This window comes from Microbulbifer mixtoriginis (SeqCode) (genome assembly GCF_052467515.1).
In genome coordinates, this window is the sequence record NZ_CP174314.1 from 4,416,200 (window position 1) to 4,473,870 (window position 57,671).

Here is a 57,671-nt window from a genome sequence, read left to right on the forward strand (position 1 = left end):
TATTTTTATCTAACCTCTTCATCGGATTATTTTAGTTACCCTTGAACCGATTTCTCTCATGAAGAACCTATAACGATAAATGATCAGTATTTATATCTTCGTCCAACTTCTTTTTCTGCACCCATACGTATTAACGTCGACAAAAAATTTTTTTTGGAAAAATCTAAAATTGTTTTTTATTGTAGACACAGCTTTCAAAGCATAATTTGCTTACTCCACTGGTCAACAATAGCGGTGACAATACGATTTAAAAAGCTAAGCTTTTACGGCCTGCACGAATAGTTTTAATAAGAATCGGCATTCCCAGGCATAAGGACAAAGTAAGGGAAGTCCGCGAAATCTGTCTGCAGCCCTTCCCCTGAGCACCGCCTATCTTAGTCACTGCCTAAGTCCTTAAAACTCAAAGCTTACTTGGTAGCTTGCTACCTTAAGCTGTTGGACGCAGCTTCACCAAATCATTAAGCACGCCTTCTAGGCCGCCATAAACTGATATTTTATCGATGCGTGTACTGACTTTCTCTAAGGATTCCAATTCTTTTAGACGCAGTAATGTAGGATTGTTATCCATCATCTTGGCAGTGTTATGCAGGGAACGCATAGCCTGGGTCTCTTCACGACGCTTTATTAAATTCGCTTCAGACTCCTTCTGTGCTTCCACTACCTGATTAAGAATCATCTTCATATCGCCTGGCAAGATAATATCTTTCACTCCGACACTGACAATCTCGATACCGTAAAGCGCTAGTTTTTTATGGATAGCCGTTGCAATAACAATATTCAGTCGATCTTTATCTGCTAATAAGCTATCCAGAGTCTGGGTACCCACCGCTTCACGCAAACTTAGTTGTAATTCACGATAAATATGGTTTTTATAATCACTGAGCTTCAATGCCACCCGCTGTGGATCTGTAATCTTGAAACTGCCACTTAAGTTGATTCGCAGGCTAACTCTATCTTTGGTTAGAATTTCCTGGCCACTCACTTCAATAGTTTGCAGGCGCATATCTATCAATTTCACTGCGATAGAGCGATTGTATTTCCAAAATCCATAGCGACCCGGCTGCAGCGCTTTCTCCAACTTTCCATTGACAACTAAAAGACCCACATGCTCATCGGGAACTTCGTTATAACTTACCGCCTGAGCAGCGATGCGTATTTGGCTTGCACAGGCACCGCGACCGAGAAGCCCCAGTACATTGTCATCAATGGTGTATTCCCTGGAAATATCCACAATACCTACACGAACGGTTTCCCCTCCTTTCCATACGGCCCGGTATGAACCAGGGGGAAGGATATCTACCAGGTTACCATCCCGATAGAAAAGTCCGACTTGTTGATCAGACAATTCGTAGGACTGCAAATATTCACCTAACACTTCGCTATAAGTATTCAGCAGGAATTTTGCTTTAATCGCATCAAAAACCACCTCAGTAATATCATAGGTCTCCACCCGTACATCACCTGAGAGCAGCCAAATACGGTGACGCCCTGGTGGCAGCACCCTTTCAAATCGGCTGCGGCGAAACAGTAGTGCTCGCTCGTTATCAGCCACATTGACAATCTTCCATATTTTAAAGAGAGACTTCATTTCTCCGATCTCTTATCATTTTATTCCTTTAGGGTGGGGCCCACTCGATCTCAGAGTGGCCCAACGCTTATACACAGAGGGTGCAAAATACAGCGGTTCTGCAAAGTTCTTCTTGCACCCATCCTGGGTAACGAAGCCAACATCCTTGGCCAAAATAGAATCAATGCAAATGCTGTAATCCACACGCACAGCGTAAACCCACGCAAGGCGACACTGCCGCCGGCGTGCCTTTATGGCTAGCTATTGCTGCAATTCCCAATAACCGAAACCATAAGGCACTGTAGGCCCCGGATAGATTTCAACAAAGAGGGCTTCTTTGTGGGGACTCGAACCCCAGGCTCTCGCCTTCCCTTAAAGTCGCTTTCCAGGCGACGTGACTTTGACAGGAATCGAACCTGTAACAAACCGATTTAACGGTTGCTCTACCAATTGAGCTACAAAGTAGGCGTTTGAAGATTGCCCCAGTGGGTACACCTACCGCCAGCGTCGGGGGTGCCAGGCCGGCATACAGAACCGACTCCGCTGACTGGAACACAAACATTCAAACTTGCTTGCGGAGAGCCTGCCCTTTAGGCATAACTTCCGACATTCCTCACTATTAAACGCCTTATCCCTGGCCGGTGCTAACTATCCTTTGACACAGACTACCTGCTTGAGGGTGTAAACGATTTCCACCAGGTCTTTTTGTGCTGCCATAACCTTCTCAATAGGTTTGTAGGCCGATGGGGTTTCGTCGATCACACCTTCATCTTTACGGCATTCCACGTCGACAGTAGCCGCGCGATGCTCTTCCAGGGATACCAGTTTTTTCGCCTTGGTGCGGGACATCACCCGCCCGGCACCATGGCTACAACTGCAGAAGCTTTCCTCGTTTCCTAACCCCCGCACAATAAAAGACTTGGCCCCCATACTTCCGGGAATAATGCCCATTTCATCAACACGCGCCCTTACAGCGCCCTTGCGCGTTACCAGTACCTCCTTGCCATAGTGTTGTTCGCGGGAAACGTAATTGTGATGGCAGTTTACCGCCTCCATGCGCGCCTCAAAATCCATACCCAGTGCCTGCTTCACCGCGCCAATAGTGCGTACCATCATGACTTCACGATTGATGCGAGCAAATTCCTGCGCCCACTCCACCGCCCGCACATAGTCATCGAAATGCTCGCTACCCTCGGGGAAATAGGCCAAGTCACTATCGGGCAAGTGGATATGCCAGCGTTCCATATCCCGCTTGGCCTTTTCGATAAAGTAGGTACCAATACGGTTACCCACACCACGAGAGCCACTGTGCAACATCAGCCACACGCTGCCTTGCTCATCCAGGCACATCTCAATAAAGTGATTACCGGTACCAAGCGTTCCCAAGTGATTGATATTATTGGTATTTTTCAAAACTGGGTGTTTCTCTTTCAGCACTTCAAACTGCGCTGCCAACGGCGCCCAGCCGGCAAGTGCATCGTCCGGCGGATTCTCCCAAGCACCCTTATCCCGGCCCCTACCCCGGTGTCGACCAGTGCGGCCGTGAGGTACAGCGCGCTCAATGGCACAGCGGACACCCGCCAGGTTATCTGGCAGCTGTGCCGCGGTGAGGCTGGTGCGGACTGCCATCATGCCACAGCCAATATCCACACCCACGGCTGCGGGGATTACCGCTCCCAGGGTGGGTACCACACTGCCAATGGTGGCGCCTTTGCCCAGATGTACATCGGGCATTGCCGCCACCCACTTGTGGATAAAAGGCAACTGCGAAATATTTTTAAGCTGAGCCCTGGCTTCTTCTTCAAAGGGCACACCTAAGGTCCAGGACTTAATCGGTACCCCACCTGCCTGCATCACTTCATACGGCAATGGTTTCATCTCTCGCTCCTTTAAGAATCTCATGAAACCGCGTTACCACTTCACGCGCTTCTTTTGCCATTGATATAGCGAATTGAGTGCCAACTTTTGCAGAAACTTTTCAAATTTCTGTAACTCATTGTTTTTTATGAATAAATTATTTTATCGGTAGCGTTCTAAGGGAGGGTTAGCCCAGTAAGATGTATAGAAAATCTATCTTTTAAGATAGCTATTTATTATTTTAGATAGTATGAAAACAGTAGCTATCAGTATTCTCGGCACGACTAAAGACCGGCGCGGTACAAGTGACAAGCGTTGGGACAAGTGGCGCCCCAATATCTCTATGTGCCAGCACGATGACCTGCTGATCGATCGGCTGGAGCTCCTTTTCGACAACCACTCGAAAAACCTGGCAGACCAGGTCACTGAGGACATTGCACGTATTTCCCCTGAAACCGACGTGGTTCATCACCGGGTCAACTTCAATGACCCCTGGGATTTCGAGAGTGTGTACAGCAACCTGCTGGATTTCGCCCGCGATTACGCTTTTAAGCCGGATCAGGAGCAATACCTGATACATATCACGACTGGCACCCACGTGGCCCAGATCTGCCTCTACCTGCTCACAGAGGCCGGATACTTCCCTGGGCGCCTGCTGCAAACTTCTCCTGCACAGAAAAACAGTAATTTGCCGGGTCAGTACCAGATTATCGATTTGGATCTATCCAAGTACGACCAGATTGCCTCACGTTTCCAGCGAGAACACCAGGAGGGCACCACCTACCTGAAAGGCGGCATCGAAACCAATAACCAGGCCTTTAACCAGATGATCGAGCAGTTAGAGCAGGTCTCTATTCGCTCCGATGCGCCCATTCTCATTACAGGACCGACGGGGGCAGGAAAATCTCAGCTGGCCCAGCGTGTCTATGAGTTACGCAAACAGCGTGGAAAATTGGAAGGAGGCCTGGTAGCAGTAAACTGCGCCACCCTGCGCGGTGAGAATGCCATGTCGGCCCTATTCGGCCACCGCAAAGGGGCCTTTACCGGTGCCACCACACACCGCCCTGGACTATTAATGGAGGCGGATAAGGGGCTGCTATTTCTGGATGAGATTGGCGAGTTGGGACTGGACGAACAGGCAATGCTACTGCGGGCCATAGAGCAAAAGCGCTTTATGCCCTTTGGCTCAGATAAAGAAGTGAGCAGTCACTTTCAGCTGATCGCTGGCACCAACCGGGATCTAGTACAGCTCAGTCGCGAGGGTAAGTTTCGTGCAGACCTGCTGGCCCGTATCGACTTATGGACCTACCGCCTACCCTCTCTGCGTGAGCGTATTGAAGACCTGGAACCCAATATCGACTTTGAGCTTGAAGCCTTCTCCACAAAGTCTGGCCATTTGGTGAGCTTCAATAAAGCGGCGCGAGAGAGGTACCTGAACTTTGGCCGCTCGGTAGAGGCCAGCTGGTCAGCGAACTTTCGCGATCTTAACGCCAGTATCCTGCGCATGGGCACCCTCGCCGACGGCGGGCGTATCACGACCCAGGTAGTGGAGGAGGAAATTCACAGATTACAGATTAAGTGGCAAAGCCCACAGAGTAAGTCATCACTGCCCTTGGCCCGTATTGAAACGTTGTTGGGCCGTGACCGCATCGAACAGATGGATTACTACGAGCAGATCAAGCTGGCGGGACTGATTCAAGTTTGTGAGGAGTCCAACTCTATGGCGGCGGCCGGGCGCAAATTGTTTCAAGTGAGCCGCACAGCAAAAAAATCCAATAACGACTCTCACCGGATACGCCAACTTTTAGATAAATACGGTCTTAAATTCGACCAACTGAATAAAACATAGAGGTCGCCTAGCACCATTTTTTGTTAGTCTCATTCCTAAACCCTGATGCTGGATCATGGAATGAGATCTATCTACTTTTCCCCGCTTATTTTTTTACTCAGTGCCTGCGAGCCAACTCAGTTTGCAGGCGGAACCGCCTTGCCAGATGGCTCGGTATACAAAGGCGATATGTTAAACGGCCTATTTCATGGGCAGGGCCAACTCGAATGGCCCAATGGAAGCCTTTATCGTGGCAACTTTCGAGAAGGCCGCATGACGGGCGAAGGCGTATTAACCGGAAATGATGGTTGTACTTATGAAGGCGAATTTCTCAATGGGGAGCCCCACGGCAAAGGTCGCTATACCTGCAATGGAACTGTGTGGATAGGCGAATTCCTTGAAGGGGAGCTAAAAAACGGTACGTTAAATTGGGATGACGGTGACATTTATAATGGCGAGTTTTTGGCTTTTGACCCTCATGGCGAAGGCAAACTCAGTACCGATGATGGCAGCCTTTATCAGGGCACTTTTGAAAACGGCTATTTAATACAAGGCAACTACTCGGATAGCGATGGCTATCGTTATACCGGCGGCTTCGAGTACGGCGCATACTCTGGAGAGGGTGAACTCACTCAGCCTGACGGTACTGTGATCCATGCCACATTCAGCTATGGGGAAGCTGAGGGTGAAGGAATACAAATTAGTACGGATGCTGAAGGCAACATTATCGAGAAACCTGGCTATTTCTCCGAAGGTATTTATTACCCTAGCGAAGCTGCTTGGCGCGCACTGGCGAATATACCCGGCGCCCAAGCGGAAACCCGCCTCTACAGTGAGAGTGAACGCTTACGAAACGCTATAAACGCACTGCCCCCACAAAGACCCGGCATCCGTGATATTTACACACTACTAGTAGGTGGTGATGGTACCTCTCCGGTATTTGCAAGGGAGCTGGAGTGGGTGGCAGAACGCCTAGATGAAGCTTTTGATATCGACCAGCGACTGCTGCGCCTTAGTAACGGCGGGGGTTACGGTTTTCCCTTGGCCACTCGAACCAGTATCCAGGAAAGTCTAACAGCTTTAGACCAACTGATGGACCCCAAAGAAGATTTGCTTCTGGTGCACCTTGTAAGCCATGGTGCTCGCAATGGAGACTTCAAAATTGCCGAAGGTGAAATACCACTTAACGACCTATCTCTAAAAGATGGGCAACAGTGGTTAGACAATATTAACGCTCAGCACCAATGGATCATAATTTCGGCTTGCTTTTCCGGACAGTGGATAGGAGCTTTAAATAACCCCAACAGAGTAATCTTTACTTCAGCCGCTGCCGACCGTAGCTCCTTTGGTTGCAGTGACGACTCTCAGCGCACCTGGTTTAGCTCAGCCCTTTACGGTGAGGCCCTTAACCAAGGTGTGGACAATCCTGAAGCCTGGTTTGAAGCTACAAAATTAAAAGTAACCGAAATGGAGCAGGAGCAGGAAATTAGCAGAAGCCGCCACTCCCTGCCCCAGTATTCAGTGGGAGAGGACTTCCTGATGTGGTGGCAGGGGAAAGAGAAAGCAAATTAGACGGGTATTTCTTCGTCAGAAATAAGTTATTTCTTATTAGTTTGGCGGGAAATTTATAAATGTTTCTTCCTGTAAAAAATATTCAGGCTTTATTAGCTAATAAATCTAACAGTAAGCGAAAGGAGGTATCTTTTTGGATTTCGCTAGCTTCTCTACAGAGTTATTACTTATCTTATTTTTCGTTGCTATTGTTGCCGGCCTACTCGATACATTAGCGGGTGGCGGCGGCCTGATAACCGTTCCGGCCTTAATCTTAAGCGGTGTTCCACCACTATCTGCCTTAGGTACCAATAAATTACAAGGCAGTATCGGTACAGCAACAGCCACTTATATTATGATTAAGGGTAAAAAGGTAAGCTGGGATGGGGTTAGGAGGTTGATGCTATCCGCCTTTATTGGAGCAGCTATTGGAACCATAGCCGTACAACTTATCAATACTGACATCTTATCTTTTGTTATCCCTATAGTACTGTTATTTATTGCTATTTACTTTCTGATTTCTCCGGCTATAGCTCAGAATAATGATGAACCAAAACTATCTAGCAAGAAATATCAATATGGGGTAATTCCATTTATTGGATACTACGACGGCATGTTTGGGCCTGGGACTGGGTCATTTTTCACTTTGTCAGGCATTGCTTGCCGAGGACAAGATTTATTGACAGCCACCGCAATGGCAAAGCCTCTTAACTTCTCCACCAACGTAGCCTCTTTATTGGTATTTTTAGTTGCAGGGCAAGTGGTGTGGGTTATAGGTATCCTGATGATGGCTGGACAAGTCATAGGTGCATGGATAGGGTCACACTGCCTTTTTAAAATCAACCCCACCTATTTGAGAGGGGTAGTCGTACTGATGTGTAGCGGAATGCTAATAAAATACGCACACGCTATGGGATGGATAGGTTTTATCTGAAAACAAGCTGCTTTACCGCTTGTATCAATAATTTGCCGGTTATACGCCGGCTTATTCTTGCAATCCCGCTCTAACAATGAAGAGTGGGATTGCAAAATAATATTCTTTAAGAGGCTTTCTGCTCCGCAATAAACCGTTGCATTTGCTCTTCCAACATGGAAAGCGGTAGGGCTCCATTTTTTAGCAGTGCATCGTGGAAAGCACGCAGATCAAATTTTTCTCCCAACTCCTTTTCCGCTTGAGCGCGTAACTGGCGGATCTTAATTTCTCCCATTTTATAAGAGAGGGCTTGGCCCGGCCAGGATATATAACGATCCACTTCTGCGCGTACATTCGCGGGAGATAGCGAGGTATTACTGGAGAGGAAATCGAGCGCCTGCTGGCGAGTCCAGCCCTGAGAGTGAATACCGGTATCGATCACCAAACGTGCCGCACGCCACATTTCATAGCTGAGACGGCCAAAATGTTCATAAGGCGTTGTATATAAGCCCATCTCCTTGCCAAGGCGCTCGGAGTAAAGCGCCCATCCCTCACCAAAAGCGCTTAAGTAAAGTTCTCGGCGGAAGTCCGGCACATTCTCCAGCTCCTGAGACAAAGCACCTTGCAAGTGATGACCGGGTACCGCCTCGTGTAAAGTCAGTGCAGGCAGTTCATATAAGGGGCGCTGATCCAGGCCGTGTGTATTCAGCCAATAGGCCCCACCACGGGTGCCACCGATAGCGGCAGGATTATAGGAGGCCGTGGTGTAGTTGGGCGCGATTTCGCTGGGTACCGGAACGACGCCATAGGGGGTGCGTGGCAGCAGATTAAAGAACTCCGGCAACACATAGTCGATTCGCTTGGAGATATAGGCAGTCTCCTTTAGCAGCTCTTCCGGCGTTTTAGCATAGAACTGGGGGTCCGTACGCAGAAAGTGAGTAAATTCCGCAAAGCTACCTTTAAAACCAGATTCCTTTATTAACGCTTCCATTTCTGCACGAATACGCTTCACCTCGGCCAAACCTGTGCGGTGAATTTCCGCTGGATCCATATCCAAGGTGACGTAATAGCCGATGTTGTAGCGATAGTAATCCTTACCACCACGCAGCTGTTCAGCCCCAAGGGTCTCACTGGCGGCTTTCAGATAATCCCCTTCCAGGAAGTTTGCTACACGGTCAAAAGCCGGAATAGCCACCTGTGCAATAGCTTCTTTGCCGGCATTGCGCAGCCGCTGCTGCTCTTCAGTAGTAATTGCAGCAGGCATTTCCGCAAATGGCTTATACAAGCTGCTTTTAGTTGGGTCTTTATAAACCTGAGCTCGCACCGTAGGGGCTATGCCTTGCACCACTATTTTGGGCAAAACAAAACCTGTGCGAATACCCTCGCGCATATTGGCAATATTCTCATCAAAGAAGCGGCCAAACTCGCGGATACGAGCGATGTAATCCTCATAATCCGCGACGCTGGTCATCGCCAGGCCACTATGCGCATCCAGGGCCGTGCCGAAAAAACTAGAGAAGGTATTGAGCGGTATACGCTTCAAGAATAACTGATTGGCCTCGATGGAATTTTCCAGTACCCAGGCGAGCAACTCCCGATTAACCTTGTCCGAATCCGCTAACTCGCTAGCGTCTATCGTTTGCAAGCGCTGCAGCAATTTTTGCTCGGACTTCAACCGACGTGCTCTATCCTCAGCAGTCACCCCCGGCAACTGACGGTTATAGTCCGACACCCCCATACGTCCCGCAGTAATTGGATCCTCACGCAGACGATACTGCCAGTGGTCTTCGATCACATCCTGGAGCTGTTCTGTTGCCGTTGTGGCCCAAGATACTGGGGTTAGTACACAAGTGGCCAAGATAACGCCAGATAGCCGCTTAAAGTATTTTGCCAGGGCCTTGCCGGATTTCACGCTGCTCTCCATTTAATCGCTAAGTTTATGCTCATCGAAATTGATATTCGTTATGACCGGCCAACCTTAACATGAGTGACACACTGCAAGATTGTTTTCCGTGACTCTGAAACCGAGATAGTTCGTGACTTGAGGACGAGGTGGTTGAAGATTGATTACATAAAAGGGTGTGGATTGAAAGTGCTGTGGGAGCCGCAGTGGCTGCAACTCCCACACTATTGGTGACTAATTAGCCCCTGCGCGCATAAGAGCGAATAGCAAAGCCACCACTCAAACCGGCGGAATACATGGACTGATACCAGAAGGATTGGGTAAACCAATTAAAGAAAGAGGCGCGGGATTCAAACCAGAATTCGCCAAAGTTCGGATCAAAGAAGGCGATGTCTTGCGCTACCCAGGCAGCCATGGTGTGACCGGCGAAAGTGCCATCCAGGCTGATTTTTTTATAGCAGCCCGCTCCGCCCGTTTGGTCGAGAATAATTTCCCGAGCCAAGGCATTGGGAGAGAACAAACCGCTCTGCCCATTGGCTCTGCGCGGATTATTAATACCACGAATCGTATTACCACCACGCCCATTGGGGAAAGCCCCCCCAAAAATATTCTGACTGACAGGATACAGGTTTTGCACCCCCAACCAGGCTTCGGTAATCCGATCCTGATCATCGTGCATGCCTGCCTGTTGTAAGGTCATCACATGATAGAGATGGCGCTCATCGAGCGTGTTATTGGGGTATAACCAGCTCCACAAAGTACCGCCTTCGGAGTGATACTTCATCCAAAAAGCCGAGAGGGATTCACACACACCACCAGCAGTATCTTCATGCACGGTGATCAACCCCTTCACCGGATCGAAGCATTGGCTAAAGTCCTTGACAATTACTCCATTGTATCTGGGCACCGCCTGTTGCACAGGCTGTACACGTGTACCAGTTACGGTAAGAATGGTTTTGTCGACCCAAATAGGCATTTTTATTCTCTCACTTCTACTAGGCAAGAAAAGCGCTTTTAAAATCCCTTTTAAAAATTTCGTGGAATTTTTCTACGCCACTTATCAGATTGGGCCGGCATTGAAGCAGAAAAGTTTCAGCGCCAACAGGAAATAGAAAAGCTTTTTAAATCGACTCTGGCACTCTTTTTCCAGGCCGCATAAATGCTTATTTTGAAGGGAGGTTTTAAGAGGTGCTGACCAAATTTTATTGGCTATAGTGGTATTTTTTTGTTCAACCACTATAAAAACAGGTAGTAGGATTCTAAAAATTGCTGCTGAAATTTTAATTGGTAGGGCTTCCATGCGGAATTACCATTTCTGCTAAGACCATATACAAAACCACCCAGTTTTTTAATTGCTTAAAAAGTATAAAGAAAAAATGGAAAGGGAAATTTTTGCAGAAAACTATTGAGAAATTTCAGTAGCCATCCCCCTACGAAACTGTACCTACACTAAAAAGAGCTTGTTAAACCAATATGGGGTTCACCCTCTCCAAAGTTCGCCTCAAGATAAGTGGGGCTAGCAAAGTGAGAATTATCACTCTGTTACATTTCATTCTCATTATCAGGTTTTAGCTTTATCAATACTCCGTAATAAAACTGGAGAAAAAGGAGATCCTTAGTGAAAAGCCTTTGTGTTGCAGCAGTGCAAATGGTCAGTGGCGAGAGCGTTACAAATAATCTCTCACAGGCCTACAAACTGCTTGAGGAAGCTGCCGGGCACGGCGCGCAACTGATACTACTGCCGGAAAACTTTGCGCACTTCTCGGATAAAGGTAGTTTTTCCGTGGCCGAACCTTTTTGCATTTCTGGTAAAGCCAACGCAGATAGACAACCCATTCAACACGCCCTTGCAAATTGGGCAGAGGAGCTGGGTATCTGGCTGGTCGCAGGCTCGATACCCTTACTGGAGCGAGCCGACGGTAGCCCTACTGAGGGGAAGCGCAGCCGCTCAGCGTGCCTGCTATTCGACGATCAAGGCGCTTTGCTGGCTCGCTACGACAAAATACATTTATTTGATGTGGAAGTTGAGGACGCTACCGGCAGCTATCGTGAATCCGCCAGTATTGAACCCGGCAACGAGCCCTGTGTGGCGACATCGCCCTGGGGGGCTCTGGGGCTCAGTATCTGTTTTGATCTGCGTTTTCCCGAACTTTACCGCCAGCTAGCCATAGCCAGTGCTGAGATTTTTTTGGTGCCTGCGGCATTTACCCACACCACAGGGCGGGCACACTGGATGACCCTGTTGCAGGCACGTGCGATTGAGAACGGCTGCTTTGTAATTGCAGCCAATCAGGGGGGGACCCATTCGGAGAAAAGACGTACCTGGGGACATTCCGCGATTATTGATCCCTGGGGTGAAATTCTGGCCGAAGCCGGCGAGGGTGAAGCAGTCATCACTGCCACATTAGAAGCTGAAAAGTTGGCCAATATACGGCGGCAAATGCCATTACTTTCCATGCGTCGGCTTGGGGTCTAAATAAAAGGAATCTAAACAAAAGGTACCTAAATAAAAAAGGGGCTCCTAACGGTTGCCCCTTTTTTACGACATAGACTGTGGCAAGAAGGTGATATTAAACCTTCTCCACTGTCTGCTCGATACGCCCAAAAATAGACTGACCTTCACCATCGAACATCTCGATAGCGATAGTGTTGCCGAAATCCATAAACGGTGTACTAGGTGAACCATTCTGGATGGTTTCGATCATGCGGATCTCAGCGATGCAGCTGTAGCCAACTCCACCCTCTGCTACCGGTTTGCCGGGACCGCCATCCAGCTTATTGGATACGGTACCGGAACCGATAATAGTACCCGCACAGAGTGGGCGGGTCCTGGCCGCGTGGGCGATCAACTGGCCAAAGTGGAAGGTCATATCCACACCAGCATTGGGCTCACCAAACTTCTCACCGTTCAGTTGTGAGACCAGTGGCAGGTGCAATTTGCCCTCACGCCAGTTTTCACCCAGCTGCTCTGGAGTCACACATACCGGTGAGAAAGCACTGGAGGGTTTGGACTGGTAGAAACCAAAACCTTTAGCCAACTCCGCAGGAATCAATCCACGCAGGGAAACGTCATTCACCAACATTACCAATTTGATATGGGAGAGCGCATCCTCGGCGGATACTCCCATGGGTACATCGTCGGTGATTACGGCGATTTCCGCCTCGAAATCGATACCAAAGCCCTCACTTTGCGGCATGGTCACCGGCTCGCGCGGGGTCAGGAAGGTATCGGAGCCCCCCTGGTACATCAGCGGATCGCTATAAAAGCTCTCAGGCACCTCGGCACCACGGGCTTTGCGCACCAACTCAACATGGTTCACATAGGCACTGCCATCCGCCCAGTGATAAGCACGCGGTAGAGGCGATGCACACAGGCTCTGATCGAATGGCTCACCGGCAATCTCGCCGTTGTGCAAACGCTCGTGCAGCTTCTCCAGCTCACCACTGACGGCTGCCCAATTGTCCAACGCACTCTGCATGGTGGGGGCAATATCGCCGGCTGGCACCATACGGGTAAGATCATCGCTAACAACAACCAGTTGGCCATCGCGGCCGGATTTAAGGCTGGCTAACTTCACTGTGCCTCCCCTTCAGTTTTTTCCACAAATTCTTCTTCCCCGTGCATCCAGGCGGCGTGCCTTGGGGCTTTTTTAGTACGCGACCACTCTTCCAACATATCCTCAGCAACCCGCTTCAGCTCTTTGTGCATACCAGGCTTGGCGGTATTGGCAGCCAGCTCAATGCGATGACCGTTGGGGTCGAAGAAGTAGATCGACTGGAAAATCGTATGATTGGTAGGGCCGAGCACGTCGACCCCGGCCGCTTCCAGTCGCGCTTTGGTCTCAAGCATTTCTTCCATGGACTCCACTTCGAAAGCGATATGCTGCACCCATTTGGGTGTATTTTCATCGCGCCCCATCTCCGGGGAGTTGGGAATTTCGAAGAAGGCAAGCACATTCCCCATACCCGCATCCATAAAGACATGCATGTAAGGGTCCGGCTCACCGGTTGAGGGTACCTCGTTTTCGGCAATGGCCAGCTGGAAGTCCATACCGAGAAGATCGCGGTAGAATTCCACCGTCTCCTTGGCGTCCCTGCAGCGATACGCCACGTGGTGAATGCGCTTAATGCCCATAGAAGCCTCCGAATGTTATTCCTTTTCTTTAATGACGCCACGCTTGAGCTGATCGCGCTCAATGGATTCAAACAGGGCCTTAAAGTTGCCCTCGCCGAACCCTTCGTCTTCCTTGCGCTGGATAAACTCGAAGAATACCGGGCCGAGCATATTGGCAGAGAAAATTTGCAGCAGCAGACGCGGCTGGCCGCCCTCGGTGGTGCCATCCAGCAGGATGCCGCGGCTCTGGAATTCCTCGGTAGGTTCGCCATGCCCTGGCAGGCGCTCTTCCAGCATTTCGTAGTAAGTGTCCGGCGGCGGGGTCATAAACTCCATACCACGTTCTTTCAGGCGATCCCAACAGGCAATTAAGTCATCACAAGCAAAGGCGATATGCTGGATACCTTCGCCGTTGTACTTCATCAGGAACTCTTCGATCTGGCCACCGCCACCAGCTGCTTCTTCGTTCAGCGGAATACGGATCTTGCCATCCGGTGCAGTCATCGCCTTGGACAGCAGGCCGGTATATTCACCTTTAATGTCGAAGTAACGGATCTCGCGGAAATTAAACAGATCTTCGTAGTACTTGGCCCAGTAATCCATGCGGCCGCGATACACGTTGTGGGTGAGGTGATCCAGAGTGTGGAAGCCGCAACCTTCCGGACGACGGTCAACGCCCTCTTCCCAGATAAAGTCGATATCGTAGATGGACTCACCATCTTCGTAACGGTCGATCAGGTACAGAGTCGCACCACCGATACCCTTGATAGCTGGTAGTTTCAGCTCCATCGGGCCTGTCTGTACATCTACCGGTTGAGCGCCCTTGCGCAAAGCTTCTTCGTAGGCAAACTTGGCATCTTTCACCCGGAAGGCTAGGCCACAGGCAGAGGGACCATGCTCCTGGGCATAGTAGTAGGCGTGGCTGTCGGGCTCGTAGTTGGTGACAAAGTTGATATCACCCTGGCGCCACAACTCCACGGCTTTAGAGCGGTGGCTGGCCACCTTAGTAAAGCCCATGGCGCTAAACACAGTCTCGAGAATGCCTTTCTCCGGCGCAGTGAATTCTACAAATTCGAAGCCATCCAAACCCATCGGGTTCTCAAATAAGTCGGCCATGCAGTCCTCCGTCTCTTATCATCGCGGCGCCATTTATCGGGGCTGCGCGCTGGTTAATTTCTAGCGCAAAGGAAGTTAGTTGCAGATGTAACTAATGTCAAGGGGGCCAGGAATACGTACTCAAAGGCAGCATTCAGTCACTAAATATGAGGAGATTATGCATTCACGTGAATTGTAAGAAAGACCGCTAGATAAGCGATTCAGGTGAGAAAGAGAGGCGCAGCACAGGCTTGTACCGCACCCTCAGCAGCAGATGCTATTTACGAGCACACTTACCAGTATCGGTGCGGCACATATGCTCTTTATGAAACTTGCCGCTCATCTGGTCGCACTGGGATTTGGTAACATCCCCGGCGCAGGCACTTTCTGCATGCTGGCAGCACCCGGTTTCAGCAGTGCCCATACCGCCTTTGTCCATGGACTCTTCCTTTTTCCTCTGTTCACAAGCGGAGAGGGTCAGCACCAGCGCAGCCGCCAGTATTCCGATTGAAGCTTTGAATTGCATATAGGCCTCCTAACTAGCCGGCGAGTGGCCGGTGACATGGATGTCGCGGAATCCGCCGCCCATGGCTCTGTGCGACCCGCGTAAACATACCCGACATCTCCACCAACTGAGCGGCTTTGCACCGGGGCACAGAGCCTCTCAGCCATCCCGTAGATTTACCGGGCCATGCATTGACTGTAGCCCACACTGGCAGCGGAACCATCTGACTGGCGGGACACTTTCGATTTTTTACAGATATCGCGCCTACCTTTTCAGCAATTCACTGATTGTGACGCCGAGAGCCGGTACAATCGCTGACCGTTTGTCGGGCCATGCCCCAATCCGCCTGTATCTTTTGAGGACTGCCTATGCTTCTCGCCGCTCTCGCCATTATCGCCGGCTTTATTGTGCTGGTCTGGAGTGCTGACCGCTTCGTGGAAGGCGCCGCTGCCACAGCCAAGCACGCCGGTATGCCCACGCTGTTGATCGGCATGGTGATTGTCGGTTTCGGTACTTCTGCCCCTGAGATGGTAGTTTCAGCCATTGCCGCGCTGGATGGCAGCCCTGGCCTGGCCCTGGGCAACGCCTATGGTTCCAATATCACCAATACCGGCCTGATCCTTGGCCTCAGCGCCCTGATAATTCCCTTGAGCGTACATTCGAAAATTGTGCGCAAAGAGCTGCCGCTATTAATGGCCATCACTCTTCTGAGTGGCGCCTTCCTATGGAATGACAAGCTGGAGCGCTGGGAATCAATCATTCTGTTACTGGGTTTCTTCGGCTTGATCGGTTGGAGTGTATTCTCCGCCCTGCGCGGCAAAGGCGATAATCTGGAAGGTGAGGTCGCTGAGGAGCTGGAAGAACACGCCATGCCCCTGGGCCGGGCTCTGTTCTGGGTAGTCGCCGGCTTGGTACTTCTGATTGTCAGCTCGCGGTTGCTGGTTTGGGGCGCAGTGACCATCGCCGAATCGCTGGGTGTTAGCGATCTGATTATCGGCCTTACTATTGTCGCCCTCGGTACTTCTCTACCAGAACTGGCAGCCACCATAGTAGCCGCGCGCAAAGGCGAACACGATATTGCGATAGGCAACGTGGTGGGTTCGAATATGTTCAATCTGCTGGCCGTGGTGGGGATTGCCGGCACTATCGCTCCCATGTCCAGTGTGCCACCGGAAGTACTCACCAGAGACTGGCCCATGGTGATCGGCTTGACCCTGGCCCTGTTTGTCTTCGCCTATGGCTTTCGTGGCCAGGGTCGAATCAACCGCTGGGAAGGCGGTGCTCTTTTGACAGCTTACCTTATCTACACTGGCTACCTCATCACCACCATTACTAAAGCCGCACTTTGACCGTACTTGGGGTGGCTTCACACCACCCCAAGTTTACCGCCTGAATTCGCCATAATTTGCCCCCAAAAAGCCCGTTCTTCCAGACCAGTGCCAGCTAGTATTGGCAGCACCTCAAGGGAAATAATGACGGAGATGCTTTTATGAGGCGGAGCTTTTTTGCCAAAGTTGGCATGTTGGGTTCTTTATTCGGCTTTGGAGCTATTTACCTATTAAATGCTTCCTGGTTGGCTCCAACACCCCAGGGCGAGCCCGTTCTTATTTCCCATCGCGGTGTCTACCAAACCTACAATCGCGATAATCTAGGGCGTGACGATTGTACGGCTATTCGCATATTCCAGCCTGAGCACCGCTATCTTGAAAACACAATTCCCTCCATGGAAGCAGCATTTGCGCATGGCGCGGATATTGTCGAACTCGATATCCATCCCACAACCGACGGTGAATTTGCCGTATTTCATGACTGGACTTTGGATTGCCGTACAAATGGAAGAGGCGTCACTCGGAAGCATGTCATCACTGACCTAAAGAAGCTCGATATCGGCTATGGGTACACCTTCGATGGCGGAAAAAGCTTCCCTTTTCGCGGCCAGGGCATTGGACTACTACCCACATTGAAAGAAGTTCTGCAACACTTCCCAGATCGACAATTCCTGATCAATATAAAAAGTAATGACCCCAATGAAGCAGACCTACTCAATAACTATTTACGCCAACACCAACTACTCTCCGATTCCCGCTTAATGGTCTACGGCGGCCCCCTCCCAATCGCAAGAATACGGGAGTTAAGGCCCAAAGCTTTGGCCTTCAGTAGGGACAGCGCAAAAAGTTGTGCACTGGGATATTTGCTGATTGGGTGGAGCGGCTATATCCCCGAGGCTTGCCGCAACAGTATTGTTATGGCACCCAATACCTGGCACTGGGTACTCTGGGGCTGGCCGAACCGATTTATCGAGCGGGTAGCCCAAAGCGGCAGTTTAGTCATAGTGCTAGATCATCGAGACAAAAAGGGCGGCCTTACCGCTATCTACCGACCAGAGGATTTAAATTTCCTGCCTAAGAATTACAACGGTGTTATCTGGATTGAGAAAATTGAAGTCATTGGTCCACTGTTACAAGCCAGCCATGAATAAACACTAACGTTTTCGCCGCTGCTCTAATCGCGCCAGCTGCGCTTGTAACCGCTCTATCTCTTCGAGTAATTCCAGCGCTAGCGCAGCACCGGCAAGATTGACCCCAAGATCCCGCTCCAGCGTGTAGACACGGCGAACCCTGCGCACGCAAATACCACTAAAGCGCCAGCGGGGTTTGCGCGCACGTGGCTCGATAATACCTTCCTCCACCAGTGCCAATATACGTTCAGCAGGAAGCTCACAGGCGCGACACAATTCGCTCAAACTCAGTTCACTCTCTTCATCAAGCAGCACACCGGTGACCTGTTCGGCCTTTCTAACTCTCATTATCAGCTCCCCATGGATTGGCGCGGATTAAAGTCAAAGGCCTTACTGAATTGACGATAGGCCTCGCGCTGGGCATCGCTAGTGGCAGAGGGGGTAACTGTCTGCAGCACGATGTACATATCACCAGGTTGTTTGGCGGGGATACCCCGCCCCTTGAGGCGAAGCTTCTTGCCGTTATCACTATTGGCAGGGATGGTAACTTTCAGGGGCCCGCTCGGTGTTGGTACCTGTACTTTGGCCCCCAAGGCCATCTCCCAAGGAGCCATGGGTAAGTCCAGATAAACCGTTGGGCCCTCGGTATGATAGAGACGGTGAGAGTTGAACATGATCTCGAGGTAAAGGTCACCGGGTTTACCGCCGCCGATGCCTGCTTCACCCTGCCCGGCCAGACGAATTTGCTGACCTTCAGTAATCCCTTTTGGAATCTTGACGTTTAGTGTGCGCTCCTGCAGTTGCGGGCGCCCATCCTCCCCCAACACCGTGTGTTTAAGGGTAATCTGCCGACTGCTGCCGCGATAACTGTCTTCCAGATCTATGGCGATTCGCGCGTAGGTGTTTTCCCCCTGAGCACTGTACTGGCGCCGCTGCCTGCCGCCATAGCCCTGACTAAATCCGCCTCGCCCAAATAAGCTCTCAAAGAAATCGCTGAAGGCCTCACTATCGGCATCGGTATAACCACCACCGTGAAACTCAAACCCCTGATCCCAATTAGGGGGCGGCCGGAAATCCTGGCCGGACTGAAAGCCACTACCCAACTGATCATAGGCCGCACGTTTCTCTGGATCCTTAAGCACTTCGTAGGCCTCATTCACCTCTTTAAAGCGCTCCTCGGCATCCTTCTCACTACTGACATCGGGGTGGTATTTACGTGCCAACTTTCGATAGGCACGCTTGACCTCCGCCTGATCAGCATTCCGCTCCAGACCGAGAATCTTGTAATAGTCCTTGTATTCCATGGCTTTAATAAAAGCCGATGATGAGAGGGTTCGCCACGTATTTAAAGTGAGAAAATCGACGCGACTATTATCTGATTAAGTAGATGTCCACTGGTAAATAGAAGCGCCGATAGAACAATCGGCGCCGTAGTATTAACTTAATGCCCAGTTTCGTACCACATGTTGGCTGTTACATATTCGATACTTCCATCCTTGTAATGGATATAGGCCTGCGCCTCGTTGGATGAATAAGCTCTGACTGTCACACCGCATGAGAGCCCAGAATTACAACCTTTTATCCAATGGACCCGATCAATAGATTTAGAGATATTGGTAATACTCCAACTTCCAGAAGTGGAGCTTCCAAAACTGAAATCTATTCCATTACAGTGGGAAGTGCCATTTCCAAACACTTGGCCGCCAGATTTGACATTTAGTTGGCAAACAAGATTGGCAGAAAAAGCCGGAACGGCTAAAGAGGAGGCAAAAATTAGGGAACTCGCTAATAGAATTTTTTTGATAGTCATTTTCCTAACCTAGTTATTTTTATATATTAGTTGTCGCAGCAAACCAAATTAGCGACCTTAATCAGGTTAACATCCAGATTTTAATCTTCAAAGGCGCTTCCAGAATCCTAACGAAAAAAATTGAGAAGCTTTTATCAATTTTATGCAATTTTTTTCCATTACCAATAGATCAGTTTATAAAATCCAAATACGGATAATTTAAATGTCGATTCAGCCTTTAAAGACGACATCAAAAAAAGAGTGTTGATGCGCCATTTCAATTAGCAACTTAAATAGCACATAAACATCAACTACTCAGCTAAAGGAAACAAAAATGAATCACGCTCCCAGAGTAACATCACTACAAAACTGGTAATTATCGCTCGGCAGAATAAGGATCTTCCGCGGTCAAATAGGCAAGAATATCTGCTTTCTTTTCTTGGGAATGTAACCACTCTCGAATTTCTTTTACTTTGTCATATAGCTCTTCGCCAAATCTGCTTCTATAAACCTCAGAAAAAGTCTCTTGTGCCCTAGTATCCCTAACCTTTTTCTGCCACTCATGGGTAACCAATGAGTTCAAAGAAGCAGCAAGCCCCTCAGCTCTCAGAAGCTCTCACTCTCCCTTATCCAGCCAAATACCACCAACTGTCGGGCTATAATCTAAACGGTGCTCACTAGCCGCAGTAATTTTTAACTTCTGCATGATCATACCGGTTGCCGGACATAAAATAGCTTTCTTGGTATCTTCGGCCACGATTTCATTTAGCACAGCTATATTATCGGAAAACTGGAACTCGGGATTTTTTCTTTTCCAAGTCAGATAGTCTTCAATCAGAATCCAGTTCCCACCACAACTTGAGCAGGTATGTGCACGAAACAACTGCTCAATGACAACTGGTTTGAGCACACCTTTTTTACAACTGGTACAGCGTTTCATAATTTCTTTTCCATAAAAAATAACCCAGATCTTTTTTAAAGACCTGGGTTGCGAGATTAGAGTTTTTATCAGATAAATAACTAGTAAATAAAGCCCGAATATCGTTTATCTACCAAATCTTAAAAATATTAACTCTCTGTCTCAACGGGTTTACTTAAGTTGCCAACACCCGCTTCTTTCAAGAGAGAATCCACTAAGGGGGCCATCGCACGGTGCTTCAGAGCACTGCCGACTAAAGCTTCCGGCAGGCTTTGGCCTTTAGCTTCCGACTCTCCATCCAGAATTCCACTGGAGGCACGACCATCCACACCATTTAAACCTTCGACAGAAATAATTTTCATGCCATCAATACTTTCCATCGGTTTAACACTTTCACGGATAATATTGGGCAGATTCTCATGCAGGCTCAGCACCTTCTTCAATGCAATCTGAGCTTCACTGAGACTATTGTATGCCTCGTTCATCAGACGCTGACCTTCAGCATCTACGGCGTATTTCTCGCGATCTGCTTCGACCTTGATACGAATTGCCTCTGCCTCTGCAGAAGCCTGCAGGCGAAGTGCTTCGGCTTTATCTTCTGCAGCTGACTTCTCCGCTTCGGCCATTACTTTAATACCGGTAGCCTGACGCTCGGCCACTTTCTGGGCTTCGATAATCTCGATGCGCTTATCACGCTCTGCCACTTCCACGTCCTTGGCAGTGCGCACCTGCTCTTCGGCTTTTACCGCTTCAGCCAGTGCAACGTTGGCCTGCTGGTCTGCCTGGGACTGCTCTTTGGATTTTTCCGCAACGGCAATTGCCCGCTCCTGCTCCGCAATCTCTACAGATTTCTCTTTGGAGATACGCTGCTCATCGAGAATACGCTCGCGCTCAATTTCCTGCTCTCTCAGGCGGCGCTCCTTTTCAATCTCCAACAGTTTAGTCGCCTGCTCTGCGGCAATCTGGGATTGGCTAACTTCACGCTGGGCTTCAATTTCTGCCTGACGCGCAGCCCTGTCTTGTGCGGCCAGTTCACGAGCAATATCAGCTTTTTGTGCGGCTTCGCGATTTTCCAACTCGCGCTGTTGCTCCAAATGGGCGTAACGTTTTTCCTTATCGATTTCCAGTTTCTGGCGCTCGGCTTCGAGGTTTTTCTTCTCGATCTGCACCATAGTTTCCTGTTCGACGTCGTTCACTTCCTTGCGGCGCGCTTCAATGGAGCGGGTCATGCTGGCAAGGCCTTCGGCATCGAAGACATTATCCTGGTTAAAAAACTCTTTGTGGGTCTGGTCCAGACCGGTCAAAGAGACAGATTCCAGTTCCAGTCCGTTTTTCAACAAATCCTCAGAAACTACCTGTTGCACTTTTTGTACAAACTGGCTGCGTTGCTCATGTAACTCTGCCATTTCCATTTCGGCGGCCACAGAGCGAAGCGCATCGACAAATTTACCCTCAATCATTTCCTTCAAGGCTTCGGGGTCCAGAGTGCGTAGGCCCAAAGTCTGTGCCGCATTGGCAATCGCCTCGGCATCGGGCTTCACGCGCAAATAGAATTCCGCAAGTACATCGACACGCATGCGATCTTTGGTAATCAGCGCCTGGTGCTCTTTGCGGGATACCGCAAGGCGCAGGGTATTCATATTCACCGGAATAATTTCGTGCAACACCGGTAATACCAGTGCACCACCATTCATAATGACTTTTTGCCCACCCATACCGGTACGTACAAAAGAACGCTCTTTAGAGGCACGTGTATAAAGCCGTGCAAAAATAGTTCCAATAACAATCAGGGCCACTAATACAGCCCCGGCAATAAATACCATAATCGGAAGGTTTCCTATCACTGCTAGATTCTCCATTTAGTTATTCTCCATAAGATGTATACTGCTGGGGCGAGTTACTCGAAAATGTGCTCCCAGCTCTTCAACCAGTAACACCTTATCCCCCTGATTAAATATTTCACTCTCATCCGGCTCCACCATTACATAGTGTGTGGTTCCGTATTCATCACTAAAACGCGCCTCTGCCGGTGAACCGATTTCTGCTCTGCCGATCGTAATAATCGCTACACGGCCAATAAAGGAGTTTCTCTCAACCGCCTCAGATTCATCACCCACGGCAAAGCGTCGCATGATATTGCCAACAAAACGTACCTGGGGGAGAGCCAGGAAAAGGACTCCGACAGCAAGTAAACCGCCCGGCAATAGATACCCAAAGAATGACTCCACGAGTATTTGGATTAATAAGCCCGTTACTCCAAAACCAACCAAAAAAGTAACTAACAGGATAAGTGCAGGCACCTCCCCAAAACGTAACCATCCGAGTAGTTTAGTCATCCCCCCAGATAACCCTGTGTCTGGTACGTCAACATTAAAATCTGGTAGTACGTTATCCAGCAAGTCTGAAATACCAACACCAATCAATGTCATCACGCCTTCAAGAAGCGCTATCATAAACATTAAAAGTAGCGCGCCAGTGAAGATCAGGTTTTGATCTTGCAACAAAAATATCATCAGCCCCCCGATTTAATTTTAGCTAAACGTTCTTTCACACGATTATTTCGTGCAAACTCCTCAAGCTCTGCTAACTTGCTGGCATCTATTTCGGAATCAAATGTCGATATAGCTGTACTACCCATTGCTCGATTAAATGCATCTGTAGCTTGTTCTACCTGGGCTTTCGACTTTCTATCCCTTCCATATTCATCAGTAACAACGCTACCTCTTGCATTTTTATTGACTGCAATAAATTCCTTTAATTGCTCACTCATTTCACGCTTCTTACCTTGCAGAGCAAGAATATAAGAACCTAGTTCCTTTATTTCTATCTCATTTTCACTGATCGCTTTCTCTAAAATTGGAAGCTGCACCTCAATATCCATTTGCTTGGCGATGGCGACTTCAGCCAAATCATCACGACCTTCATTTACAGCAATGGTAATTTGTTCAGCTAAACGTTTATGACGTGTTTTTTCTTCGTTTAACGTTCTACTATTTAGATACTTAGATACCTCTGCTTTTCCTAGCTGATCTCGCACATCCTTAATCGCATCATCCACATCCCGGATTGCCTGTTCCATCACTGACTCTGGCGCAGCAGCTTCAACTGAGTCCACAACTGCATTCGCAGACACAGAGATTAAGCGTGAAATGCGCTTAATTAATCCTTCTCTCAAAATTTTCTTTCCTTTTACTATTTCAATTTTCACCAAAGCCAGACCAGGTCCCTCAAAATCTGACAAACTTTATTAAGTACTTACCGCAACAGGCTGCTAAATTACCGCTTTTTTTCAACAGTAATTCTGCCGCTTGCTTAATCATAAAGCTCATTTGCGCAGATACTTATTCCGCAGTTTCACTTTCAAGGCGTTCACGAATTCTCACAGCGGAATCACGGTGAATGCTGCGTGGACTGCTCTGTTGTGATAACAGCAACATTTTTTCCAGGAAAGCCTCGACACTTGGCAACAAGTCTTTCTCCAATTCCGGTGCCATTGGCTCTTTACCGGCCACATTTTGGATAATGGCGGCACCTTCTGTGAGCAAGTCCATTACCGCCTCAATCAACAGGCTCCGCTGGTTTTCCTCCAGATAACGAGCCTTTAACGGCAGCATGGCCTCCGCAGAAGAGAGATAGCTGCGGGAAAGACAATCCCCGCCAATAGACTCTCTCGCCATTGCAATAATTTCGCGTACTTTTTCACTTTGGGTGACCGCCCCATTGCGATCAATCGACATCAAATATGCATAATCTTCCGCCGATAGGCGTGCCGATATAGATTGTGTTTTATTGAGCATAATGATCCCTTGCTTGCCATGTATACAAAAGTACACACCACTATGTGTAGGGTCAATTAAAACTCGCGTGACCTATTGGTACGACAGCACCAGCCGGTGTGGAAAAAAATCTTTTGTTGATTGTGCTATCTATAATTCAGGGGATTTTTGTAAGGAATTGTTCTGATTACCGCCAGTTGTTTTAAATTACACCTCCTTACAGGGATAAATTCCCGCAAAAATATTTTTGTTTTTCACACCCAGAAACAGGCTTTTGGCGACACACCTATAGTTCCATCGCCAACTGACGGATGTAATGTCGATAGAAAACCTGATTCTCAATGTCGATAGCTATAAAGCCAGCCACTACCTGCAATATCCACCAGGTACGGAATTTATTAGCAGCTATATTGAGTGCCGCGGCGGGGAATTTTCTGAAACGGTATTTTTTGGTTTACAAGCTTTTATTAAGCAGTACCTACAAAGACCTATCACAATTGCCAATATCGAAGAAGCAAAAACACTACTAGAAACCCACGGTTTGCCCTTTAATCGCGCGGGCTGGGAACATATCGTCAGTAAACATCGGGGGCTGCTGCCTTTAGAGATTTGTGCTGTAGAGGAGGGGGGCATTATTCCTTTACACAATGTTATGGCACAAATTGTTAATACCTGCCCATCCTGTTTCTGGTTGACCAGTTATCTTGAGACCGCACTGGTGCGCGCTCTCTGGTATCCCTGTACTGTCGCCACACAGAGCCGGGAAATCAAAAAAATCATTGCGCATTATTTACAGCAAACGGCCGACAGCCAGAAGAGTCTCCCCTTTCAATTACACGATTTCGGCGCGCGTGGGGCCAGTAGCTTGGAAAGTGCCACGTTGGGTGGTATGGCTCATTTAGTGAATTTTTACGGAACAGATACTCTCTCAGGAATTTTAGGTGCGAGAAATTTTTACCATGCCGATATGCCTGGATTTTCTATTCCGGCTGCGGAGCATAGTACCATCACCGCCTGGGGCCGGGATGGGGAAGCATTGGCCTATCAGAACATTCTGCAACATTTTTCCGGAAAAAATAAAACCGTTGCTGTGGTCAGTGATAGCTATGATTTATGGCATGCAGTGGAAAATATCTGGGGTGGCCAATTAAAAAACACGATTCAAAACAGTGGTGGGACCTTGGTTATCCGCCCAGACTCCGGCAACCCTGTACAGATTGTTGTCGAGTGTATAGAGCGATTGATGCATATATTTGGGGCTCACACCAACAGCAAAGGTTACCGTGTTTTGCCTGAGTATATTCGTGTTATCCAAGGAGATAGCATCTCTCGCTTCACTATCCCCAAAATACTGCAGGCAATGCAGAAGCATAATCAGAGTGCTGAGAATATCGCTTTCGGTATGGGCGGCGGACTGCTGCAGAAAGTTGACAGGGACTTAATGAGCTTTGCCATGAAAGCCAGTGCTATTCGCATCAACGGTATCTGGCGGGACATCTACAAGGACCCGCGCACAGGGCCAGAGAAAAAATCCAAGCGCGGACGCCTGGCACTGATTCAATGCGAGAATGGCGACTTCAGAACCATTCGTCTGGAGGATGTAAATCAATACAAGAACTTTCTGAGACCAGTGTTTCGTAACGGCAATTTGCTTATAGAAACGACTTTTGCTGAGGTGCGCCAGCGCGCAGCCATTTAGCAACTTGATTCATCCCCCTCCTCTTTCCGTAACCATTTGCCCCTAGCAAACCTCATTTCACCGAACCAACACTTTACAAAAGCAATCATGGCCTGTTACCTGTATAGGTTTGTTGTCTGGACAAGGCGCCCGGCCGGGCCTCTTGTATGTATCGGGCACAATAACAATAAGCACACCCCCAAACGCTATGGGGGGATAAAGGTAGCCAATGGAAAGAAGAAAATTCCTCAAGATCGCCGGCGTCGGCTCCAGTGGTATTTTATTACCGCTGCAGGGCATTCAGGTCAGCGCCGAGCAACTGCTCAATGAGGGCATGCACAGCTCGCACAAACGACACCTGGCAGATGTCGCCCTGAATACGGCGCGCAAAGCCGGTGCCAGTTATACCGATGTGCGCATCGGTCGCTATCTCAACCAGTACGTGATGACCCGCGAAACCAACGTGGAGAATATCGTCAATACGGAATCCCTCGGCGCCGGTATCCGCGTAATCGCCAATGGCACCTGGGGTTTCGCCGCCACCAACGATCTGACTGCCGACGGCGTTGCCCGCGCCGCACGCCAGGCGGTTGCCGTTGCCAAGGCCAACGCCAAATACCAGACCGAGCCCGTGCGCTTGGCACCGGTTAAAGGCGCAGGCGAGGTTTCCTGGCAGACACCGATCAAACAGAATGCCCTGCAGGTGCCCATCAGTGAGAAAGTCGATTTCCTGATGGATGTTAACAATGGGGCACTCAAAGCCGGAGCCAGCTATATTCGCTCTTCCCTGTATTTAGTCAATGAGCAGAAATACTTTGCTTCCAGCGACGGCTCCTATATCGACCAGGATATCCACCGCCTGTGGGCGCCCATGCAGGTGACCGCTGTGGATAAGAAAAGTGGGGCCTTCAAAACGCGCAATGGCCTCAGCGATCCAGTGGGAAGGGGTTATGAATACTTGGCTGGTCACGACAAAGACAAAATTCGCGGACAGACCACGCTCTACAAAGCCTCCTACGATATGGCCGAGGATGCCGTGCTCGCGGCCGAGCAGGCCAAAGCCAAGCTATCGGCCAAATCCATCGATCCGGGCAAGTACGACTTGGTACTGGAACCCTCGCACTTATGCCTGACCATCCATGAATCTGTGGGCCACCCATTAGAACTGGACCGCGTGCTGGGCTACGAAGCCAACTATGCCGGAACTTCCTTCGCCACCCTGGATAAGTGGCGCAGCGGTAAATTCCAGTACGGCAGCGACAAAGTCACCCTGTTTGCCGACAAGGTACAACCGGGCTCCCTCGGTGCAGTTGCCTATGACGACGAAGGGGTTAAAACCAAGCGTTGGGATCTGGTGAAAGATGGCATCCTGGTGAACTACCAGGCCACTCGCGATCAGGTGCATATGATCGACCAAAAGGAATCCCACGGCTGCAGCTACGGCGATAGCTGGTCCAGCGTGCAATTCCAGCGCATGCCCAATGTCTCCCTGGCTCCGGGAGAGAAGAAGTACTCAGCCAAAGACATGATCCGCGATGTGGAAAAAGGCATTTACATCGTCGGGCGCGGCTCCTACTCCATTGATCAGCAGCGCTACAACTTCCAGTTCGGCGGACAGCTGTTCTATGAGATCAAAAACGGTGAGATCGTCGGCCAGGTTGAGGACGTCGCCTACCAGTCCAACACGCAGGAATTCTGGAATTCCTGCTCGGCAATATGCGACAGCAGCGACTACCGCCTGGGCGGAACCTTCTTCGATGGTAAGGGCCAACCCAGCCAGGTGAGTGCGGTATCCCACGGCTGCTCCACCACCCGTTTTGACCAAATTAATGTAATCAATACCAAGCGCAAGATTTCCTGAAGAGCGCACAAGAATAAGTAATTGGAGAAAAGGCAATGGCAATTCTGAGTAGAAGTGAAGCGAAGCGTATTCTCGATAAGGTTTTGAAATACAGCCGCGCCGATGAAGCCAGCGCGCAGCTGGCCGGCAGCGAGACCGGCAATATTCGCTATGCGCGCAACAGTGTTTCCACAAGTGGCATCGTCAACGATATCGAGCTGGCGGTAGAGGCCCGTTTCGGCAAGAAATCGGGCGTAGCCACCATCAACGAATTCAGCGATGCCTCCCTGGAAAAAGTGATGCGTCGCGCCGAAGAGCTGGCCAAGCTGTCTCCGGAAAATCCTGAAGCCATGCCGATGCTGGGCCCACAGAAATATGTCAGCGTGGACGGCTTCGCCAAGTCCACCGCAGATATCACCCCAGACCAGCGCGCCAAGGCGGCCGCAGATTCCATTATTGCGGCCAAGGAAAAGAAGGTGGTTGCCGCGGGTTACCTGGAAGACGAGCGCTCTTTTGCCGCAGTCGCCACCAGTAAAGGCCTGTTCGGCTACCACGCCTCCACTTCAGCCAACTTCACCGTAACCATGCGCACCGAGAATGGCCTGGGCTCCGGTTGGGCCGAAAGTGATGTTACCGATTTCGGCGCAATGAATACCGGCAGCACTTCCTCTGTCGCCATCGACAAAGCGGTCCTGTCCCAGGAAGCCCGCGCCCTGGAACCGGGCAAGTACACCGTGATCCTGGAGCCCAATGCAGTGTCCGGCCTGGTGGGTTACATGATGAGCGGCTTCGATGCGCGCAGTGCCGACGAAGGCCGCAGCTTTATGAGCAAAAAGGGCGGCGGCAACCGCACCGGCGAGAAGATGTTCGACAAGCGCGTAAATTTCTACTCCGATCCCACCAGTCTCGATGTGCCGGCCCAACCCTGGACCGACGGTGACTTTATGCAGCTGGGGCGCACCGAATGGGTGAAAGACGGCGTAGTGAAAAACCTGGCGCGCAGCCGCTACTGGGCCGAGCAAAGCAAAGGCGAAGTGGTCCCCGAGCCCAACAACCTGATTATGATCGGCGGCGATAAAACCACCGAAGAACTGATCAAAAATACCCGCCGAGGCATTTTAGTATCCCGCACCTGGTATATCCGTATGGTCGATCCGCAGTCCATGCTGCTCACCGGCCTCACCCGCGACGGCACCTTCTATATCGAAAACGGCAAGATTAAATACCCGGTGAAGAACTTCCGTTTCAACGAGAGCCCGGTAATCATGCTCAACAATATCGAAGATATGGGCGTCCCCCAGCGAGTGGGTATGTGGGGCATGTCCGCCATGATTCCCGCACTGAAAGTACGCGACTTTACTTTCAGCAGCCTTTCTGACGCCGTTTAACCGCCAGCACCACTTGAGGATAACGAAATGGATAGAAGAAAATTTCTCCAGCTCAGCGGTGCCGGCCTGGGTGTTTCCATGTTGCCGCTGTCCGGCAATCTGGTGGCCGAGAGCAAACTGACGCAAAGCGGTATTGATCTCTCGGTAAAAAAAGAATTTGCCGATGTCGCCCTGAATACCGCCACTAAACTCGGCGCCACTTATGCCGATGTGCGTATTGGTCGCTACCTGAATCAATACGTAATCACCCGCGAGATGAAAGTGCAGGACGTGGTGAACACCGAATCTATCGGCATGGGCATTCGGGTTATTGCTAATGGCACCTGGGGCTTTGCTGCCACCAATGACCTGACCGCCGATGGCGTCGCCCGCGCCACCCGTCAGGCAGTAGCCACGGCCAAGGCCAACTCCAAGTACCAGCAGGAGCCAGTACAACTGGCCCCGGTGAAAGGTCATGGCGAAGTCAGCTGGCAGACACCGATCCAGAAAAACGCTATGCAGATCCCCCTGGCCGACAAGGTGGACCTGTTAATGGACGTGAACAAGTCTGCCCTGGATGCCGGCGCCAGCTATATCAACTCCATGTTGTACCTGGTGAATGAGCAAAAGTATTTTGCCTCTACCGATGGCTCCTATATCGACCAGGATGTTCACCGTTTGTGGGCGCCCTTCTCGGTCACCGCGGTGGACAAGAAAACCGGTGGCTTCCGCACGCGCCAGGGCCTCAGCCAGCCGGTAGGACGCGGCTTTGAATACCTGGATGGCCGCGCCGAAGACAAGATCCAAGCGCAGACGGTGCTCTATCGCGATTCCTACGATATGGCCGAAGACGCACGCCTGGCGGCGCAACAAGCCAAGGAAAAGCTCACGGCTAAATCGGTCAAACCGGGCAAGTACGACCTGGTGCTGGACCCAAGCCACCTGTGGCTCACCATCCATGAATCCGTCGGCCACCCGCTGGAGCTGGACCGCGTGCTCGGCTACGAGGCCAACTTTGCCGGCACCTCTTTCGCCACTATCGATAAATGGCGCAGCGGCAAATTCCAATACGGCAGCGACAAGGTCAACCTGTTTGCCGATAAGGTACAACCCGGCTCTCTCGGCGCCGTCGGCTACGACGATGAAGGCGTGAAGACCCGCAACTGGGATCTGGTAAAAGACGGCGTACTGGTGAACTACCAGGCCACCCGCGACCAGGTACATATGCTGGGGCAAAAGAAATCCCACGGCTGCTGCTACGCAGATAGTTGGTCCAGCGTGCAGTTCCAGCGCATGTCCAACGTTTCGCTGTTGCCTGGCAAGGAGGAGCTGAGTGTTGACGATATGATCAAGGATGTGGAGAAAGGCATTTATATTGTGGGTGCCGGTTCCTTCTCCATCGATCAGCAGCGCTACAACTTCCAGTTCGGTGGACAGCTGTTCTACGAGATTGAAGACGGCAAGATTACCGGCATGGTGGAGGACGTCGCTTACCAGTCCAACACCCAGGAATTCTGGAATGCCTGTTCGCAGGTCTGCGACAAAGATGATTACCGCCTGGGTGGTTCCTTCTTTGACGGTAAGGGACAGCCGATGCAAACCAGTGCGGTATCCCACGGTAGTTCCACTGCACGCTTCGACGGTATCAATGTGATTAACACCAAGCGCAAGCTGGGCTAATCACTGATCCACGCAGGGGTCAGGCCGGATAACCGGTATGGCCCTAGCGTTATGATTAAAGGAAAGCAGGCACTTCACTCAAGACACGCTGTTAATACGTCCCTGTACGCTCGTAATCGGCATCCATGCCTCATACGGTCTTGAGTGAAGTACCTACTTTCCTTTCTAGCTAACAATAAACCAACGCAGTAACAGAGTTATCCCGTGTCCCTCACCCGCAAGGCTTTTCTCCAGCGCCTGATCCTGGGTAGCTGCGCCGCAGCGCTGCCGCTGGGCACACGCGCACAAAATACCGCACCGGGTAGTGCGCAGGAGCACTACGATTTTTATTTCACCCGCTTGATGTACGAGTCCGGTGACTGGGATGTGGATCAGCGCATGCCCTCCAACCTGCTCAATTCACTGGTGGAATACACCAATCTCAGGGTTGATCCCAAAGAGCACATAGTGCCGCTGGCCGATAAGAAAATGCTGCTGGCGCCTTTCTGCTACCTGGCCGGACACAAGCTGGTGCAATTCACCACGGAAGAGGCCAAGAATTTTCGCGACTACGTCAATCGCGGTGGCTTTGTATTTGTCGACGACTGCAACCACGATATCGACGGTCTCTTTGCCAAATCCTTCGAAGCGCAAATGGCCGAGCTGTTTGGCGAAGACTGCCTGCAAAAGCTCCCAGACGATCACGACCTCTACCGCTGTTTCTTTCAATTCGATGAATTGCCGGTAACCAGCTTTGAATTAAATGGCTGGGGTGATGATCTGGTACACGACTACCTGAAAGCCATTGTTGTAAACGGCCGTATCGCCGTGCTTTACAGCAACAAAGATTTCGGCTGCGAATGGGACTACGACTACCGCAACAAACGCTGGCTCGCCATCGATAACACAAAATTTGCGGTGAACATTGTTATTTACGCACTGACGAGCTGATTATGCTGACCACCCTGGAAAATAGTATCGAAGAACAACTGCACAGCCTCGACCATCTTCAGCAGGAAATTGCACGGGTGATTGTCGGCCAGAAACCTGTGGTGGAGCAGATGCTGATCTGCCTGTTGGCCGGCGGCCACGCCCTGCTCGAAGGAGTGCCGGGGCTGGGTAAAACCCTGCTGGTAAAAACCCTCGCCGATGCCAGTGCGCTGGATTTTAAGCGGGTGCAGTTCACCCCGGATTTAATGCCCGGAGATATTCTTGGCAGTGAGATCCTCGAAGAGGATCACAGCACCGGCAAGCGCTTTTTTAAATTCCAGCAGGGCCCGGTTTTCACCAATATCCTGCTCGCCGATGAAATTAACCGCACACCGCCGAAAACCCAGGCAGCCCTATTGGAGTCCATGCAGGAAGGCTCGGTAACGGTGGGCGGTAAAACACTCAAATTGCCCGATCCCTATTTCGTACTGGCCACACAAAACCCCATCGAACAGGCCGGCACCTATCCACTGCCGGAAGCTCAGCTGGACCGCTTCCTGTTAAATATTCATATCGACTATCCCGATGAGCGGGATGAAGTTGAAATCCTGCGCTCCACCACCGGTGCCAGCAGGGTCAAACCCAGCCCCAGCCTGGATGCGGAGCAATTGCGCGAAATGCAGCAACTGGTGCGGGAAATTCATGTTAGCGACGATTTGTACCGCTACGTGGCGACACTGGTGCGCGCTACCCGTATGGAAACCAGCGGCAGCGATACCCTGCAACAGTGGATCAAGTGGGGCGCCGGCCCCCGCGCGGGGCAGGCTCTGATTCTCGCCGCCAAGGCCCGCGCCCTTTTGCAACGACGCCTCGCCGTCACCCGCGAGGATATCCGCAGCCTGTTACTGCCAGTGCTGCGCCACCGGGTGCTGCTCAGCTTCCAGGCCCAGGCCGATGGCGTGCAGATGCCACAGCTGATTGAAGAACTACTGGCAGCGGTGCCGGAACCGGGCCGGGACTGATCAGCGTGGAATACCTGTCCCCCAAAACCCTGGCCAGTTGTCGCGACCTGGTGTGGCTGTCGCGACATATTGCCGAGGGCGTGATGCTCGGTGTGCAACACAGCCAGCGCCGTGGCACTGGCCTGGAATTTCACCAATACCGAGGCTATCAAGCGGGCGATTCCATCCGCCATATCGACTGGAAACTGTTCGCCCGCAGTGATCGCTACTATGTGCGCGAGACCGAGCAGGAGAGCCGTATGCACGTGTGCTTTGTGCTCGATACCAGCGCCTCCCTGGACCAGGCAAGCTTTGTCGAGCCCAGCCTGAATAAACTGCATTACGCCAAGTGCTGGATTGCCAGCCTATGCTGGCTGCTCAACGCCCAGGGAGACAGCTTTTCTCTATTGGCGTTTAACAGCAGTCGGACGGTTTATGTGCCGGAAGGCCAGGGCGAGAGCCACCAGCGTCAAATCGCTCTTCAGCTACAACAACTCGACGCCAACGACCACTGGCCAGATCGCGCTCAACTGGCGCCGCTGTGGCAATACTTTGAGCGGCCCTGTCAGGTGGTATTGCTGAGTGATTTTTTTGAACAAGGTAATGAGATCGGCGATTTTGTCGCACGCCTGCATGCCGCCGGCCGCCCCTGCCTGCCACTGCAATTGTTAATTGAGGCAGAACAGACTTTTCCTTTTGGCGGAGAGCTAAAGCTGCTCAATCCAGAAGTAAGCGCCAGTACGCCCGCAACTTTAGAAGTGGACGCCGAGCGGCAACGCCAGTCTTACCTGGATGCTTTTGCTCATGCACAGAGCGAGTTAAAAGCACGCTTTGCCACACAGGAATGTTCACTACAGACCGACCTTATCGAGCAGCCTGTGGAAAAGTCATTGCGGCAATTTATTCAGCTGCACGGCAGGTTGTGCTGAGATGTTGTGGATAAATAACTTATTTCAATCCCCACAGTGGCTATGGCTATTCACAGCCCTGATTATCCCTATCGCCATTCATTTGCTGCGCCGAAGTAATCCACAGCAGATCTCCTTTGCTGCGCTGCAATGGGTACAAAGATATTCACAGAGTCGCGCGCGCCGCCCTATTGTGGATAACAAGTGGTTGCTGCTATTGCGCCTGCTAATCGTCGCCCTGCTGACAAGTTTGTTGGCTCAGCCGCTGATTAAACGGGAAATTTATCCCCAAGAGGGCGTGATACTGGTGGACCCCAGAATTGGGGCGGGCGAAGCGAATACATTTATCCACAATTCACTGCCGCAGCTTGTGGGGGAAGGTTATAAAGTGCTGTGGTTATCCCCAGAAACACCTTCCGTAACCTCACCCCCACCACAAAATGTGGACCTGTGGAAAACTCTATCAGCACTATCACGCCGGGCGGATTTGCGTAGGGCTCATATCCTGTTGATAAACAACGGAGTTCCAGCGTCCCACCAGGCACTAAGAGTCAGTCCCCATTGGCAGTGGCATGGCCTCGATAAAGCATCCACAGCTCCGAGCCCGGTATTACCGAGTATCGCTTTAATGGGCAAACCGCCCAGCTGGTGGGCACCAGTGCTGGAAGACTGGCAAAGCAATATGCCGGGACTATCGGTGCATATTCTGGAACGAGAAGAGGTGCCCAGCGTCGAGCAGACAGATTGGCTTATCTACACAGACACCGCTCCCTTGCCACAAATCGTACTGGAGTTTGTTACAGGCGGCGGCCTGTTAATCACCGACAACAGTATCCCCCCTACCGATAATCTCAACTTCGTTGCTGTGGATAACAGCCAGTCAACTCAGGTGGCCTCAGTGGGACGGGGAAGTTGGCTGCGCTACGAAAGTGACTGGTACAGCGAGGTGTTTTATCGCCGCGCAGATTTACCTGAACGTTTATGGCAGCAGTGGTCTGGGCAAGACTGGTCGCTACAGCACGAAAATCGTGGCCACTGGTCTGCTAGCAAAATAATGGCAGGCCTTCCTGTAGAAGACAGCGAGGTGGAAAACCGTCGTATTGAACAACTGCAACCCTGGTTAATTATCGCCCTACTGTTACTTCTGGCTTTTGAACGCCTAATTGTCCTATCGCGACCTGCAGTCATTATGGCAACCGATAGTAACGGGGAGGCCGACCATGGATAAGCGTCAGTTAACCCTTAACGCTGTGCGCAGGCGCTGGCAACTGGCAGCCCTGCGGCCCTATCTCTGGCTTGCCACTGGCCTCAGCCTTCTGGCTGGCTTGGGTATTTTTGTATTCGGCTGGCCACAGTGGCTATTGCTCGCCTGGCTCGGAATTATTGTTGTAGCAATTCTATTGGATCGCAGCTGGCGCCCCAGCCCCGAGAGCCTATGTCGACAGTTGGATGGACAATATCCACAGCTGCAAGACAGCAGCCAGTTGCTTAGCCAACAGAAAACCGCCCTAAGTCCTTTACAGCAATTACAGCGCACGCGTATCGAAACAGCGCTGCAACAACTGCTGGAAAGTGGCGACCGGTCGTTTTTCGGTCCAAAAAAACTCCGCAGTGCCCTGACAAATGCCTTCGGTGCCTGCCTGGGACTATTGTTATTTGTACTGAGCAATTCTCACTTCACCGGGGATAAAACTGAGACCACGCAACAAAATACAGCTATTCCCGTTGCCGAAAAGCTTGCCATAATGCGCGCGGCAACCCATATCCAGCCGCCCGCCTACACTGGGCTCACAGCCGAAAGCCAATCCCTACAAATCGATGTGCCGGAGCAGTCCAAGGTCGAGTGGCAACTCGAATTGAATCAGCCGGTGCAAGGGCTGGAAATGTTGGCTGAAACTGAGCGCTTCGCCTTTTCTCCGCTAGGTAATCTACCCAGTAAAAAATGGCAATTACAACGCACTATCGCTAAGGCAGACTTTTACCAGCTTTCAGTGCAATTCGCGGAGAGCCAAATACTTTTGCCGGAAATCCATAATATTCGGGTGCATAAAGACAGTGCCCCGGAGTTTACCTTTGAGGCACCCAGCCTGCGCGTCGATACCATTCAAGGGAGCTCCCAGGGTATTCCCGTGAAAGTAATCATTAATGATGATTACCAGGTGAGTTCTGCAGATTTATTGGTCACCCTCGCCAGCGGCACCGGGGAAAATTTACGCTTTCGCGAAGAGCGTATTCCACTCACCAGTTTGCAATCCACTGCTTTATCAACAAGCCCCTCGGAAGATAAGAAAGCAGCTCGCTACGATTTCACCCTGCCCATCCACCAGTTTTCCATGGAAGCGGGAGATGAACTCTACTGGTATCTGGAAGCCAGGGATAACCGCGAGCCCAGCGCCAACGTTGCCAAGAGCCAACACTTTATCTTGCGCTGGCCGCAAGAAGAGATTTTCGGGCTGAGCGACAGCGAGGGTATGGCGATTAAAATATTGCCGGAGTACTTCCGCAGCCAACGCCAGCTGATTATTGATACCGAGGCCCTGCTATCCGAGCGAGAACAGCTGCATCCGGAGGCATTTCGCAAACGCGCCGAGGGTTTAGCCTATGAACAGAATTTGCTGCGCATGCGCTACGGCCGCTTTCTCGGCGAAGAGGATTCGGAAGCGGAGCATTCTGACGCAGAGACCGAGGAGCACGATGATGAAGAGGAGTCCGAACACGGCCATAGCCACGATCATACAGAACAAGGTGAGCACCAGGCACATGGCGAAGAAAATGCGACTCCCTTCGTACAGCGGGATTCCCACTTCCAACAGGCAGCACGCATAGTCGCTTCCGCCGGGCATCAGCATGACAGCTCTGAACATGCCACCCTGTTCGACCCCCAGACCAAGGAGCTACTGCGCAACGCGCTGAATGCCATGTGGAGTTCCTGGCGCGACCTGTCGGTTATAGAGCCCCAGGCCTCCCTGCCCCATCAGCACCGGGCTCTGCGCTTTATCAAGGAAGTACAGCAGGCTTCGCGTATTTACTTACAGAGAGTCGGGTTCGAGGCGCCCCCCATAGACGAAAGCCGCCGGCTTAGCGGTGAACGGGAAGACGTAGCGCCAGAAACTGTCGACAGTGCCTTTGAACAAAAACAAAGAGCACAGGTGCTCGCCCTAATGGCCCAGGTAGATGCTGGCGCCGAACTCGATACCGATCTGCTGGTGCAGATAAATGAGCTAGCCACAGAGCAATCATTAGATCTCGGTCTGGAGCTATCCAAACAGCTGCGTTTATACCAGCAGCGCCACCAGCAACCGAATTGCATTGATTGCACAAACTCCCTGAATCAGCTGCTCTATCAGCTACTGCCAGCACCGGAATCTGCGCCTTCACTGCCTTTGCAAACAGAGGCCGACGGCCATTTCAGCCGTTGGCTACACCAGCAAGGGGGGAAATCATTGTGATTGATTTCTTGATACCCGGCCTGTGCCTGTTGGCCTGTTTAGCATCACTCGTACTGTTGCGCCGCCGAGGCGCCAAACCGTTCGACTATGGCCTGCAACTGGCGATTTGGTTGAGTGCCTGGATGCTCTGGCAGCCACCGGCAATCATTCCCGCCGAGCGCAATATCTCTATCGACAGCAAAGCGCTTGCGAGTTCACATCCAATAAATCTCAATGGTGTGGAAAATATCTCCCTCAATGGGGAGCCACTCGGCCGCGACAAACTGCGGGACCTGGCACCAGTGCGCCTGGAGCTATCGAATATCCAGGAATCTGATAGCAGCTGGGAATTCGACTGGCAGCGGCGAATTACCCTGGGTGATTCTTTAAAGTTAAAGGTTCACAACAACCAGCCACTGACTGAAAACCGACAAATTAGTCTGCTCAATCCCTACGGCCATATTGAAGACAGTCTTGAGCTGAAAGTGGGAGAAGCAATTCAGGCACAACTCACTGCCACTCCAAAACTCGCGGGCCCCCAGCTATACCGAGTACGGACGGAAAGCGAAACCGGCGAAATCCATACAGATCCTTTACCCATCCTGGTGCGAGAACCGCTCCAGCCCAAATTGTTACTGTGGCTGGCACGCCCCTCTTTTGAGACGGCAGCCCTCTCTCGCTGGCTGCGCCAATCCGGTGTAACAGCACAAGTGATGACCCAGTTGGCACCTGAAATCAGTAGAAAAGAAACTCTCAACGGCCTTCCACTTACCGGGTCTGCGGATTTATTCACGAATGAAAGTCCCTTCGATTTAGTGATACTCGACAGCAGTTTGTGGCCACAATTTTCTGCTCTGCAAAAGCGTCAGCTCAACGAGCTGGCCACTACAAAGTCACTGTTGTGGTTAGTCACTAGCGATAGCTCTGAAGAGTTTCTCCAGTACGCTACTGCCCAATCCATGCCTCTACAAAAGGAAGAAGCCACCCACTTACATTCCAGCTTTGGCTACCAAAAAGCGGCCAATGCGGAGATTCCCCCACTGCGCAATTCTGGCTTTATAGCCGTGCAGCCCAGCTCCAGTGACTTCTTACTGGATAATGAAGAAACTCCCCTTTTCTGGGGACGTTCAACCCAGACGCAGCACTTGGGTTTTATTCTATTTAGCGACAGCCACCGCTGGCTAACCAGTGGGTTTGCTACTGAATTCGCCAGCCTGTGGAAGTCCATTATTGATTACCAACTCAAGCATTTGGGTAGTCAGCCGCCAGTAACCCTCTCCAATAAGTTACCGCGGACTCAGGAACGCACCACCCTATGCAGCCCACTTTTTTCTAATCAGAGACCAATATTATTAAGCTCCCAAGAAAACTCCCTACCCATCAGTGGTGTCGCCGTAAGTAGTAATTCCCAGGGCCAGTGCTACAGCTTCTGGCCACAGGGTTCTGGCTGGCATCAGCTTAAGACTGATATGGATGGGGAGCCGGTATTAAACTTCTATATCTTTGCCAAACAGGACTGGCCCAAGTGGCAACGGTCCCTAAATGCCAGGGAGGCCCGACAAATGGCCGCCGCACGCTTGGGGCCAGTTGATAATCGTCACTCAGGCAAAATGCCTATTGAGCGCCAATGGCCGGCTTTGATTTTGCTGTTATTGGTCTGCACAAGCTGGTGGAGGGAGCGCAGAATCTTAAACAGGCCCTTATCTTGAAGACTGCGCGGAGGGTTTATTACCCGGCTGCGCCTCCTGCTTGGGGAATATCAGCTGATCGACGGGATAACCCATCGCCTTGGCTTTCTGTATAAATTGCTCCAGTACATCCTTTGGCATAGTTGGGGTGCGGGACAATATCCACAAATAGGATTTGTCATATCCGGACACCATCGCATATTTATAATCATCTGCCAGGGCAATTACGATATAGGAAGAGTAAAAGGGACCAAGGAAAGATACTTTCAAGTGGCCTACATCCTTGGAACCGACAAACTCAGCCCGCCCCTCCGCTAATTGCCAGGCATCACGTGCTTTTGAGTAACCCGTATTGATGACCGCGACGGAACCATCAGGATTGAGGCTGTAGTCCGCAGTTACCAGGGTCAACCCGCGCTCGAAAGAGTGATCCAAACGAGCTATTTCATACCAGTGGCCTAAATAGCGCTGCAGCTGGAAATTCTGTACTGGCTCAACCCCCTCCGGTACCCGCGTGCAGGCACCTAACCACAGGAAGGAAAACAGTAGTATTCCCAGGGAAAACTGCTTCATCTAGCCACTCCCAGCAAATTCACCCTCAAATCAAAATAGAAGACAAGGGTTTCACAAGGTCAGGATAGTTTCGAGAGTTTGTATTTCACCCATAAAAAAACCACCGCAAGGGTGGTTTTTTATCGCTGGACTGGCCAACTTATTTTTCGACGAAAGCGCGCTCAATCACATACTCGTGCGGTACCCCTGCGCGTGTCTCCTTGAATCCCCAGTCATCTAGGATATTGGTGAGATCCTTCAGCATTGCCGGGCTACCGCACAGCATAAAGCGATCCTCTTCAACATTCGGCTTGGGCACATCCAGATCTGTAAAAAGTTTTCCGGACAACATTAAGTCGGTCAGGCGACCGGTATTGCGGTAGGGCTCACGGGTCACAGTCGGGTAGTAGAGCAGTTGCTCGCGTACCATCTCACCAAAATACTCATGCTCAGGTAGCTCATTCTCGATCTGCTCCTGGTAGGCCAGCTCAGAGACATAGCGCACCCCGTGGGTAAGGATTACCTGGTCAAAACGCTCATAGACAGTGGGGTCTTTGATAATGCTCATGAAAGGTGCCAAGCCGGTGCCCGTAGACAGCAACCACAGGCGCTTGCCCGGTAACAGGTGATCCGCAACCAAAGTACCGGTGGGCTTCTGGCTCACATAGATCTCATCGCCCGGCACAATCTTCTGCAGACGAGAAGTCAGGGGGCCATCTGGTACCTTGATACTGAAGAATTCCAGCTCATCTTCGTAGTTGGCACTAGCAATGGAGTAGGCACGCAGCAGTGGACGGCCGTTGTCCTGCTGCAGACCGATCATCGTGAAATGTCCGTTCTCAAAGCGAAAACCCGAATCCCGGGTGGTCTTAAAGCTAAACAGCGTGTCGTTCCAATGATGGACATCCAACACCTTCTCTATATTCAATTTGGACATAAACTTAAAACCGATTATTCCACGAGTCTCTTAATAGTTGAATTTTAGCCCTGGAAGATCTATTGGCAAAGTGGGATATTTCGATATTCATTATCTATTTTAACGATTAAGTGGAGAATTCCCTTTGCGCTATACCTTGCGCCAACTGGAGGTATTCCTGGCCTGTGCCCACCACGAGAATGTGAGCCGTGCGGCAGAGAGCCTGAGCATGTCCCAATCTGCCGCCTCCACCGCCCTGAAAGAGTTCGAACAACAGTTTGAGCTGCGCTTATTCGAGCGCACCGGCAAGCGCCTGCGCCTGAATGAGCTGGGTAGGCAACTATGGCCCAAGGCGGAGGAACTGCTGGAACGGGCACAGGAATTAGAACAGAGCCTCGCCAGTCATCGCGATCTGGGGCGCCTAAAAATAGGGGCAACCCTAACTATTGGCAATTACCTGGCAGCGAATGTAATGGCGCGATACATGGAAGAGCAACCCGGCACACGAGTGGAGCTGGAAGTCGCCAATACCTCGGCAATTACAGAGCGGGTGCTCAACTTTGAGTTAGACCTTGGGCTTATCGAGGGCGAGTTTAATCACCCAGATCTGGAAATGATTCCCTGGCGCAGTGATGAATTGGTCGTCTTTTGCGCCCCCTCTCATCCCCTCGCCAAACGCAAGCGTCTGACAGACAGAGATCTGCTCAAAGCCACCTGGATTACCCGGGAGCCCGGTTCCGGTACACGTCAGACTTTTGAGCGTGCAATGGTCGGACTACTACCAAAACTCCATATTTTGTTGGAGCTTCAACATACAGAGGCCATTAAGCGAGCGGTGGAAGCTGGGCTCGGTATCAGCTGCCTATCTAGAGTCTCTTTAGCTGATGCCCTGAAGCGGGGCTCATTAATCGAATTGCCGGTATCACAGAGAAATTTTCACAGAGAATTTTATTTCGCCCTACATCGACAAAAATATAGAAGTGCGGGGATTGAGCGATGGTTGGAGTTATGCCAATCCATCGAAATCAATTAAATGAACCCTCAATAAGATTGAGTTTTCCGAGCACTACGGTATCAACTGCTAAATTTTAGCTTTTGACGGCAATATACATTTGTCAGTGTCGAGAAATTTAAAGATGACTGATGGGTATAAAATGAATATTGAGTTCCGATATTTCTTTTCAGTAAAAAATTATCTGTCCTAAAGTTCGTTTAACCACTATTGTCAGGCTTTCTTATCTGGTAAATTATCGCGCATAAAAATTCGACAATTTATCAATTTGGCTACATCTGTATACTTCCTGGCAGTTGTAATATTCCTTTGAGGCAATATGAATATCAGCGGATTTAAAGTCGTACTAGCTGGTACAATTTTAAGTATCTCTTCTTTAGCAATGGCAAAAGATGTCATTAAGATCAATTCAGCAGCTCACTATCATGATGAGAAAGTAATTGCTGCCAATATACTTAGTGAATGCCCGAATCTCGGCTCGCAGTTTTCTAATTCGACCCAGAAGTTTCTTAGTAAATATGGATACTATATCTCTTCAACGTCTGAACTAAATCCTCAGTCAGAGGGCTATAGCCTCAAACTAAGTATTCTAAATGCCCTGAGTTCTGGTAACGCTTGGTTAGGACATAGAAAGTCGGTATCTATTGAAGCGGAACTTTACAATAATGGAAAATTAGTAGACAGTTTTACTAATACTAGAAATTCTAGCGGTGGATTTGGTGCAAATTTTAAAAACTCTTGCCAAGTACTCCAACGCTGTGTTCATACACTTGGTAATGATGTAGCGAAGTGGATGAAGAAAAACCACGAAATTTAACCCTAAAATTACCAATAAGATATTTAAATGAAAAACTTTAAGAAAATATTATTCTCTGCGGCTTTTGCATTAACTCTCTCTGGCTGTACCAGTAATCCAGTGATGAATATCCAAGATAGAAGTATTCCTGACCGCCTTGATGGTTCTGCACAAACTCAGGATACCATTAAAAAATCAATTATCGCGGGATGTATAGCAAGAAACTGGACTTGTCGTGAGGTCGCCCCTGGACAAATAATCGCTTCAATTAACGTTCGCAAACATCACGCTGAAGCAGATATCAAATACGATATGGATAATTATAGTATTACTTATAAAGATAGCGACCTGCTTGATTACAATGAAAAATACTATACTATCCACAGAAATTATAATCGCTGGGTACGTAACTTGAATGATGCGATTATTAAGCAGTTATCAATTTAAAGCTTAAGTATTCTCCCAATGATATCTATCATTGGGAGAATACGAGTATTTTTTAAAGCCTTATGCCAACATTTAAGACAAATGGCATATCTATACCATCATTTTTATCAAACAAATTAGCATTTGAAAAGTGCTTCCAAGATACCATTAGTACCAGATCCTCCTTTTTCCTCCAGTTAATTCTTGCGCCATAACCCACCTGCGCCTGAAAAGAAAAGTTGTTCTCTTGGCGTCGATCGCCTAAATAGTTACTAGATATATAACTGGGGCCCAATGCTCGAACAAAGAAAAAGGGTTGCCCCCAACTTCTTTGCCTTGGGTACAGATTTAACTGCGGGTAAATGGAAAAAGCCCTTATGCGTTTATTTTCATCCGCACTAGTACTAATTTCTGTGTAACTTACACCTATATCAATATGCTGCCGATAACTCTTTTTAAACGTTTTAAAGGAGTAGTCTAAGCCAAAGGTCTTGTTATTTTGTTTTGAATCCGGCTGTGGTCCACCACCAAAACTCAACAACAAATCGTCAGCTAATACTGGCTGAGCCAAGAAAATTATTGTAACTACAGCCAGTATCCACTTCATCTACGATCCCTTATTTAAAGGTCACTCATCTATTAATTAAGAAATTCTTTTAAATATTAATGAAGTATTAATTCCACCAAAGGCGAAATTATTACTCATGACATATTCTGTATCGATGTGCTTGCCAGGGCCTTGGATAAATTCCAAGTCAGCACAATCAGAATCAATCTCTGCCAAATTCATTGTGGGATGGAACCAACCATTGCGCATCATCTGGATACTTGTCCAAGCTTCCAAAGCGCCGCAGGCACCCAGAGTATGGCCGGTATAACTCTTGAGGGAACTGATAGGCACAGCACGACCAAACGCATTGCGAGTCGCATGGCTCTCGGCGATATCTCCTCGGTCCGTGGCAGTACCATGTGCGCTGACATAACCTATCTCACTAGCATCTACGCCAGATTGAGCTATAGCTTGCTCCAGAGCCACCTGCATAGTCCCCGACTGGGGTTGAGTAACATGGCTACCGTCAGAATTTGTACCAAAGCCAACAACTTCCGCATAAATTCTGGCTCCACGTGCAACAGCATGCTCATACTCCTCCAGAATCAGCGTGCCAGCACCTTCACCGATCACCAAACCATCCCGGTTTCTATCAAAGGGACGCGGGGTCGCTTCAGGAGTATCATTTTTTGTGGAGGTAGCATAAAGCGTATCGAAAACTGCTGCCTCAGTTGCACACAGCTCCTCTGCACCACCGGCGACCATAATAGTTTGGCTACCATTGCGGATCGCTTCATAGGCATACCCAATTCCCTGGCTGCCAGAAGTACAAGCAGAGCTGGTGGTGTAAACCCGCCCACACAAGCCAAAAAATACTCCGATATTAACCGCTGCCGTATGAGACATCATTTTTATATAGCTGGTGGCATTAAGGCCGTCGGTGCGGTGATTTATCAACATATTGCCGAAATCAGCCACTGCTGACGGAGTGCCTGCTGACGAGCCATATGAAACTCCGACAGCTCCACTTTTGAGAATGGGGTCATCCAACAATCCCGCATCCTGAAGAGCAATTTCACTGGCGCGAACCGCCATTAATGAGACGCGCCCCATGCTGCGAACGCGTTTGCGATTGTAATGAGATGGCTTTTCAAAATCTTTTACTGGGGCACCAAGGCGAGTTTCAAGTCCCTCATACTTGTCCCAGTCCTCCATATAAACAATTCCGGAACGACGGCTCTGCAAAGACTCACTAACCGACTCCCAATCTTGTCCGATAGGAGATATTCCGGCCATTCCTGTAACAACAACACGCTTCATTAGCAGAGACCACCATTTACGGAAATAACTTGACGGGTAATATAAGCAGCCCGCTCATGCATTAAAAAGGCTACAGTCGCTGCGACTTCTTCAGGCTTGCCCATTCTGCGGGCTGGAACCATTTTTAAAATGTCTTCAACCGGCAAATCTTCATCCAGCATATCGGTATCAATAAGACCCGGAGCAACACAATTAACGGTGATTTTTCGTTTCGCCAGCTCCAGTGCGAGCGCTTTACTCGCACCAATCAAACCAGCTTTAGACGCGGAATAGTTTACCTGTCCTCGATTTCCAGCGACGCCAGAGACCGAAGTCATCACAACTATTCGACCGGGGGCACGGCGTCTAACCATGGGCATAGTCAGGGGATGCAAGACGTTGTAGAAACCATCCAGATTTGTGTGAACGACTGAATCCCAATCCTCGGCAGGCATTGCGGGAAAAGCATTGTCAGCAGTTACACCTGCATTGCATACAACCCCATAGTAACAACCGTGTTCATCGACATCTTCTAGCAAAACATCTTTAGTTTGGTTCCGATCACAAATATCAAACTGAAGAATTCTACTTTTACTTCCTAGCTTGGTAATTTCCTCTGCAACCTCTTCAGCTTGGTCACGGCGGCTACGGCAATGTAAAACGATATTATAACCATTTTCAGCTAACTGAAGGGCAATTGCCCGACCTATACCACGGCTTGAACCCGTAACTAAAATCCACTCAGACATTTAATTTCTACCCTTCAAATACTGTTCCACGTTGTCCGGTTGATATACATTTAACCGCGCGCTTTGCTCGATGGAGGGGCCCTTTATTACACACTCAAATGTCGCCATGCCATTCTCAGCCTGCAGCAAACGCTGGACTTCAATCGTCAGTTCATCGCCACAGCGATAACTTTCAACATTTGACACAAATTTACGGGTACCCAATAAAAAGCCCAGGCGAACCTCTTCGCCCCGTTCCTTGGCGTGGTAACCGGAAAATGCCGCGATTGACTGGGCCATATACTCAATTCCCACATAGGCGGGAACACGACCATTGCGAGAAAAAATTCCATCATCTCGGACCCGCAATTTTGCCAGCAGTTGTTCCTCATCTACTGAAACTACTTCATCGAGAAGTGACATATTTCCACTGTGTGGAACCAATTCTCCAGCAGTATATTTTTGCATATATTTTACCTCTGACTGCCCATAATTACCGAGCAGTTACTCCCACCAAACGCGAAGGAGTTACTCATTACGTAGCGCAATCCTCCAGCAGCTTCTTGGCCCTGGCAAAGGTTCAGCCGCACAATCTCTGGATCATAATGCCCATCATACTGATGGGGGGGGAGTTGATCATTTTGCAGGGCAAGCCAGCAAAAGGCCGCTTCAAGTGCACCAGCAGCTCCCAATGTGTGCCCGGTTAAAGGTTTAGTGGAAGAGCAAGGCAGTTGGCTTCCAAACACCCTTTCAACGGCTAAAGCCTCCATAGAGTCATTTTGTGGTGTGCCCGTACCATGGAGATTTAGATAATCAATATCGGTTGCATCCAAGCTCGCATTTTCCAGTGCTCTGCGCATACAGGCCTCTGCACCGCGCCCCTCTGGATCTGGAGCCGACATATGGTGGGCATCAGACGTGGCAGCAACACCGGATAGAATCACAGGCCCAGGTTCTTTGGTCATCACAAATATTGCGCCAGCTTCCCCAAGATTAATACCATCCCGATTAACGCTGAAGGGGTTGGTCTGGCCCGCACTAAGTGCCCCCAGGCTATGAAAGCCACGAATCGTCATGCCACAAAGAGAATCCACACCACCAACAACCACAGCATCACAAACATTGGTAGAGAGAAGGCGCCGGGCACTGGCAAGGGCATTCGCACTGGATGAACACGCTGTAGAAACTGTAAGTTGTACGCCTTGCACACCCAGATACTTTGCGACAAAAGTACTAAGTCCTGCCATTTGCTGTTGAAGCCGGTAATTGTAACCAGTGTCTTTTTTACCACTGAGGTAAGATTCACCAGAATCGATCCCAGAAGTTGAAGTTCCCATAACCACTCCAACTCGGCTTGTACCATATCTTTCAACAAGACTACCGATCTCTGATTCGATTTGGCCCAGTGCAGCCAAAGCCAGCTGATTATTACGGCAGTGATAGGCTTGTAGCGAACTCGGTAATTCTGGCAACTTCTCCTGCACAATACCCAGGTTTCCCTGATAGTTTAATAATCGGTTTTCATCCGGTCGCATAAAAGAGCTATCACCGCTAAAAAGGGGTTTAGCTACCGATTCAGCAGAATTTCCCAGGGTACAGATGATGCCCATATGATTAAGATAGAAATTAGTCATACCTAAAAATTCCTGATGCTTAACCTGTAACCAATTCGTTTGTGCTCAAGCTCAACCTGTGCTTCCCAAATATCATTAGTACTGTAGCGCGCCTCTGTACTTATTTCTCCATTGTGGAAGAGCTGACGGATATAATTCCCCTCAATTACGGACTCTTGCAACTTCCAACCAACAGGTAATTGTTTCTGCAGCTGAGTAACTGGCCAATAGACAAACTGAATGTCTGCTAACAGTTTTTCAGGTGGCAGACTTGCCGCTCTACGCATGTAGTGATGAGTGTTGATCTCATTACCATCATATGCAATATCTAACAAACTCATACCTTCAGGGCTGAGAAGCGAAACCCTCATGTTCTCTGAAGAGAGCAAGGTGGCCGCAATCACTTCGTACACATTGTTTTGATAAACAATACGCAAATGTTGATTCATCTGACGCGGTTGCTCAGCTAAAAGAGGCGCCAAAGACCGGCTTTCAGACTTATCTTTTTCCACCCTTGGGGAAATACAACCCACCAGAGTAAAGATACTAAAATAAAGCACTAACCAGCGGAGCATATTTCCACCAGTGTATTCAATCTACGCTCTGCAGCAGCAACAAAAGGATTTTTCTTATCCCAGGCATAACCTGCCAATATTGAGCAAATCATTCCTTTAATTTCTTTTTGCTCAGTCTGATAAAAAATCACATCCTGAAAACGACCATCATACCAAGCCTTTACATACGTTTTAAAAACTTCAACACCCTGCTTTAAAGGCACAGAAAACTCTTTGTCCCAATCAACGCTCTCTCCAGAGAGTTGACGGTGTAAACATTCAGCGGCTAACTCTGCAGACTTCATTGCGATGGTAACGCCTGAAGAAAATACTGGATCAAGGAATTCACCAGCATTTCCCAAAAGAGCAAAGCCTGGACCTGCCAGCTTGGTTACATTGCTCGAATATCCACGAATACGTTGAATCTCGGTATCAAATTTTGCGTTGTATAAAGTTTTTGCCAGCTCTGGTGCGGCCGAAATAGCACCTTTCAGGATCTGTTCTGGATCCTGTCCCCAAGCCGCGATCTTTTCCTTCTCACCAACAACGCCAACAGAAGCTCTGCCATCGGCGAAAGGTATCAACCAATACCAAATATCTCTCTCATTGGGATTGACTGTGATAAGTATTTTATCTCTGTCAAAATTACTATCAGTAATATTGTCCTCTACATGTGTGAATACTGATTCACGTACAGGAAACTCTGACGGACGATCCAGGTCCAGTAATTTTGGTAGAACTCGTCCAAAACCACTTGCATCCAGAACAAAACGGCCCTGGAAAGCAAGCTCTTCACCATTGTGTTCTGCAATCAGTTCCGCACCATTTTCGGTAATATCCGCTGATACAATAGAATGACGATAATAAATCTTTACTCCCTGGCGCTCGGCTTCATCGGCCAGTATTTTGTCAAACTTGGCTCGCTGTACCTGGAAAGTGGTGCCATGCCCAGGTGTGAATTTTTCACGAAAGTCGAATGCAGTACGGGCACCATCCCATTCGAAAGCAGCACCATTTTTAAACTGGAAGCCTGCGGATTTTACTGCCTCCAACATATCTGCATTTTCAAGAGATTCCATACACTGTGCCAGCAAACTCTCGCCGATAGAGAAGCGAGGAAACATCTCTCGCTCAACGATCGATACACTCCAGCCATTTTTAGCCAACAAAGCACCGGCTACAGCTCCAGCAGGTCCTGCACCAATAATAACAACGTCAGACTTAATTTCTTTCATTGGCTAATATCCCTTACCCCGAGTACAAAAAAATAGAAATGCCAACAACAAAGTTAATACTGTGCCCATAGCCAGGACTAACCCAAAATTTGCAATCGCCGGTGTGCCAGACAATGCTAGCAAACCAAACCCTAAAAAAGTTGTTAACCCAGCCATTGCTATCGCCAGCAGGGTATAATGCTGCTCTGCTTTCCGGCTTGTATGGCTAAATATTGCGTAATCTATACCAATTCCAAAGACAAGTAATAAAGCCGCAACATGAAATAAATTAATTGCTGATCCCTGTGAAATCACTATCGCCAGGGTGCCTAGTACTGCGCTGGATGGAAGTGCAACTATACTTAAGGCTTGCTTTATTCCTGTTTTAGTTGCCGTCACTAAAAATACAACAATGAATATTAATGGCAGTAGTTGCAACAACAGATCACGCTGTTGTGACATCACATTAGAGATACTTCTGGTAGTATCGACATAGGTTACTCCAGGCAGTAACTCTAAAGATGACAAATCTTCTTTTAAGCCATAAATACGTACCACAGAATAACAGTGATTATTTTCACAACCCAGCCATAATCCTTTATATTGCCGACCCGCAACTGGCAACCATTCAGAGAAATTAAAGGTATTGAATGGCTGTATTTTAGAACTTATCTGCTGGTTAATATCTTTTTCAGAATAACCCAATTGCTGATAAAAAGACCTGACAGAATCCCCGCTGTAAAACTTCGACAATAACTTCCAGTCAGCTTCTTGAACCTCTTTTGGAGGTATCCGGTTGGTTACCCCCTGAAAACCACTAATAACTTCCTTTTCTACTAAATTGTCCAGTTGATTTCTAAGTTCCCATTCCCGTGTTAATACTTGTTGCTCATCTTCACCAAAAACCAGAAAGTAACGGGAGTCTGGCCGGGTTCTAATCAGAGAATTAAGGTCTATTTCATCTTGTGTAAGAAATTCTGGAGGCTGGTAAAACAGTTTTAGGTCATCACTAAATTGAATTTTCTGAAGTGCCGCAGCTCCAAAAATCAACAGCCCAATCAATGGAAACAGGTAGTACTTAATATTGAGTTTTGGAAACTGACTGGAAAATGATAAAGGCCTATGCTTGATATTAATCCAGCCTGGGAATAGCAGGATTACAGTCAACCAAGCCCCTATTAAACCACAGCCGACAAAAACCCCTATTTGTTGTAAAAGCGGAAAAGGTGTTAATGCAAGAGAGAAAAATGCCAAGCAGCTTGATATCAAGCCCAGCAATAGCCCAGGTAATATATCCTTATCTTTTGGCTTGCCCAGCCTCAATCTATTACAAATAAAGTGAAATGCGTAATCGATTGCCAATCCAGAAACCGTCGTACCAAATACAAAAGCCAGTATATGAATTTGGCCCAAAATGATAATGACGCCAGATATGCCACTGGCCACGCCACATAGAATTGCGAATGTACAGGCTAGTAGAGGTTTTAATGAGCGAAAGACAACAATACATAGACAGCAAATAGCAAGGATCGAAAGGGAGCCAATCAGGCGTATTTCATCCTGTGCCATAGCAGCAGCATACTCTGTATGCAGGGGGGCTCCAGCTACCAGCAGCGAATAACCATTTTTTTGAGCCCATTGCTTTAATTCTGACTGTAAAGAAAGAAGTGATATATCGCTCTCTCCAGCCAAATCAACTGGTTCTGCCAGCGTATAAAGCAGGGTAAAAACTTTATGTCCTTCTGTATGTACCGGAATTCCATCAAAGACTTGTGGAGTAACTTCAATATCAGCGGTAAAGTAATTGCGAAAAGTTGAGAAAGTATCTTTCTCCAAATCGATTCCAGCGCCGTCAGGCCCGTATAATTTACTCAATTGACGCTGTATAAGTTCCTCTGGCTTAGCGTCTAATAACGCCCTATCTTCAGGGCTGAGTAGCTGTTGGCGCAGAGGAAAGAGCAGCTCCCACTCCTCTTTATAGCTTTCAGAATCGGCCCAACGATATTCAACAGACTCTAAAGATTTAGCGGCCTTAAGTTTCTGCGCCAACTCTTGGGTATGCCTGGCCAGACGTTGTGATTCTTTTCCTTGAGAAACTAAAACCCAAATTAAACTTCCCTGTAATTGCTGACTGACTTTTTTCTGGATGCCAGCACTACTTACCGAGTCGGAGTTATTATCGGCTAATAACAAAATATCTGTTTGCAGCCAGCTGGATTGATAGCGTAATACAGTTATCCCAATAATTACACTAACAAAGGAAAGCCAAATAACAACTCGACGTGACATGGGATTACTTCTGGTTATCTTCTGAGAATTCACTCAGTAGTTGACTGTTATTAGCTTCAACTGAATGTAAATTCATAATATCTATTTCAGTAATTGCCATGTTGGCTTCAGCTAGTACTATTTTCCGAATCTTTTTGTCTCCCACGACTTCTATCGATTCAATAACCTTTCTAAAAGCCTCTTGCTTGGGAATTAAGTTAATTCTCCATTGCTCTTCTGCGATCTGTGGTCCCACCGTAAAAGTCTGATCCAGCTCACTAAAATCACCACTGATAATCTTTAATAGAGGATCAGCTACATGACTTCCTACAATATTGCTATTGACCCGATTTCCGGAATCAGCATCATCTAGTTTAAATATTCGATGGGATTCTATTGGATTCTCTATTCGCCAGCTTAATCCTAACTCCTCAGAAATAGCCAAGACACCTGAAGAAATTAGAGGCCTTGGCAGCTGCGGCAGCTTCTTTGTCTGGGAAAAAGTGCCAAGCATCTGTGGAGATGACACAATATTTTCCTCTATCTCCCGCAAAACTGCCTGCTGCTCCGAAGTTAAAGCAGAAGCTACTGTGGAAAATAGAAAACAAATAACAAATACAACCAAACGCGTAACAGTCATCACTAATTTACCCCCAATTTTTCCAGCAAAATTGGAGGCGATGCGAACAGCATTTCGGCACTACTTATTTCGACAGCTACCTGTACGGTATGTCCTTTTGTTAAGCGTACACCGGTATCTCTATCTGTTATTGTATAATTGATCTTAAATCGATTTTCATATTCAGAAACCTCAGCGCAAATAACAATCCATTGCTGAAATCGTAAAGGCTTTGCATATCGTACGCGCAAATCTATGACCGGCCAGGCAAAACCTGATTCCTTCATTTGTTGGTAGTTATATTCCAACTGATCAAACAATGCACAGCGGGCAATCTCAAAGTACTTTGCATAATGCCCATGCCAGGCTATCTCCATCATATCCACATCGTGGAAAGGAATTTGTAATTCAACTTGCGCCGCCCATTTTTCAGGGCGCATCGATTTATTAGTTTTCATATAAGCGCCAATGTCTTTGCTGAATTAACGAAACAAATTTTCTCAACGGCTGTTCAAGCTCTCTATCTTCCTCCAGAAAAGAAAATTCATCTCCTATCTGCCTGATTGTGGTATTAAGAGCGGTAGATAATTTTTCCAAATCCACTCCCCCACTACGAGCTCGAAGCTGAATGCCCTGCCAAGCAACCATCAGTGCCGCTGCGGTTGTTTGCTCCGTTAACTGTAATACCCTGATACAGTCCCTGGCAGAAATGGTGCCCATACTGACCTTATCCTGGTTATGACACTCCGTTGATCTGGAAAAAACACTTGCGGGCATGGTCTGCTTTAGTGCTTCAGCAGTCCAGGCACTCGCACCAATTTGGACAGCCTTAAAGCCATGGTTAATCGATCTTCGAGGCCCGGTTACACCTGATAGGTTTGCCGGGAGCCCATTATTGAACTTAACGTCTACCAGTTGGGCTATTTGTCGATCCAGTAAATCAGAGAGGTTTGCTACCGCATTCTTCAGGCTATCCATGGCGAAGGCTATATGCCCACCATAGAAGTGCCCACCATGAAGCACCCTTTCATTTTCACCATCGATGATCGGGTTATCATTGGCACTGTTTAGTTCGTTATGAATAAACTGCTGGAGCCAAGGCAGAGAGTCCTGTAATACACCAATTACATGGGGAGCGCACCGAAGTGAATAGCGATCCTGCAATCGGCTATTTTGTCTTGGAGCCGCACCAACATTGAGGTCGTCATGAATCCACTTTGCAATCTGGTTTTGACCGGGGTGAGGCTTCACTGCAAAAAGCGCGCTATCGAAATGATAGGCATTGCCATCCAACGCAACGCTCATCATGGAGGTAATACGAGCACTCAGCTGTGCGAGGTATTCTGCCCGTTTGTAGGCTAAGCACGCTAAGCCAGTCATTGCGGCGGTGCCATTCATTATCGCCAAACCCTCTTTTGGGTATAGCTTTAATGGCTCAATCTGTAATTCATCGAATACCTCTGCAGTATCTCTATGATGGCCTCGGTACCAAACTTTGCGCTCCCCACACAAAACCGCAGCAACATAAGACAGCGGGGTCAAGTCGCCACTGGCTCCCACAGAACCCTCTTGGGGAATTACCGGAATAATGTCTTTCTGAAGTAACAGAACCAATTGCTGCAATAGCCGATATCGGACCCCTGAACTGCCCTTTGCAAGGCTGGTAATCCGGGCTGCGACAATCGCTCTACTCTGCTCAAGAGTAAAGACTTCCCCCATTCCACAACCATGGAAGGTAAATAATCGATGAGGTAACTCTTCCACCAGATCTGCAGGAATACTTTCGGTACAAGAATCACCATATCCAGTGGTTACTCCGTAGATCACACCTTCCTTCTGCCAAAGGCTATCCAGGAACTCGGCACCGCGATTTATCCTTGCGACAAAGCACTCTTCATCAGATAGAGAGATATCGCCACGGCCAGCTGCAATGGTATTTACCTGATCAATAGATAGATCTGTGCCATCAAAGACTATTTGGGTTCGTTGTAGTACTGCTGAATTCATTTTTGCTGATCCCAGAACGGGTAAAAGTTATACCATTGCAAAGGTGCTATATGACAATAGCGTTCCAACCGTCGTGCAAACTCCTCGACAAGAGAGCGAATATGCCCCTCTCTGTCACCGCGTTTCATCACAACGCGATCGCAGAGTTTTTCCATATAAATATCGTATCCGGAAATACTGCGCAGGCAGAAAAGTGTGTACACCGGGCATTTGAGCAGCGCAGCAAGAATATAGGGCCCCTGGGGAAAAGGCGCTTTTCGCCCTAGGAATTCTGCCTCGCAGGTGCGCCCCATTGAGTTAATCGGTGTTCTATCACCGACAATAACAACCAGCTCCCCGGCTTCAACAGCCTCGGAGAGTCGCATCGCTAAAGCGGGAGTTACTTCTGTCACCTGGATAAGCCGCACTTGACTCAGGGGGTTGAGCAGCTTCATCATGCGATTAAATTTCACCGCATGCTTTGTATGCACCAACACATTTACCCGTACCTTTGTCAGGCTGCCAAGTGCCCTGCAAACCTCCAGGTTCCCGAGGTGAGAGCCAATAATTAATCCACCCTGGCCACTAGCGGCCAACTGGTGAAGACCTGCTCTTTCTGGGAAATTTACCTGACTATCCGGGATACCCACAAACCAGGCTTCAAGCTTTTCTCTAGCGCTGTTAGCAAAATTAAGAAAGATTCTAAATCCGGTTTTCCAATTCGGTTCTATACCGCTAGATGGGTAGCGTTTAGTGAATAATTCCAAGTACTCCTGGATCGAATTGCGGCCACTCTGATTTTTTAGGTAATAGCATAAAACTACCGGGTATACCGCAACTTTAAAGGCAATCGGACCCAACCAGTGGTGCAACCAGAATAAGAATTTGATACCCAGGAAAAAGCCTTGTTCCCGGTATTTTGACCAGTGTAAATTACTCACGCTTTTCGCCCTACTGTCGAAATACGCAGAGTTCTGGCCAACATGCCAAAAAATAGACGGGTGTGCATTGCCGATATAAGGAAGTTATCCTCAAATCCCCGGAAATGGGAAACGCCATCTATTGGGTAGCTCACATTAACTGGTACCTGGCAGAGACCGCCTTTGCTCCAATACCACCGTACCAAGATCTCTGGATCAAAATCCATTCGATCACCGGTATACTCGTTATCTAACAAATCTACAGTTCGAGATAAGGGATAACAACGCAGCCCACACATGGAATCCTTAATCTCCAGAGAAAGAGTATTAATCCAGATCCATACATGAGTTAGATAGCGTCCCCACAAACGAACTTTAGGTACTGATTTATCGTATTGCGGATAGCCACAAATCAGTGAATCAGGCCACTTTCTGCTTTTCTCTAGGAATTGAGGTATATCAGCGGGGCTGTGTTGACCATCGGCATCGACTTGAATTCCATGACTATATCCAAGCGCTTTCGCAGCTCGCAGACCACTTTTTACCGCAGCACCTTTTCCACCATTAGCCTGGCGAACAACCAAGTGAACCCGGGAACCGTAGCTCTGCTCTAACCGTTGCAGTTCAATTCTACAGGGTTCATCACAGCCATCATCTACCAGAATGTAAGGCAGGTTAAAGTCATCCAGAGATGCTAGCGTCTCTGCGATTGCCCCCTCATGATTATAAACGGGTATTACAAAACAAAAGTTAGACATGGCTGAAGCACAACCTACCACTACTATATTCTAAATTGCCATCTTGAGTGTTCCGAAAAGAATAATTTAATTTGTTCTTTTCCTGGCTGAACTCCAAAGATAAAGTGACAGCATCACCGGGCATCATTAACTGCTTAAATTTAATCACTTCCATTTGGGTAAACGTACTGCCGGCTTTTACAAGTGGGCGGCCAAAATGCATAGCCCAATCCAGCTGTACTACTCCCGGCACTACCGGTGAGCCTTCAAAATGACCATCCAAGCAAGGCAAATCGTCATTAACCGTAAAATTAACTTCACGAGTATTATCTAATATTTCGCTGCTAATAATCTGTGGCACCATTGCTGCCGGAATTTCATCAAAAAGTTGCATTAGCAGGTCTCTCGTTATTTTTCCCTGTAAGTTAACGGGGATTTCATCAACAAAACGCCAAGAACGTGGCACAGCCACGCCATCAAGATCCTTGGCCAGGGTTTCTCTAAGTTTACGAACAAGAGAAGCCTTTCCTTTCTTTTGTAATAGTTCTTTCCCGGATTCCGTTAGTGTGGCAACAGCGGCAACTATTTTTCTTTTACGCTCCCGAACAAGTGCATTGGCTTTTACAATATATGAGCTACCAACTAATAGGGACTCAACTTGTGTAAGAGAAATTCTTTTCTCTTCAATCTTAACAATGCGATCAGCCCGCCCCTTAAGTTCAAACATACCGTCTGTACTTATTTGTACTTTGTCCTGACAAATAAACTCCTTGGGTAACCACGGAGAAGAGACTTTGAGTAATCCATCGCTGGTTTTTGCAATGTTCACTCCTTTTAGTGGACTCCAACTTTTCTGACGTAATTGATTACGCCAGGCAATCCCCCCGGTTTCAGTGCTTCCATAGACCTCTATAGGCTGGATTCCACACAACTGATCAATCGCCTTTGCGTCTACTTCCAGTAAAGGCCCCCCAGAAGAAAAGATATCTACCAAGGATTTTCCCAACGCCCATGGCCAGGAAGAAATACGGCGGCTTAACTGTGCAGGGCTTGCAACCCACACGGCAGGCCCCCACTTGTGGGCGTCTTGGAGTAATCCCACAATATCCACATAAGTCTTACTAACAAATCGACGCCCGCTGGCTAGTGGCCACAGTAATTTAAACAGTAAGCCATATATATGCTGATGGCTTACTGTTGCCAAAGTAGTTGTATTAGCTACCCGGGGTGACCACTTAAGATTATGGGCCTTAACCTCATTGAGCAGTTGATATAAGGTTTTATCAACGGTTTGTGGTTCACCACTGGTTCCTGATGTGAATAATTGAATACCAGCATCAAAACAACTGGGAACAGAAAGCTCCTCCCTACATTGATCCGGAATATTTATACTAAATGCCGAGCTATCTTCCCAGCTGCCCAGTAATAGGGTTTGCTCACCCAGTTTTTGCTGGGTAAATCGCTTATTATTTGCCGGTATAACAACGACTTCACAACAAGACATAGCAGCAAAAAAGAGCAGGCTAAACTCGTAACTATCTTCACAGAAAATGGCAGCTCTTTTGGACCCAGTTTCGTTAAGGGATTTTTTTAGCTTTCGCTCAATAAATGCCAATTCACGTTTAAATTGGGCGAAAGAAATTTCCCCACGACTTGAATAGCTAACTATTGCTTGGTCATTCGAGTAACCAAACACTTGTTCAAACTGTACTTTGTCCACGGCCTTAACTCACACCTTATTTTGGACACGACGACGCAGTAGCCATTCACCGCCCATCATAGTTCCCATTAGCACATATGAAACAAGGCCATTGTAAAGAGTCCAGACTTTCATATCGCCGTTTAAAACAGTTGCCAGTGCGAGGCTTCCATTAATTAAAAAGAATAGGCACCATGCCTTGGTAACCTTTCGTGTATATAGAATACCTTCAGGTGGTAAATCTGGAGTCTTAAGGCGAGCAAGCCGTTCTACTAATGTTTGTGGTTGACTCAAACTGTATAAAAACAGTGAAAATAAAATCTGGTTACAAAGTACTGGATACCAAAGAAGTCCACTTGAATCGCCCCTTAACCAGGAGACGCCAACAACAAAAGCCAAGGCCACGGCCATTAGCTTGGTGCCAATCGCCTTATTCGCGCCGCCAAACAATACCCTTGAAACCGCAACAATCAACAGCAGTAACAGAATACTACTTAAAGACAAGTATTCTATGCCAAAATAAATTGCCACAGGGTACAGTGTCAGAACAATGACCAATATTAGCTGCGAGAATCGACTCACTTCTCCGCCATTACCTTTTCAATTGCACCAACTACATCTCCAACAGTTCTTACACTTTTGAATTCTTCAGGTGCAATTTTCTTTCCAGTAAGCTCTTTTAAACGAACTATCAGGTCAACCGCATCAATGCTATCTATATCCAGATCATCAGCAAGGTGGGCTTCTTCTGTTATATCCTCTTCATCAACCTCAAACATCTCAACAAGGATTTCGGTCAATTTTGGAAAAATGTCTTCTCTATCTTTCAACATACATATCTCTCTTACGCGCGGCTACCATTAACAAATTTTGCCAGGCTGTTCACACTAGCAAAATGTGATTTGGTATCTTCATTTTCTGCATCGATAGATATGTTATATTTCTTCTGCAATGCCAGACCTAGCTCAAGCGCATCAATGGAATCCAAACCTAGACCTTCACCAAATA

Annotated in this window: 56 protein-coding genes and 1 tRNA gene (2 of these 57 running past the window's edge); 19 read left to right on the top strand and 38 right to left on the bottom strand. The window is 48.8% G+C overall.

All coding sequences use genetic code 11. The features are described from left to right. From ACJJIT_RS19010 to ACJJIT_RS19025, 4 genes are all read right to left on the bottom strand, one after another. Nucleotides 1–22 carry the 5' portion of a helix-turn-helix domain-containing protein gene (locus ACJJIT_RS19010; RefSeq protein WP_444899346.1) on the bottom strand. It extends 863 nt beyond the left edge of the window, so only the first 22 of its 885 coding nucleotides appear in the window; the start codon lies at nt 20–22; its stop codon lies off the left edge, out of view. Nucleotides 23–427: 405 nt separating this feature from the next. Beyond that, the gene (locus tag ACJJIT_RS19015) at nt 428–1,588 is read right to left on the bottom strand and encodes a slipin family protein (RefSeq protein WP_444899347.1); all 1,161 of its coding nucleotides are present in this window, start codon (nt 1,586–1,588) and stop codon (nt 428–430) included. Between the two features lie 374 nt (nt 1,589–1,962). Then, nucleotides 1,963–2,031, bottom strand: a tRNA-OTHER gene (locus tag ACJJIT_RS19020). Between the two features lie 184 nt (nt 2,032–2,215). Beyond that, a complete protein-coding gene (locus tag ACJJIT_RS19025) occupies nt 2,216–3,445 on the bottom strand; it encodes an RtcB family protein (RefSeq protein ID WP_444899348.1) in 1,230 nt (409 codons plus the stop codon). A 229-nt stretch (nt 3,446–3,674) separates the two neighbouring features. Between ACJJIT_RS19025 and rtcR the strand changes: the two genes are divergently transcribed. The 3 genes from rtcR to ACJJIT_RS19040 all read left to right on the top strand — a co-directional run bounded on the left by rtcR (nt 3,675) and on the right by ACJJIT_RS19040 (nt 7,737). Next, on the top strand, nt 3,675–5,273 hold the full coding sequence (rtcR, locus tag ACJJIT_RS19030) for an RNA repair transcriptional activator RtcR (RefSeq protein ID WP_444899349.1): 1,599 nt from the start codon (nt 3,675–3,677) through the stop codon (nt 5,271–5,273). A gap of 60 nt (nt 5,274–5,333) precedes the next feature. After that, nucleotides 5,334–6,824 (top strand): C13 family peptidase, encoded by a 1,491-nt coding sequence (locus ACJJIT_RS19035; RefSeq protein WP_444899350.1) that lies wholly within the window; start codon nt 5,334–5,336, stop codon nt 6,822–6,824. 133 nt (nt 6,825–6,957) lie between these two features. Further along, nucleotides 6,958–7,737 carry a TSUP family transporter gene (locus ACJJIT_RS19040; protein ID WP_444899351.1) on the top strand — a complete coding sequence of 260 codons (780 nt, stop codon included), beginning with the start codon at nt 6,958–6,960 and terminating at the stop codon, nt 7,735–7,737. Between the two features lie 106 nt (nt 7,738–7,843). Here ACJJIT_RS19040 and ACJJIT_RS19045 read toward each other — a convergent pair whose 3' ends face one another. The 3 genes from ACJJIT_RS19045 to ACJJIT_RS19055 all read right to left on the bottom strand — a co-directional run bounded on the left by ACJJIT_RS19045 (nt 7,844) and on the right by ACJJIT_RS19055 (nt 10,919). Continuing rightward, nucleotides 7,844–9,628, bottom strand: a complete 1,785-nt coding sequence (locus tag ACJJIT_RS19045; RefSeq protein ID WP_444899352.1) for a DUF885 domain-containing protein — start codon at nt 9,626–9,628, stop codon at nt 7,844–7,846. A 229-nt stretch (nt 9,629–9,857) separates the two neighbouring features. Beyond that, the gene (locus ACJJIT_RS19050) at nt 9,858–10,595 is read right to left on the bottom strand and encodes a YopT-type cysteine protease domain-containing protein (protein WP_444899353.1); all 738 of its coding nucleotides are present in this window, start codon (nt 10,593–10,595) and stop codon (nt 9,858–9,860) included. A gap of 84 nt (nt 10,596–10,679) precedes the next feature. Beyond that, nucleotides 10,680–10,919: a hypothetical protein gene (locus tag ACJJIT_RS19055; RefSeq protein ID WP_444899354.1), complete on the bottom strand. Its 240-nt coding sequence runs from the start codon at nt 10,917–10,919 to the stop codon at nt 10,680–10,682. Nucleotides 10,920–11,237: 318 nt separating this feature from the next. On the opposite strand from ACJJIT_RS19055, the gene ACJJIT_RS19060 reads away from it, so the two are divergent. Continuing rightward, nucleotides 11,238–12,095 (top strand): carbon-nitrogen hydrolase family protein, encoded by an 858-nt coding sequence (locus tag ACJJIT_RS19060; protein ID WP_444899355.1) that lies wholly within the window; start codon nt 11,238–11,240, stop codon nt 12,093–12,095. Nucleotides 12,096–12,189: 94 nt separating this feature from the next. On the opposite strand, the gene ACJJIT_RS19065 is transcribed toward ACJJIT_RS19060, so the two are convergent. From ACJJIT_RS19065 to ACJJIT_RS19080, 4 genes are all read right to left on the bottom strand, one after another. Then, the gene (locus ACJJIT_RS19065) at nt 12,190–13,197 is read right to left on the bottom strand and encodes a fumarylacetoacetate hydrolase family protein (RefSeq protein WP_444899356.1); all 1,008 of its coding nucleotides are present in this window, start codon (nt 13,195–13,197) and stop codon (nt 12,190–12,192) included. Beyond that, on the bottom strand, nt 13,194–13,754 hold the full coding sequence (locus ACJJIT_RS19070) for a VOC family protein (protein WP_252084079.1): 561 nt from the start codon (nt 13,752–13,754) through the stop codon (nt 13,194–13,196). The genes ACJJIT_RS19065 and ACJJIT_RS19070 overlap by 4 nt, the downstream gene beginning before the upstream one ends. Before the next feature lie 15 nt (nt 13,755–13,769). Beyond that, complete coding sequence (hppD, locus tag ACJJIT_RS19075) at nt 13,770–14,849, bottom strand: 4-hydroxyphenylpyruvate dioxygenase (protein ID WP_444887697.1); 1,080 nt, start codon at nt 14,847–14,849, stop codon at nt 13,770–13,772. Between the two features lie 256 nt (nt 14,850–15,105). Further along, nucleotides 15,106–15,354 carry a hypothetical protein gene (locus ACJJIT_RS19080; protein WP_252084077.1) on the bottom strand — a complete coding sequence of 83 codons (249 nt, stop codon included), beginning with the start codon at nt 15,352–15,354 and terminating at the stop codon, nt 15,106–15,108. A 347-nt stretch (nt 15,355–15,701) separates the two neighbouring features. Here ACJJIT_RS19080 and ACJJIT_RS19085 point away from each other — a divergent pair, with 347 nt between their 5' ends. Together ACJJIT_RS19085 and ACJJIT_RS19090 are read left to right on the top strand one after the other, a co-directional pair. Beyond that, the gene (locus ACJJIT_RS19085; RefSeq protein WP_252084076.1) at nt 15,702–16,682 is read left to right on the top strand and encodes a calcium/sodium antiporter; all 981 of its coding nucleotides are present in this window, start codon (nt 15,702–15,704) and stop codon (nt 16,680–16,682) included. A gap of 140 nt (nt 16,683–16,822) precedes the next feature. Continuing rightward, nucleotides 16,823–17,812, top strand: coding sequence for a glycerophosphodiester phosphodiesterase family protein (locus ACJJIT_RS19090; RefSeq protein WP_444899357.1), 990 nt, complete (start codon nt 16,823–16,825; stop codon nt 17,810–17,812). A 3-nt stretch (nt 17,813–17,815) separates the two neighbouring features. On the opposite strand, the gene ACJJIT_RS19095 is transcribed toward ACJJIT_RS19090, so the two are convergent. From ACJJIT_RS19095 to ACJJIT_RS19130, 8 genes are all read right to left on the bottom strand, one after another. Beyond that, nucleotides 17,816–18,139: a chaperone modulator CbpM gene (locus ACJJIT_RS19095; RefSeq protein ID WP_252084074.1), complete on the bottom strand. Its 324-nt coding sequence runs from the start codon at nt 18,137–18,139 to the stop codon at nt 17,816–17,818. 2 nt (nt 18,140–18,141) lie between these two features. After that, nucleotides 18,142–19,095 carry a DnaJ C-terminal domain-containing protein gene (locus ACJJIT_RS19100; RefSeq protein WP_444899358.1) on the bottom strand — a complete coding sequence of 318 codons (954 nt, stop codon included), beginning with the start codon at nt 19,093–19,095 and terminating at the stop codon, nt 18,142–18,144. A gap of 137 nt (nt 19,096–19,232) precedes the next feature. Beyond that, nucleotides 19,233–19,601, bottom strand: a complete 369-nt coding sequence (locus tag ACJJIT_RS19105) for a hypothetical protein (protein ID WP_252084072.1) — start codon at nt 19,599–19,601, stop codon at nt 19,233–19,235. 595 nt (nt 19,602–20,196) lie between these two features. Beyond that, nucleotides 20,197–20,520, bottom strand: a complete 324-nt coding sequence (locus ACJJIT_RS19110; protein WP_444899359.1) for a zf-TFIIB domain-containing protein — start codon at nt 20,518–20,520, stop codon at nt 20,197–20,199. Nucleotides 20,521–20,648: 128 nt separating this feature from the next. Beyond that, the gene (locus ACJJIT_RS19115; protein WP_444899360.1) at nt 20,649–22,358 is read right to left on the bottom strand and encodes a flotillin family protein; all 1,710 of its coding nucleotides are present in this window, start codon (nt 22,356–22,358) and stop codon (nt 20,649–20,651) included. Further along, a complete protein-coding gene (locus ACJJIT_RS19120; RefSeq protein ID WP_444899361.1) occupies nt 22,359–23,012 on the bottom strand; it encodes a YqiJ family protein in 654 nt (217 codons plus the stop codon). After that, the gene (locus tag ACJJIT_RS19125; RefSeq protein WP_444899362.1) at nt 23,012–23,740 is read right to left on the bottom strand and encodes a PspA/IM30 family protein; all 729 of its coding nucleotides are present in this window, start codon (nt 23,738–23,740) and stop codon (nt 23,012–23,014) included. The genes ACJJIT_RS19120 and ACJJIT_RS19125 overlap by 1 nt, the downstream gene beginning before the upstream one ends. A gap of 100 nt (nt 23,741–23,840) precedes the next feature. Beyond that, on the bottom strand, nt 23,841–24,296 hold the full coding sequence (locus tag ACJJIT_RS19130; protein ID WP_444899363.1) for a hypothetical protein: 456 nt from the start codon (nt 24,294–24,296) through the stop codon (nt 23,841–23,843). Nucleotides 24,297–24,591: 295 nt separating this feature from the next. Here ACJJIT_RS19130 and ACJJIT_RS19135 point away from each other — a divergent pair, with 295 nt between their 5' ends. The 10 genes from ACJJIT_RS19135 to ACJJIT_RS19180 all read left to right on the top strand — a co-directional run bounded on the left by ACJJIT_RS19135 (nt 24,592) and on the right by ACJJIT_RS19180 (nt 38,795). Continuing rightward, a complete protein-coding gene (locus ACJJIT_RS19135) occupies nt 24,592–25,974 on the top strand; it encodes a nicotinate phosphoribosyltransferase (protein WP_444899364.1) in 1,383 nt (460 codons plus the stop codon). Between the two features lie 208 nt (nt 25,975–26,182). Further along, nucleotides 26,183–27,814, top strand: a complete 1,632-nt coding sequence (locus tag ACJJIT_RS19140; protein ID WP_444883342.1) for a TldD/PmbA family protein — start codon at nt 26,183–26,185, stop codon at nt 27,812–27,814. Nucleotides 27,815–27,849: 35 nt separating this feature from the next. Then, nucleotides 27,850–29,181, top strand: coding sequence for a TldD/PmbA family protein (locus ACJJIT_RS19145; protein ID WP_252084064.1), 1,332 nt, complete (start codon nt 27,850–27,852; stop codon nt 29,179–29,181). Between the two features lie 27 nt (nt 29,182–29,208). Then, the gene (locus ACJJIT_RS19150) at nt 29,209–30,840 is read left to right on the top strand and encodes a TldD/PmbA family protein (protein ID WP_252084063.1); all 1,632 of its coding nucleotides are present in this window, start codon (nt 29,209–29,211) and stop codon (nt 30,838–30,840) included. Between the two features lie 204 nt (nt 30,841–31,044). After that, nucleotides 31,045–31,770: a DUF4159 domain-containing protein gene (locus ACJJIT_RS19155; RefSeq protein ID WP_444899365.1), complete on the top strand. Its 726-nt coding sequence runs from the start codon at nt 31,045–31,047 to the stop codon at nt 31,768–31,770. Between the two features lie 2 nt (nt 31,771–31,772). Beyond that, complete coding sequence (locus ACJJIT_RS19160) at nt 31,773–32,771, top strand: AAA family ATPase (RefSeq protein ID WP_444899366.1); 999 nt, start codon at nt 31,773–31,775, stop codon at nt 32,769–32,771. Between the two features lie 5 nt (nt 32,772–32,776). After that, complete coding sequence (locus ACJJIT_RS19165; protein ID WP_444899367.1) at nt 32,777–33,679, top strand: DUF58 domain-containing protein; 903 nt, start codon at nt 32,777–32,779, stop codon at nt 33,677–33,679. Between the two features lies 1 nt (nt 33,680). Then, nucleotides 33,681–34,886: a BatA domain-containing protein gene (locus ACJJIT_RS19170; RefSeq protein WP_444899368.1), complete on the top strand. Its 1,206-nt coding sequence runs from the start codon at nt 33,681–33,683 to the stop codon at nt 34,884–34,886. Continuing rightward, nucleotides 34,879–37,107 carry a hypothetical protein gene (locus ACJJIT_RS19175; protein WP_444899369.1) on the top strand — a complete coding sequence of 743 codons (2,229 nt, stop codon included), beginning with the start codon at nt 34,879–34,881 and terminating at the stop codon, nt 37,105–37,107. The genes ACJJIT_RS19170 and ACJJIT_RS19175 overlap by 8 nt, the downstream gene beginning before the upstream one ends. After that, nucleotides 37,104–38,795 (top strand): hypothetical protein, encoded by a 1,692-nt coding sequence (locus ACJJIT_RS19180; protein ID WP_444899370.1) that lies wholly within the window; start codon nt 37,104–37,106, stop codon nt 38,793–38,795. The genes ACJJIT_RS19175 and ACJJIT_RS19180 overlap by 4 nt, the downstream gene beginning before the upstream one ends. Here the strand turns inward: ACJJIT_RS19180 and ACJJIT_RS19185 are convergent. Then, nucleotides 38,787–39,347 carry a lipocalin family protein gene (locus ACJJIT_RS19185; protein WP_444899371.1) on the bottom strand — a complete coding sequence of 187 codons (561 nt, stop codon included), beginning with the start codon at nt 39,345–39,347 and terminating at the stop codon, nt 38,787–38,789. The two genes, ACJJIT_RS19180 and ACJJIT_RS19185, sit on opposite strands and share 9 nt — an antisense overlap. A 139-nt stretch (nt 39,348–39,486) precedes the next feature. Then, nucleotides 39,487–40,263, bottom strand: coding sequence for a ferredoxin--NADP reductase (locus ACJJIT_RS19190; protein WP_444899372.1), 777 nt, complete (start codon nt 40,261–40,263; stop codon nt 39,487–39,489). A 124-nt stretch (nt 40,264–40,387) separates the two neighbouring features. Here ACJJIT_RS19190 and ACJJIT_RS19195 point away from each other — a divergent pair, with 124 nt between their 5' ends. The 3 genes from ACJJIT_RS19195 to ACJJIT_RS19205 all read left to right on the top strand — a co-directional run bounded on the left by ACJJIT_RS19195 (nt 40,388) and on the right by ACJJIT_RS19205 (nt 42,497). Beyond that, entirely contained in the window at nt 40,388–41,275 is an 888-nt protein-coding gene (locus ACJJIT_RS19195) for a LysR family transcriptional regulator (RefSeq protein WP_252084054.1), read from the top strand. 298 nt (nt 41,276–41,573) lie between these two features. Beyond that, on the top strand, nt 41,574–42,071 hold the full coding sequence (locus ACJJIT_RS19200; protein ID WP_444899373.1) for a hypothetical protein: 498 nt from the start codon (nt 41,574–41,576) through the stop codon (nt 42,069–42,071). 27 nt (nt 42,072–42,098) lie between these two features. After that, the gene (locus tag ACJJIT_RS19205) at nt 42,099–42,497 is read left to right on the top strand and encodes a hypothetical protein (RefSeq protein WP_444899374.1); all 399 of its coding nucleotides are present in this window, start codon (nt 42,099–42,101) and stop codon (nt 42,495–42,497) included. A 52-nt stretch (nt 42,498–42,549) separates the two neighbouring features. On the opposite strand, the gene ACJJIT_RS19210 is transcribed toward ACJJIT_RS19205, so the two are convergent. The 17 genes in view from ACJJIT_RS19210 to ACJJIT_RS19290 are tightly spaced (at most 36 nt apart) and all read right to left on the bottom strand, a layout consistent with a single transcriptional unit that may run on beyond the window. Beyond that, on the bottom strand, nt 42,550–43,083 hold the full coding sequence (locus tag ACJJIT_RS19210; RefSeq protein WP_444899375.1) for an acyloxyacyl hydrolase: 534 nt from the start codon (nt 43,081–43,083) through the stop codon (nt 42,550–42,552). 36 nt (nt 43,084–43,119) lie between these two features. After that, a complete protein-coding gene (locus tag ACJJIT_RS19215) occupies nt 43,120–44,346 on the bottom strand; it encodes a beta-ketoacyl-ACP synthase (protein ID WP_252084050.1) in 1,227 nt (408 codons plus the stop codon). Then, entirely contained in the window at nt 44,346–45,074 is a 729-nt protein-coding gene (gene fabG, locus ACJJIT_RS19220) for a 3-oxoacyl-ACP reductase FabG (RefSeq protein ID WP_444899376.1), read from the bottom strand. The genes ACJJIT_RS19215 and fabG overlap by 1 nt, the downstream gene beginning before the upstream one ends. Further along, nucleotides 45,075–45,521, bottom strand: a complete 447-nt coding sequence (locus ACJJIT_RS19225) for an ApeP family dehydratase (protein ID WP_444887675.1) — start codon at nt 45,519–45,521, stop codon at nt 45,075–45,077. A 5-nt stretch (nt 45,522–45,526) separates the two neighbouring features. Next, on the bottom strand, nt 45,527–46,687 hold the full coding sequence (locus ACJJIT_RS19230; protein WP_444899377.1) for a beta-ketoacyl-ACP synthase: 1,161 nt from the start codon (nt 46,685–46,687) through the stop codon (nt 45,527–45,529). A 2-nt stretch (nt 46,688–46,689) separates the two neighbouring features. Beyond that, a complete protein-coding gene (locus ACJJIT_RS19235) occupies nt 46,690–47,241 on the bottom strand; it encodes a DUF3261 domain-containing protein (protein WP_444899378.1) in 552 nt (183 codons plus the stop codon). After that, entirely contained in the window at nt 47,226–48,455 is a 1,230-nt protein-coding gene (locus ACJJIT_RS19240; RefSeq protein ID WP_444899379.1) for an NAD(P)/FAD-dependent oxidoreductase, read from the bottom strand. The genes ACJJIT_RS19235 and ACJJIT_RS19240 overlap by 16 nt, the downstream gene beginning before the upstream one ends. A 3-nt stretch (nt 48,456–48,458) precedes the next feature. Next, the gene (locus ACJJIT_RS19245) at nt 48,459–50,723 is read right to left on the bottom strand and encodes an MMPL family transporter (RefSeq protein ID WP_444899380.1); all 2,265 of its coding nucleotides are present in this window, start codon (nt 50,721–50,723) and stop codon (nt 48,459–48,461) included. A 4-nt stretch (nt 50,724–50,727) separates the two neighbouring features. Then, nucleotides 50,728–51,342: a LolA family protein gene (locus ACJJIT_RS19250; protein WP_444887670.1), complete on the bottom strand. Its 615-nt coding sequence runs from the start codon at nt 51,340–51,342 to the stop codon at nt 50,728–50,730. A 2-nt stretch (nt 51,343–51,344) separates the two neighbouring features. Continuing rightward, nucleotides 51,345–51,779, bottom strand: coding sequence for an acyl-CoA thioesterase (locus tag ACJJIT_RS19255; RefSeq protein ID WP_444887669.1), 435 nt, complete (start codon nt 51,777–51,779; stop codon nt 51,345–51,347). After that, on the bottom strand, nt 51,769–53,328 hold the full coding sequence (locus ACJJIT_RS19260; RefSeq protein WP_444899381.1) for an HAL/PAL/TAL family ammonia-lyase: 1,560 nt from the start codon (nt 53,326–53,328) through the stop codon (nt 51,769–51,771). The genes ACJJIT_RS19255 and ACJJIT_RS19260 overlap by 11 nt, the downstream gene beginning before the upstream one ends. Then, entirely contained in the window at nt 53,325–54,248 is a 924-nt protein-coding gene (locus ACJJIT_RS19265) for an LpxL/LpxP family acyltransferase (RefSeq protein ID WP_444899382.1), read from the bottom strand. The genes ACJJIT_RS19260 and ACJJIT_RS19265 overlap by 4 nt, the downstream gene beginning before the upstream one ends. After that, nucleotides 54,245–54,985 (bottom strand): glycosyltransferase family 2 protein, encoded by a 741-nt coding sequence (locus ACJJIT_RS19270; RefSeq protein ID WP_444899383.1) that lies wholly within the window; start codon nt 54,983–54,985, stop codon nt 54,245–54,247. The genes ACJJIT_RS19265 and ACJJIT_RS19270 overlap by 4 nt, the downstream gene beginning before the upstream one ends. Beyond that, nucleotides 54,978–56,684 (bottom strand): AMP-binding protein, encoded by a 1,707-nt coding sequence (locus ACJJIT_RS19275; protein WP_444899384.1) that lies wholly within the window; start codon nt 56,682–56,684, stop codon nt 54,978–54,980. The genes ACJJIT_RS19270 and ACJJIT_RS19275 overlap by 8 nt, the downstream gene beginning before the upstream one ends. 9 nt (nt 56,685–56,693) lie before the next feature. Continuing rightward, nucleotides 56,694–57,245, bottom strand: coding sequence for a hypothetical protein (locus ACJJIT_RS19280; protein WP_444899385.1), 552 nt, complete (start codon nt 57,243–57,245; stop codon nt 56,694–56,696). Beyond that, nucleotides 57,242–57,496, bottom strand: a complete 255-nt coding sequence (locus ACJJIT_RS19285; protein ID WP_252084036.1) for an acyl carrier protein — start codon at nt 57,494–57,496, stop codon at nt 57,242–57,244. Before ACJJIT_RS19285 ends, ACJJIT_RS19280 begins: the two co-directional genes overlap by 4 nt. 11 nt (nt 57,497–57,507) lie before the next feature. Next, nucleotides 57,508–57,671, bottom strand: the 3' portion of a protein-coding gene (locus tag ACJJIT_RS19290; protein WP_444883316.1) for a phosphopantetheine-binding protein. 94 nt of this gene lie beyond the right edge of the window; 164 of the gene's 258 nt are visible here — the last part of the coding sequence; its start codon lies off the right edge, out of view — the gene reads right to left on this strand; the stop codon is at nt 57,508–57,510.

Excerpts from the sequence above, each read along its gene's own strand:
- ACJJIT_RS19015 (WP_444899347.1), bottom strand. The coding sequence starts at position 1,588 with ATGAAGTCTCTCTTTAAAATATGGAAGATTGTCAATGTGGCTGATAAC.
- ACJJIT_RS19025 (WP_444899348.1), bottom strand. The coding sequence starts at position 3,445 with ATGAAACCATTGCCGTATGAAGTGATGCAGGCAGGTGGGGTACCGATT.
- rtcR (WP_444899349.1), top strand. The coding sequence starts at position 3,675 with ATGAAAACAGTAGCTATCAGTATTCTCGGCACGACTAAAGACCGGCGC.
- ACJJIT_RS19035 (WP_444899350.1), top strand. The coding sequence starts at position 5,334 with ATGAGATCTATCTACTTTTCCCCGCTTATTTTTTTACTCAGTGCCTGC.
- ACJJIT_RS19050 (WP_444899353.1), bottom strand. The coding sequence starts at position 10,595 with ATGCCTATTTGGGTCGACAAAACCATTCTTACCGTAACTGGTACACGT.
- ACJJIT_RS19055 (WP_444899354.1), bottom strand. The coding sequence starts at position 10,919 with ATGGAAGCCCTACCAATTAAAATTTCAGCAGCAATTTTTAGAATCCTA.
- ACJJIT_RS19070 (WP_252084079.1), bottom strand. The coding sequence starts at position 13,754 with ATGGGCATTAAGCGCATTCACCACGTGGCGTATCGCTGCAGGGACGCC.
- hppD (WP_444887697.1), bottom strand. The coding sequence starts at position 14,849 with ATGGCCGACTTATTTGAGAACCCGATGGGTTTGGATGGCTTCGAATTT.
- ACJJIT_RS19080 (WP_252084077.1), bottom strand. The coding sequence starts at position 15,354 with ATGCAATTCAAAGCTTCAATCGGAATACTGGCGGCTGCGCTGGTGCTG.
- ACJJIT_RS19085 (WP_252084076.1), top strand. The coding sequence starts at position 15,702 with ATGCTTCTCGCCGCTCTCGCCATTATCGCCGGCTTTATTGTGCTGGTC.
- ACJJIT_RS19090 (WP_444899357.1), top strand. The coding sequence starts at position 16,823 with ATGAGGCGGAGCTTTTTTGCCAAAGTTGGCATGTTGGGTTCTTTATTC.
- ACJJIT_RS19095 (WP_252084074.1), bottom strand. The coding sequence starts at position 18,139 with ATGAGAGTTAGAAAGGCCGAACAGGTCACCGGTGTGCTGCTTGATGAA.
- ACJJIT_RS19100 (WP_444899358.1), bottom strand. The coding sequence starts at position 19,095 with ATGGAATACAAGGACTATTACAAGATTCTCGGTCTGGAGCGGAATGCT.
- ACJJIT_RS19105 (WP_252084072.1), bottom strand. The coding sequence starts at position 19,601 with ATGACTATCAAAAAAATTCTATTAGCGAGTTCCCTAATTTTTGCCTCC.
- ACJJIT_RS19110 (WP_444899359.1), bottom strand. The coding sequence starts at position 20,520 with ATGAAACGCTGTACCAGTTGTAAAAAAGGTGTGCTCAAACCAGTTGTC.
- ACJJIT_RS19115 (WP_444899360.1), bottom strand. The coding sequence starts at position 22,358 with ATGGAGAATCTAGCAGTGATAGGAAACCTTCCGATTATGGTATTTATT.
- ACJJIT_RS19120 (WP_444899361.1), bottom strand. The coding sequence starts at position 23,012 with ATGATATTTTTGTTGCAAGATCAAAACCTGATCTTCACTGGCGCGCTA.
- ACJJIT_RS19130 (WP_444899363.1), bottom strand. The coding sequence starts at position 24,296 with ATGCTCAATAAAACACAATCTATATCGGCACGCCTATCGGCGGAAGAT.
- ACJJIT_RS19135 (WP_444899364.1), top strand. The coding sequence starts at position 24,592 with ATGTCGATAGAAAACCTGATTCTCAATGTCGATAGCTATAAAGCCAGC.
- ACJJIT_RS19140 (WP_444883342.1), top strand. The coding sequence starts at position 26,183 with ATGGAAAGAAGAAAATTCCTCAAGATCGCCGGCGTCGGCTCCAGTGGT.
- ACJJIT_RS19145 (WP_252084064.1), top strand. The coding sequence starts at position 27,850 with ATGGCAATTCTGAGTAGAAGTGAAGCGAAGCGTATTCTCGATAAGGTT.
- ACJJIT_RS19150 (WP_252084063.1), top strand. The coding sequence starts at position 29,209 with ATGGATAGAAGAAAATTTCTCCAGCTCAGCGGTGCCGGCCTGGGTGTT.
- ACJJIT_RS19160 (WP_444899366.1), top strand. The coding sequence starts at position 31,773 with ATGCTGACCACCCTGGAAAATAGTATCGAAGAACAACTGCACAGCCTC.
- ACJJIT_RS19170 (WP_444899368.1), top strand. The coding sequence starts at position 33,681 with ATGTTGTGGATAAATAACTTATTTCAATCCCCACAGTGGCTATGGCTA.
- ACJJIT_RS19175 (WP_444899369.1), top strand. The coding sequence starts at position 34,879 with ATGGATAAGCGTCAGTTAACCCTTAACGCTGTGCGCAGGCGCTGGCAA.
- ACJJIT_RS19185 (WP_444899371.1), bottom strand. The coding sequence starts at position 39,347 with ATGAAGCAGTTTTCCCTGGGAATACTACTGTTTTCCTTCCTGTGGTTA.
- ACJJIT_RS19190 (WP_444899372.1), bottom strand. The coding sequence starts at position 40,263 with ATGTCCAAATTGAATATAGAGAAGGTGTTGGATGTCCATCATTGGAAC.
- ACJJIT_RS19200 (WP_444899373.1), top strand. The coding sequence starts at position 41,574 with ATGAATATCAGCGGATTTAAAGTCGTACTAGCTGGTACAATTTTAAGT.
- ACJJIT_RS19205 (WP_444899374.1), top strand. The coding sequence starts at position 42,099 with ATGAAAAACTTTAAGAAAATATTATTCTCTGCGGCTTTTGCATTAACT.
- ACJJIT_RS19210 (WP_444899375.1), bottom strand. The coding sequence starts at position 43,083 with ATGAAGTGGATACTGGCTGTAGTTACAATAATTTTCTTGGCTCAGCCA.
- ACJJIT_RS19215 (WP_252084050.1), bottom strand. The coding sequence starts at position 44,346 with ATGAAGCGTGTTGTTGTTACAGGAATGGCCGGAATATCTCCTATCGGA.
- fabG (WP_444899376.1), bottom strand. The coding sequence starts at position 45,074 with ATGTCTGAGTGGATTTTAGTTACGGGTTCAAGCCGTGGTATAGGTCGG.
- ACJJIT_RS19225 (WP_444887675.1), bottom strand. The coding sequence starts at position 45,521 with ATGCAAAAATATACTGCTGGAGAATTGGTTCCACACAGTGGAAATATG.
- ACJJIT_RS19230 (WP_444899377.1), bottom strand. The coding sequence starts at position 46,687 with ATGACTAATTTCTATCTTAATCATATGGGCATCATCTGTACCCTGGGA.
- ACJJIT_RS19235 (WP_444899378.1), bottom strand. The coding sequence starts at position 47,241 with ATGCTCCGCTGGTTAGTGCTTTATTTTAGTATCTTTACTCTGGTGGGT.
- ACJJIT_RS19240 (WP_444899379.1), bottom strand. The coding sequence starts at position 48,455 with ATGAAAGAAATTAAGTCTGACGTTGTTATTATTGGTGCAGGACCTGCT.
- ACJJIT_RS19245 (WP_444899380.1), bottom strand. The coding sequence starts at position 50,723 with ATGTCACGTCGAGTTGTTATTTGGCTTTCCTTTGTTAGTGTAATTATT.
- ACJJIT_RS19250 (WP_444887670.1), bottom strand. The coding sequence starts at position 51,342 with ATGACTGTTACGCGTTTGGTTGTATTTGTTATTTGTTTTCTATTTTCC.
- ACJJIT_RS19255 (WP_444887669.1), bottom strand. The coding sequence starts at position 51,779 with ATGAAAACTAATAAATCGATGCGCCCTGAAAAATGGGCGGCGCAAGTT.
- ACJJIT_RS19260 (WP_444899381.1), bottom strand. The coding sequence starts at position 53,328 with ATGAATTCAGCAGTACTACAACGAACCCAAATAGTCTTTGATGGCACA.
- ACJJIT_RS19270 (WP_444899383.1), bottom strand. The coding sequence starts at position 54,985 with ATGTCTAACTTTTGTTTTGTAATACCCGTTTATAATCATGAGGGGGCA.
- ACJJIT_RS19285 (WP_252084036.1), bottom strand. The coding sequence starts at position 57,496 with ATGTTGAAAGATAGAGAAGACATTTTTCCAAAATTGACCGAAATCCTT.